This window comes from Streptomyces nogalater, assembly GCF_039532885.1.
GTDB classification, from domain to species: domain Bacteria; phylum Actinomycetota; class Actinomycetes; order Streptomycetales; family Streptomycetaceae; genus Streptomyces; species Streptomyces nogalater.
This window is the reverse complement of record NZ_BAAASM010000014.1, coordinates 230687-287609: the sequence shown is the minus strand read 5'-3', so window position 1 is coordinate 287609 and position 56923 is coordinate 230687. Positions and strand designations below refer to the sequence as shown.

At 72.8% G+C, this 56923-nt stretch carries 50 protein-coding genes, 3 pseudogenes and 1 riboswitch (1 of these 54 only partly in view); of the genes and pseudogenes, 28 read left to right on the top strand and 25 right to left on the bottom strand.

Going from position 1 to position 56923, the window contains the following annotated elements; translation table 11 throughout:
* Positions 1–215: 215 nt before the first annotated feature.
* The 6 genes from ABD350_RS13190 to ABD350_RS13165 all read left to right on the top strand — a co-directional run bounded on the left by ABD350_RS13190 (position 216) and on the right by ABD350_RS13165 (position 5753).
* Positions 216–1061, top strand: a complete 846-nt coding sequence (locus ABD350_RS13190; protein WP_212911671.1) for an SDR family NAD(P)-dependent oxidoreductase — start codon at positions 216–218, stop codon at positions 1059–1061.
* Positions 1062–1132: 71 nt separating this feature from the next.
* Positions 1133–1837, top strand: a complete 705-nt coding sequence (locus ABD350_RS13185; protein WP_344348272.1) for a ScbR family autoregulator-binding transcription factor — start codon at positions 1133–1135, stop codon at positions 1835–1837.
* A 32-nt stretch (positions 1838–1869) separates the two neighbouring features.
* Entirely contained in the window at positions 1870–3480 is a 1611-nt protein-coding gene (locus ABD350_RS13180; RefSeq protein ID WP_344348158.1) for an FAD-binding oxidoreductase, read from the top strand.
* 46 nt (positions 3481–3526) lie between these two features.
* Positions 3527–3829, top strand: a complete 303-nt coding sequence (locus tag ABD350_RS13175) for a hypothetical protein (protein ID WP_344348157.1) — start codon at positions 3527–3529, stop codon at positions 3827–3829.
* Between the two features lie 509 nt (positions 3830–4338).
* Positions 4339–5529 carry a cytochrome P450 gene (locus tag ABD350_RS13170; RefSeq protein ID WP_344348156.1) on the top strand — a complete coding sequence of 397 codons (1191 nt, stop codon included), beginning with the start codon at positions 4339–4341 and terminating at the stop codon, positions 5527–5529.
* Complete coding sequence (locus ABD350_RS13165) at positions 5526–5753, top strand: ferredoxin (protein ID WP_344348155.1); 228 nt, start codon at positions 5526–5528, stop codon at positions 5751–5753. Before ABD350_RS13170 ends, ABD350_RS13165 begins: the two co-directional genes overlap by 4 nt.
* A 120-nt stretch (positions 5754–5873) precedes the next feature.
* Here the strand turns inward: ABD350_RS13165 and ABD350_RS13160 are convergent, their stop codons facing one another.
* The 5 genes from ABD350_RS13160 to ABD350_RS13140 form a co-directional block, all read right to left on the bottom strand.
* A complete protein-coding gene (locus ABD350_RS13160) occupies positions 5874–6338 on the bottom strand; it encodes an ATP-dependent DNA ligase (protein WP_344348154.1) in 465 nt (154 codons plus the stop codon).
* On the bottom strand, positions 6335–6988 hold the full coding sequence (locus ABD350_RS13155) for a hypothetical protein (RefSeq protein WP_344348153.1): 654 nt from the start codon (positions 6986–6988) through the stop codon (positions 6335–6337). Before ABD350_RS13155 ends, ABD350_RS13160 begins: the two co-directional genes overlap by 4 nt.
* A gap of 4 nt (positions 6989–6992) precedes the next feature.
* Complete coding sequence (locus ABD350_RS13150; protein ID WP_344348152.1) at positions 6993–7382, bottom strand: hypothetical protein; 390 nt, start codon at positions 7380–7382, stop codon at positions 6993–6995.
* Between the two features lie 632 nt (positions 7383–8014).
* The gene (locus ABD350_RS13145; protein WP_344348151.1) at positions 8015–8455 is read right to left on the bottom strand and encodes a nucleoside deaminase; all 441 of its coding nucleotides are present in this window, start codon (positions 8453–8455) and stop codon (positions 8015–8017) included.
* Entirely contained in the window at positions 8452–9264 is an 813-nt protein-coding gene (locus ABD350_RS13140; protein WP_344348150.1) for an LLM class flavin-dependent oxidoreductase, read from the bottom strand. Before ABD350_RS13140 ends, ABD350_RS13145 begins: the two co-directional genes overlap by 4 nt.
* A gap of 93 nt (positions 9265–9357) precedes the next feature.
* Between ABD350_RS13140 and ABD350_RS13135 the strand changes: the two genes are divergently transcribed.
* Positions 9358–9807, top strand: a complete 450-nt coding sequence (locus tag ABD350_RS13135; RefSeq protein WP_344348149.1) for an Lrp/AsnC family transcriptional regulator — start codon at positions 9358–9360, stop codon at positions 9805–9807.
* A gap of 18 nt (positions 9808–9825) precedes the next feature.
* Here ABD350_RS13135 and ABD350_RS13130 read toward each other — a convergent pair whose 3' ends face one another.
* Together ABD350_RS13130 and ABD350_RS13125 are read right to left on the bottom strand one after the other, a co-directional pair.
* Positions 9826–10341, bottom strand: coding sequence for a dihydrofolate reductase family protein (locus ABD350_RS13130; protein ID WP_344348148.1), 516 nt, complete (start codon positions 10339–10341; stop codon positions 9826–9828).
* Positions 10342–10438: 97 nt separating this feature from the next.
* Complete coding sequence (locus tag ABD350_RS13125; protein ID WP_344348147.1) at positions 10439–10993, bottom strand: helix-turn-helix domain-containing protein; 555 nt, start codon at positions 10991–10993, stop codon at positions 10439–10441.
* Positions 10994–11183: 190 nt separating this feature from the next.
* Here ABD350_RS13125 and ABD350_RS13120 point away from each other — a divergent pair, with 190 nt between their 5' ends.
* The 5 genes from ABD350_RS13120 to ABD350_RS13100 all read left to right on the top strand — a co-directional run bounded on the left by ABD350_RS13120 (position 11184) and on the right by ABD350_RS13100 (position 16349).
* Positions 11184–12308: an aryl-sulfate sulfotransferase gene (locus ABD350_RS13120; protein ID WP_344348146.1), complete on the top strand. Its 1125-nt coding sequence runs from the start codon at positions 11184–11186 to the stop codon at positions 12306–12308.
* The gene (locus ABD350_RS13115) at positions 12305–13657 is read left to right on the top strand and encodes a uracil-xanthine permease family protein (RefSeq protein ID WP_344348145.1); all 1353 of its coding nucleotides are present in this window, start codon (positions 12305–12307) and stop codon (positions 13655–13657) included. Before ABD350_RS13120 ends, ABD350_RS13115 begins: the two co-directional genes overlap by 4 nt.
* Before the next feature lie 41 nt (positions 13658–13698).
* Positions 13699–14787, top strand: a complete 1089-nt coding sequence (locus ABD350_RS13110) for a protein kinase family protein (protein WP_344348144.1) — start codon at positions 13699–13701, stop codon at positions 14785–14787.
* Between the two features lie 86 nt (positions 14788–14873).
* Positions 14874–15452 (top strand): TetR/AcrR family transcriptional regulator, encoded by a 579-nt coding sequence (locus ABD350_RS13105; protein ID WP_344348143.1) that lies wholly within the window; start codon positions 14874–14876, stop codon positions 15450–15452.
* A gap of 27 nt (positions 15453–15479) precedes the next feature.
* Positions 15480–16349: an NAD(P)H-binding protein gene (locus ABD350_RS13100; protein ID WP_344348142.1), complete on the top strand. Its 870-nt coding sequence runs from the start codon at positions 15480–15482 to the stop codon at positions 16347–16349.
* 124 nt (positions 16350–16473) lie between these two features.
* Here the strand turns inward: ABD350_RS13100 and ABD350_RS13095 are convergent.
* The 3 genes and pseudogenes from ABD350_RS13095 to tsaD form a co-directional block, all read right to left on the bottom strand.
* Positions 16474–17380 (bottom strand): annotated as a pseudogene (locus ABD350_RS13095) (alanine--tRNA ligase); the annotation flags it as partial.
* Positions 17372–17881: pseudogene (locus tag ABD350_RS13090) on the bottom strand (GNAT family N-acetyltransferase); the annotation flags it as partial. The pseudogenes ABD350_RS13090 and ABD350_RS13095, both read right to left, overlap by 9 nt.
* Entirely contained in the window at positions 17881–18927 is a 1047-nt protein-coding gene (tsaD, locus tag ABD350_RS13085; RefSeq protein ID WP_344348141.1) for a tRNA (adenosine(37)-N6)-threonylcarbamoyltransferase complex transferase subunit TsaD, read from the bottom strand. The gene tsaD and the pseudogene ABD350_RS13090, both read right to left, overlap by 1 nt.
* Before the next feature lie 141 nt (positions 18928–19068).
* Between tsaD and cbiE the strand changes: the two genes are divergently transcribed.
* On the top strand, positions 19069–20322 hold the full coding sequence (cbiE, locus tag ABD350_RS13080) for a precorrin-6y C5,15-methyltransferase (decarboxylating) subunit CbiE (protein ID WP_344348140.1): 1254 nt from the start codon (positions 19069–19071) through the stop codon (positions 20320–20322).
* A gap of 3 nt (positions 20323–20325) precedes the next feature.
* On the top strand, positions 20326–21075 hold the full coding sequence (gene cobM / locus ABD350_RS13075; protein WP_344348139.1) for a precorrin-4 C(11)-methyltransferase: 750 nt from the start codon (positions 20326–20328) through the stop codon (positions 21073–21075).
* Between the two features lie 239 nt (positions 21076–21314).
* Here the strand turns inward: cobM and ABD350_RS13070 are convergent, their stop codons facing one another.
* Positions 21315–22511, bottom strand: coding sequence for a cobalt-precorrin-5B (C(1))-methyltransferase (locus ABD350_RS13070; RefSeq protein WP_382466630.1), 1197 nt, complete (start codon positions 22509–22511; stop codon positions 21315–21317).
* On the opposite strand from ABD350_RS13070, the gene ABD350_RS13065 reads away from it, so the two are divergent.
* Positions 22510–23271 (top strand): cobalt-precorrin-6A reductase, encoded by a 762-nt coding sequence (locus ABD350_RS13065; RefSeq protein ID WP_344348135.1) that lies wholly within the window; start codon positions 22510–22512, stop codon positions 23269–23271. The genes ABD350_RS13070 and ABD350_RS13065 overlap by 2 nt on opposite strands.
* A 102-nt stretch (positions 23272–23373) precedes the next feature.
* Here ABD350_RS13065 and ABD350_RS13060 read toward each other — a convergent pair whose 3' ends face one another.
* The 3 genes from ABD350_RS13060 to ABD350_RS13050 are packed head-to-tail and all read right to left on the bottom strand — an operon-like array spanning position 23374 to position 26821.
* Complete coding sequence (locus tag ABD350_RS13060) at positions 23374–24861, bottom strand: precorrin-2 C(20)-methyltransferase (protein WP_344348134.1); 1488 nt, start codon at positions 24859–24861, stop codon at positions 23374–23376.
* On the bottom strand, positions 24858–25529 hold the full coding sequence (locus tag ABD350_RS13055; protein WP_344348133.1) for a precorrin-8X methylmutase: 672 nt from the start codon (positions 25527–25529) through the stop codon (positions 24858–24860). The genes ABD350_RS13060 and ABD350_RS13055 overlap by 4 nt, the downstream gene beginning before the upstream one ends.
* A complete protein-coding gene (locus tag ABD350_RS13050; protein WP_382466629.1) occupies positions 25526–26821 on the bottom strand; it encodes a cobalamin biosynthesis protein CobG in 1296 nt (431 codons plus the stop codon). The genes ABD350_RS13055 and ABD350_RS13050 overlap by 4 nt, the downstream gene beginning before the upstream one ends.
* Positions 26822–26911: 90 nt before the next feature.
* Positions 26912–26988: riboswitch (cobalamin riboswitch) on the top strand.
* Positions 26989–27073: 85 nt separating this feature from the next.
* On the opposite strand from ABD350_RS13050, the gene cobN reads away from it, so the two are divergent.
* Positions 27074–30703, top strand: coding sequence for a cobaltochelatase subunit CobN (cobN, locus tag ABD350_RS13045; RefSeq protein WP_344348131.1), 3630 nt, complete (start codon positions 27074–27076; stop codon positions 30701–30703).
* A 12-nt stretch (positions 30704–30715) separates the two neighbouring features.
* Positions 30716–30814: pseudogene (locus tag ABD350_RS13040) on the top strand (superoxide dismutase); the annotation flags it as partial.
* Between the two features lie 52 nt (positions 30815–30866).
* Here the strand turns inward: ABD350_RS13040 and ABD350_RS13035 are convergent.
* Positions 30867–31829: a zinc-binding dehydrogenase gene (locus tag ABD350_RS13035; protein ID WP_344348130.1), complete on the bottom strand. Its 963-nt coding sequence runs from the start codon at positions 31827–31829 to the stop codon at positions 30867–30869.
* Positions 31830–31994: 165 nt separating this feature from the next.
* Here ABD350_RS13035 and ABD350_RS13030 point away from each other — a divergent pair, with 165 nt between their 5' ends.
* Positions 31995–32639: a TetR/AcrR family transcriptional regulator gene (locus ABD350_RS13030; RefSeq protein ID WP_344348129.1), complete on the top strand. Its 645-nt coding sequence runs from the start codon at positions 31995–31997 to the stop codon at positions 32637–32639.
* Positions 32640–32700: 61 nt separating this feature from the next.
* Here ABD350_RS13030 and ABD350_RS13025 read toward each other — a convergent pair whose 3' ends face one another.
* The gene (locus ABD350_RS13025) at positions 32701–33213 is read right to left on the bottom strand and encodes a DUF1203 domain-containing protein (RefSeq protein WP_344348128.1); all 513 of its coding nucleotides are present in this window, start codon (positions 33211–33213) and stop codon (positions 32701–32703) included.
* 295 nt (positions 33214–33508) lie between these two features.
* Here ABD350_RS13025 and ABD350_RS13020 point away from each other — a divergent pair, with 295 nt between their 5' ends.
* Positions 33509–34231 (top strand): S1 family peptidase, encoded by a 723-nt coding sequence (locus tag ABD350_RS13020; protein ID WP_344348127.1) that lies wholly within the window; start codon positions 33509–33511, stop codon positions 34229–34231.
* Between the two features lie 89 nt (positions 34232–34320).
* Here ABD350_RS13020 and ABD350_RS13015 read toward each other — a convergent pair whose 3' ends face one another.
* A complete protein-coding gene (locus ABD350_RS13015; RefSeq protein ID WP_344348126.1) occupies positions 34321–35673 on the bottom strand; it encodes an APC family permease in 1353 nt (450 codons plus the stop codon).
* A gap of 261 nt (positions 35674–35934) precedes the next feature.
* On the opposite strand from ABD350_RS13015, the gene ABD350_RS13010 reads away from it, so the two are divergent.
* Complete coding sequence (locus ABD350_RS13010) at positions 35935–37002, top strand: L-histidine N(alpha)-methyltransferase (protein ID WP_344348125.1); 1068 nt, start codon at positions 35935–35937, stop codon at positions 37000–37002.
* 59 nt (positions 37003–37061) lie between these two features.
* Here the strand turns inward: ABD350_RS13010 and ABD350_RS13005 are convergent, their stop codons facing one another.
* Positions 37062–37442, bottom strand: a complete 381-nt coding sequence (locus tag ABD350_RS13005; RefSeq protein ID WP_189991256.1) for an ArsR/SmtB family transcription factor — start codon at positions 37440–37442, stop codon at positions 37062–37064.
* Between the two features lie 135 nt (positions 37443–37577).
* Between ABD350_RS13005 and ABD350_RS13000 the strand changes: the two genes are divergently transcribed.
* Positions 37578–39569, top strand: coding sequence for a heavy metal translocating P-type ATPase (locus ABD350_RS13000; RefSeq protein WP_344348123.1), 1992 nt, complete (start codon positions 37578–37580; stop codon positions 39567–39569).
* A gap of 3 nt (positions 39570–39572) precedes the next feature.
* On the opposite strand, the gene ABD350_RS12995 is transcribed toward ABD350_RS13000, so the two are convergent.
* The 3 genes from ABD350_RS12995 to ABD350_RS12985 form a co-directional block, all read right to left on the bottom strand.
* Positions 39573–40748, bottom strand: coding sequence for a hypothetical protein (locus tag ABD350_RS12995; protein WP_344348122.1), 1176 nt, complete (start codon positions 40746–40748; stop codon positions 39573–39575).
* Between the two features lie 176 nt (positions 40749–40924).
* The gene (locus ABD350_RS12990) at positions 40925–42613 is read right to left on the bottom strand and encodes a tetratricopeptide repeat protein (RefSeq protein WP_344348121.1); all 1689 of its coding nucleotides are present in this window, start codon (positions 42611–42613) and stop codon (positions 40925–40927) included.
* 156 nt (positions 42614–42769) lie between these two features.
* Positions 42770–43681 carry a LysR family transcriptional regulator gene (locus ABD350_RS12985; protein ID WP_344348120.1) on the bottom strand — a complete coding sequence of 304 codons (912 nt, stop codon included), beginning with the start codon at positions 43679–43681 and terminating at the stop codon, positions 42770–42772.
* Between the two features lie 127 nt (positions 43682–43808).
* Between ABD350_RS12985 and ABD350_RS12980 the strand changes: the two genes are divergently transcribed.
* Positions 43809–45035: an MFS transporter gene (locus tag ABD350_RS12980; protein WP_344348119.1), complete on the top strand. Its 1227-nt coding sequence runs from the start codon at positions 43809–43811 to the stop codon at positions 45033–45035.
* Positions 45036–45195: 160 nt separating this feature from the next.
* Here the strand turns inward: ABD350_RS12980 and ABD350_RS12975 are convergent, their stop codons facing one another.
* Together ABD350_RS12975 and ABD350_RS12970 are read right to left on the bottom strand one after the other, a co-directional pair.
* Positions 45196–45420 carry a hypothetical protein gene (locus ABD350_RS12975; protein ID WP_344348118.1) on the bottom strand — a complete coding sequence of 75 codons (225 nt, stop codon included), beginning with the start codon at positions 45418–45420 and terminating at the stop codon, positions 45196–45198.
* A gap of 126 nt (positions 45421–45546) precedes the next feature.
* Positions 45547–46533 (bottom strand): helix-turn-helix domain-containing protein, encoded by a 987-nt coding sequence (locus tag ABD350_RS12970; protein WP_344348117.1) that lies wholly within the window; start codon positions 46531–46533, stop codon positions 45547–45549.
* 187 nt (positions 46534–46720) lie between these two features.
* On the opposite strand from ABD350_RS12970, the gene ABD350_RS12965 reads away from it, so the two are divergent.
* Together ABD350_RS12965 and ABD350_RS12960 are read left to right on the top strand one after the other, a co-directional pair.
* Positions 46721–48280, top strand: coding sequence for a sodium:solute symporter (locus tag ABD350_RS12965; RefSeq protein WP_344348271.1), 1560 nt, complete (start codon positions 46721–46723; stop codon positions 48278–48280).
* Positions 48281–48448: 168 nt separating this feature from the next.
* The gene (locus ABD350_RS12960; protein ID WP_344348116.1) at positions 48449–49618 is read left to right on the top strand and encodes an anhydro-N-acetylmuramic acid kinase; all 1170 of its coding nucleotides are present in this window, start codon (positions 48449–48451) and stop codon (positions 49616–49618) included.
* A gap of 130 nt (positions 49619–49748) precedes the next feature.
* Here the strand turns inward: ABD350_RS12960 and ABD350_RS12955 are convergent, their stop codons facing one another.
* Together ABD350_RS12955 and ABD350_RS12950 are read right to left on the bottom strand one after the other, a co-directional pair.
* On the bottom strand, positions 49749–52013 hold the full coding sequence (locus ABD350_RS12955) for a glycoside hydrolase family 3 N-terminal domain-containing protein (protein WP_344348115.1): 2265 nt from the start codon (positions 52011–52013) through the stop codon (positions 49749–49751).
* A 212-nt stretch (positions 52014–52225) separates the two neighbouring features.
* On the bottom strand, positions 52226–52387 hold the full coding sequence (locus ABD350_RS12950) for a hypothetical protein (RefSeq protein WP_344348113.1): 162 nt from the start codon (positions 52385–52387) through the stop codon (positions 52226–52228).
* 99 nt (positions 52388–52486) lie between these two features.
* Here ABD350_RS12950 and ABD350_RS12945 point away from each other — a divergent pair, with 99 nt between their 5' ends.
* From ABD350_RS12945 to ABD350_RS12930, 4 genes are all read left to right on the top strand, one after another.
* Positions 52487–53050, top strand: coding sequence for an AMIN-like domain-containing (lipo)protein (locus ABD350_RS12945; RefSeq protein WP_344348112.1), 564 nt, complete (start codon positions 52487–52489; stop codon positions 53048–53050).
* Between the two features lie 266 nt (positions 53051–53316).
* Positions 53317–54546 (top strand): cytochrome P450 family protein, encoded by a 1230-nt coding sequence (locus ABD350_RS12940; RefSeq protein WP_344348111.1) that lies wholly within the window; start codon positions 53317–53319, stop codon positions 54544–54546.
* Between the two features lie 336 nt (positions 54547–54882).
* Positions 54883–55812: a bis(hydroxyethyl) terephthalate hydrolase gene (bdeA, locus tag ABD350_RS12935; protein ID WP_344348110.1), complete on the top strand. Its 930-nt coding sequence runs from the start codon at positions 54883–54885 to the stop codon at positions 55810–55812.
* A gap of 165 nt (positions 55813–55977) precedes the next feature.
* Positions 55978–56923, top strand: partial view of a LuxR C-terminal-related transcriptional regulator gene (locus ABD350_RS12930; RefSeq protein ID WP_344348109.1) — the beginning only. 2903 nt of this gene lie beyond the right edge of the window; 946 of the gene's 3849 nt are visible here — the first part of the coding sequence; the start codon lies at positions 55978–55980; the stop codon falls past the right edge of the window.

Below are 56923 nucleotides of genomic sequence, written 5' to 3'. Positions count from 1 at the left end.
GATCGCGTTCCGGGCGCCCACCACCTCGCACCCGCACGGCCGGGCACCACACGTACGACTTGCACCGCGAGCCCGACTCGCATCACGCGCCCGAGGCGCACACCACACGTACCACTCGCAGCACGTGAACCACGCGACCTCCTGGCGGCCGTACGGGCCGTCGTGGGGGCGCGTCATCCACCGGGCAGGGTCCTGCCCGTTACCGGAGGTACGACATGACGTCCATCGCGGACCAGACCATCGTCATCACCGGCGCGACCGACGGGCTCGGCCGTGCGCTCGCCCATGAACTGGCCCCGCTGGGACCCGAACTCGTCCTGCACGGGCGCAGCGAGGAAAAGGGCCAGGAGCTTCTCGCGGAGCTGCGGGCCGCCACGGGCAACGAGCGGCTGAGCTACGAGCGGGCCGACTTCTCCTCGCTCGCCGAGATCCAGTCGCTCGCCGACCGGCTGCTGTCCCGGCCCCGGATCGACGTCCTGGTCAACAACGCGGGCATGGGGGTCGAACTCGACCGCCGGGAGAGCCGGGACGGGCTGGAGCTGACCTTCCAGGTCGACTACCTCTCCACGTACATCCTGAGCTGCCGGCTGGCCCCGCTGCTGGTCGACTCCGCGCCTGCCAGGATCGTCAACGTGACCTCGGCGGGCCAGGCCCCCATCGACTTCGACGACGTCATGCTGCGCAGCGGCTGGAGCGGGGGCCAGGCCTACTGCCAGGCCAAGCTCGCCCAGATCATGCTCACCATGGACCTGGCGGACGTGCTCGACGGTACCGGGGTGACGGTCAACTCCCTGCACCCCGCCTCGTACATGCCGACCAAGATCGTCACGCATCTCTTCACCCCGCAGAGCACGGTCGCGGAGGGTGTGCGGAACACCGCGCGCCTGGTCACGGACCCCGAGTACGCCAGGAACAGCGGCCTCTACGTGAACCGTTCGCAGGTGGCGCGCGCCCACGCGCAGGCGCACGACGAGGGCGCGCGCGCCCGCCTGCGCCGGCTCAGCGAGGAGCTGACGGGCACCCCGATGCCGGCCGTGGGCGCGGACGCCTCTCCGCGCTGACCGTCCGCCGGCCGGACGGCGTTCCGCGCCGACCGCGGGCCGGCCGGACGGCGTAACGGAAGGAGTGCGTTCTGCTGTCGAGAGGCGAGAGCACACGGAGCCGAATCCTCCTCGCGGCCGCGGAAGGCTTCGGCACACACGGATACCACAGGACGAGCGTCGCCGACATCAGCCGGGAAGCCGGCGTGACCGGCGGGGCGCTCTACTTCCACTTCGACTCCAAGGAGCAGCTGGCCGCCGCCGTCCTGGAACTGGAGGACGACATCTGGCCGGCCCTGGCGATGGCCGTCCGGGTGCGGGAGCGCAGCGGGCTGCGGGGCCTCGTCGAGTTCTCCTACGAGGCCGCGTGCCGCATGGCGCACGACCCCGTCGCCCGGGCCGGGTTCCGCCTCCGGGTGGAGGGCGAGCCCGACGGCGAGGGCACGCACGGCGCGGAACTGCGGTGGCTCTCCCTGGTCACGGAGTTCCTCGCGCTGGCCCAGCGGCAGCGGGAGATACGGGCGGACCTGCTGCCCGTGGACATCGCCCACGTCTTCGTGGAGGCGCTCACCGGGATGCGGCTGCTCTCCCTCGCGGTGGAGGGGGCCGACCTGGACCGGCGGCTGCGCAGGTTGTGGGACGCCCTGCTGCGGATGGTGCTGGCGGAGGGCAGCACCTTCTCGTTCCGGCCGCCCCGCGAGGTGCCGGCGGCGTGCCCGCCCGGCCGGCCGGAAGACGACCGGGCACACCCGGCACGACCCCTGGGAAGGACGACCGCCCGGAAGCACGAGCCCTGAGAAACAAGATCGCTGAGAACGGGGAGATGCAGATGTCAGCACTGACGCGCCGCGGGTTCCTCGGCGCCGGAGCCGGCGGCACGGTCGCCGCGCTCACCACCGTGGGACCCGCGTACGCGGGCGCGCCGGACACCGCCGGGGAGACGGGCCGGGCGGCGGGCGCCCCGCCCGCGGTCACCGTCACCCCGGACGACTTCCGGTACGGCGACCTGACGGCCCGCGGGTACAACGGCCGCTTCGTCGGGAAGCCGGACTCCGTGCGGATCGTCCACACGACCGAGCAGGTCACGGCCGCCGTCGCGGAGGCGGTGCGGGACGGCGCGCGGATCGCCGTCCGCAGCGGCGGCCACTGCCTGGACGGGCTGGTCGACGACGGGCAGGTACGGATGCTGCTCGACGTGTCCGAGATGGACGCCGTGTACTTCGACGAGGAGCGGCAGGCGTTCGCCGTCGAGGCGGGCGCCCAGCTCGGCCATGTGTACCGGACGCTGTACCTGGACTGGGGCGTGACGATACCCGGCGGTACCTGCCCGACCGTGGGCGTCGGCGGCCATGTGCAGGGCGGTGGCTACGGGGCGCTGTGCCGCCAGTACGGAGCGGTCGTCGACCACTTGTACGGGGTGGAGGTGGTGGTCGTCGACGGCGCGGGGGAGGCGCGGGCGGTGATCGCCACCAGCGACGCGGACGACCCGCACCGCGACCTGTGGTGGGCCCACACCGGCGGGGGCGGCGGCAACTTCGGCGTGGTCACCAAGTACTGGTTCAGGACCCCCGGCGCCACCGGGAACCCGGGCGACCTGCTGCCCAGGCCGCCCGGCGCGCTGCTGAAGGCGTCCGTCAGCTGGAAGTGGAGCGACCTCACCGAGGAGGCGTTCACCCGCATCGTGCGCAACCACGGCCAGTGGCACACGGACAACGACGGCGACGGCGGGCCGTACGCCAGCCTGAACAGCGTCCTACTGCTGCACAACGCGGCCCTCGGGACGGTGGGCCTCAACGTCCAGGTCGACGGCACCCTGGCGAACGCGGCCGACTTGGTGGACGACTACATCGGCGCGGTGACCGTCGGCGTGGACGTGGCGCACACCAGGACCCGGGCGACGGGGCCGTGGCTGAAGGAGACTCTCAAGAACCCGTACGAGACCGGGGCCTACGACCGCTCCAAGTCCAAGGGCGCCTACCTGCGCCGGGGCTACTCCGAGGACCAGATCGCCGCCCTGTACCGGCGGCTGTCCGACCCCGGTTACGACGGCCACGCCTCCGTGCTCCTCTACACCTACGGCGGCCGCGCCAACGTGCCCGCCCCCGCCGACACCGCCATGCCGCAGCGGGACTCGGTCCTCAAGGCCAACTTCATCACCTACTGGGCCGACCCCGCCGACGACGCCCGGCACGTCGACTGGATGCGGGGGCTCTACAAGGAGACGTACGCGGCGACCGGTGGCGTCCCGGTCATCGACGGCGACAGCGACGGCTCGTACATCAACTACCCGGACACGGATCTGAAGGACCCGGAGTGGAACGCCTCCGGCATCCCCTGGCAGACCCTCTACTACAAGGACAACTATCCGCGGCTCCAACGGATCAAGGGCGAGTGGGACCCGGGGAACGTCTTCCGCCACGCGCTGTCCATCACCTGCTGACACACCCGATGACACCCACGGGCAGCAGCCGCTGACATGCGTGTCCGTGCCCTGGCCGGTATCCGCCGGGCGGGCACGGACAGCCGGGCTGGAGGGACTGTGCTTCAAGCGGCTCGATGAGCCGTACCGGCCGACGCGCTCCCGGCGGAAGTACAAGGAGCGGGTCACGACCGAGGCCGTCATCGGAGCCGTCACCGGCTCACTCACCGCGCCACGGACCGTGCTGCTGGACCACTACGACACAGCGGGCCAGAACGCCCACCTGGCCTTCGAGGGAGTTCCGGCGCGGCTCTGTCGGCCGATGTTGTGCTCGCCCCATCCGGTGATGGGGCAAGCATTGTCCGGGTGAACGAAGAGGCCGGGTACGGGGCGAGTCCTTCCCGCTCTTCGCCCGGTGCGCGGTGAGAATCCAAAGAATCGCAGACGAGTCCACCGTTCGGTCCCTTTCCGTACAGGGCCGAACTGAATGCGGGCTCAAGCAGGGACTGCGGCGGTCTCCGGCTCGGCCTGTGCAGTGTTGTGGGATGCGAGGCAGCGCTCGGCGTCCAGGGCCGCTGCGGCGCCGGTGCCGGCCGGGCGGACGCGCACGGCGGCGAAGCGGGACCGTAACTGGCCGCACGAGCCCTGCCGCCTGGAAAGCCGATTCTCGGCCAGGGCGACGCGGTCGGCGCGGGCTGGACGGTGGTGGTCCGCAAGGCCGCGTAACGCTGAGGTGCAGGCGTCCGGCGGCAGCGACCCCCATCGTCCGGTGGCGCTGCCACGGGGGGCCGTCCGGTGGCTGACAAGGCGCTGTTGCCGACGCCGGCGCGCGGCCGTGACCATCGAGTGGCAGCCACCGAGCGACCGGGAGGTCACGCCATGACGGTCACGGCCGAACAGCCCGTTCCCTATCCGTTCAACGAGCCCGACGGGCTGAGCCTGGCGGACGCGTACCAGGCGGCGCTGGAGGAACCGGGCCTGATTCGCGTGCGTCTGGCGTACGGGGAGCCCGCCTGGCTGGCCACCCGGTATGCCGACGCGCGCCTGGTTCTGGGTGACCGCCGCTTCAGCAGGGCGGAGGCGCTACGGCACGACGCACCACGTCATTCGGAGGGCAGTCAGGACAGCGGCATCCTCAGCATGGACCCGCCCGGGCACACGCGGCTGCGCACGCTGGTGGCGAAGGCGTTCACCGTGCACCAAGTGGAGAAACTGCGTCCGGCGGTCCGGGATCTGGCGCACCGGCTGCTCGACGGGATGGAGGCCATGGGGCAGCCCGCCGACCTCGTGGAACACTACGCGCTGCCGATCCCGGTCGCCGTCATCTGCCGCATGCTGGGAGTGCCGGAGGAGGACCGCCCCAGGTTTCGGGCCTGGAGCGACGCGGCGCTCTCCACCAGTTCCCTGACGGCTGAGGAGGCAGAACGCAACAGGCAGGAACTGCGGGCCTACATGACCGGACTGGTGGCGGACCACCGGCGCAACCCGCGGCCCGACCTGATAACGGGCCTGATCGAGGCGCGTGACACCGGTGACCGGCTGAGCGAACTGGAACTGGTCGATCTGTGCGACGGCATCCTCATCGCCGGCCACGAGACGACGGCCACGCAGATCCCCAACTTCGTGCACACGCTGCTCGACCACCCCGAGCAGATGGAGATACTCCGCAAGAGCCCCGAGCTGCTGCACGGCGCGGTCGAGGAACTCATGCGCTTCGTGCCCCTGGGCAGCGGCGCGAGCTTCCCCAGGTACGCCACCGAGGACGTGGAGGTCGGCGGTACCCTCGTCCGTGCCGGTGAGCCCGTCCTGGTCGCGATCGGCGCCGCCAACCGCGACGCGCTGAAGTTCTCGGACCCCGGCCGGCTCGACATCACCCGGAGCGGCGTCCAGCATCTCGGGTTCGGGCACGGGGTGCACCACTGTCTCGGCGCACCGCTCGCCAGGCTGGAGCTTCAGGAGGCTCTGGGGGCCCTGCTCGAACGCTTCCCCGGTCTGCGTCTCGCGGGCGACGTGCGGTGGAAGGACCAGATGCTGGTCCGTGGTCCGCGCGAGATGCCGGTGGGGTGGTGAGGGCGGTGTCCTGGACGACCGGGGTGGACCGCGCCCTGTGCATGGGATCGGGCATGTGCGCCGGTATCGCACCCGAGCTGTACCGGATGGACGACGAGGGCCGGGCGGAGCCGCTCGCCGCGGACATCCCCGAGGACGAACGTGCGCTGGACGCCGCGGACTCCTGCCCGGCGACGGCGATCTCAGTACGTGCCGGGCAACGGCTGATCGGGCCACGCCCGTGAGCGAGCACGAGGTGCGACGCACCTGGCAGGTCGACTCGCCCTTCCATGGGACGCGTTCAATGCATCATCGATGCGTCACATCGGCTGATCAGGCCGAAGACCACCTCAACGCCGTAACCGCTATGTGTTCGGACGCCCTCTTGCGTGGCAGGTATGGCTGGTCCAGGCCCTTGAACACCACACTTCGATGCCTGCGCTTCCCCAGGCCGGGGCGAGCCAGTCCTGTGCCGTCGCCCGGTCAGCCGTGACTGGACAAAGCGTGAAAGGCGTGTCGAGGACTCCAGTGGCGAAGAGGAATCCGAGTTGGGCGCGCCTGTCCCGGCAGGGCAGCGGCATCAGGTTGGTGCCGTCTGATTCCAGTACGTCGAAGGTGATCAGGTAGGCGGGGTCTGCCACGGCGGCCTGCTCGGCGTTGCGACCCCGGTGACGGGCTCGGCGTTGGAGTGCGGCGAAGTCCAACCTCCCTTGGCGGGGGACGACTGCTTCGCCCTGGCAGCGGATCGCAGTTGTCCGTTGTTGCTCAACCCAGGCTCTGACAGGGAACCGAGCCGTGAGCGCCGAGCGGGCCAAGTGCGGTGCACTCACCAGTCGGTGATGTCCACCACGTACCGACAGTGGGGATCGATCGCGTCCTTCGAGATCCGGTATTCCTCATCGAGCAGTGACGGCAGAGCCGCCAGCACAGCGGTCAGCGCACCGCCTGGGCGTACGTCGGCGCCGATCACTCCGGGGACCTCGTCGCTGTCCATGTACAGGCGCAGCACGCCCCCGTCGCGGAACAGGAAGCCGCGCAGTCGCGCTCCGTGCCGGTCCTCGGCCGGATCCGTCGGACGGGCCAGGCAGCGCAGGAGTGTGGCGGACCAGTCGTCCGTGGTGAACGGGGCCTCCGTCACATCGGCCGGGTCGACCAGGTAGAGGTCCATGCCCATGACCGAGGTGACCCGGCTGCGCGGGTAGATGTGGGTGCCGGTGTGCGCGGCTCTCAGCAGTGCGACGATGTCGTGCGGCGTGCGCAGGTCCGTGCCGTCCCGGAGGGGGATCTCGTAGGCAGTCAGCCGTTCCGGCCTGGTCTCGCCCCGGTCACCCAGCACTGCCCGGACGGTCGGCGCCTGCGACGGGGCGGGCAGGACTCCGCGTACGTGCTGGTCCTCCAGGAGCGGGGCGTAAACGTGGTCCGACAGGAGGGCGGCCACCTCGACCTGGAGGTCCGCGATCTCACGCTCGTCTTCGTTCACCGGGTTACCCATCCACCCGGTTCGGACACTTCCGCATGCCCTTGCAGTATGCGGTGATCACACCGATCACCTGCCTTTCTCCGGCATCGTAGCGGCGGTCGTCCGTCCTGCGAGCGTAGCGGGCCTTGACAATGATTTTGACGCGACCGTGAGCCCGATCCGAGGCCCACCCCCAATACTGGAGGTTGGCCCCCTCCACCTTGTCAACCTTGTCCCGGAGAGGAATGTTGACGAGCGTGCATTTCTTGATGTTGTGCTTACCGGAGAAATGGTTCCAGCCCAGCACGTCGTTGCCCAGGCGGGTGGGGATCCGGCGGCCGTCCGGGTCGGTCGCCTCACACTTGATGTGCTTGTTCCAGTTGTGAATGCCGTGAGTTTCGTCCCAGTAGGGCAAGTTCTCTTGGTGGCGGTCTGCTCCAGGTGGAGCACGGCTGCGGTATTGGATGGGGCGGCGGTAGGCGGTAGCAATGGTTCCGGTTCGCGCACCGGCGCGGCGGCTCTGCCGGGTGGCTGTTGGTGCGTCTGCGGCACACGATCTTCGGGTTGCTCTCTGAAGTCGGGACGACCTTCCCGGTGGCGTCTCGCTGCCGGGATTTCGTGTTCTCCGGGCGGAGTTGGATCTTGCGTAAGGCGCCGCTGTACGACCGGAGTTCAGCGGGCCCTGTCCCACGCATCAGCTGGGCGGCCCGAGTCCGGGAGGCAGGCGCCCCCCTGGCCATCAGACCGTATCGGCTGCATTTCACGGCTCGCCTGCTCTCCTGGACGGGCTCGGCCGTGGCATCCATCGGCCTGGCCTTCGCGCCTTCGCTTGGCCGACTCCTTCTTGACGTTGTAGATCCCCAACAGACGCTCGACTGCTGTGTCTTGGGTTGCGTAGCCCGACTCTTCCGTCTGCCTGCCTGTCGCTGACCGGTACCGGACCTTGTAGGGGTGCGGACACTTCGGCCACCGAGACTCCGGATGCTCGCACTCCTTGAAGAACGACCCCATGCAAACTGTGGGTGCCGGACGGACTGCCGGTCGTGGTCATCGGGTGGGCCGGTAATAGGCCGCTACGGGGGCGCGCGCCTCGTCGTGGAGGGCCGGACCGTCGTGCGGCACCGTCGGCCAGGCGCCCGACGGTGGGTTGAGCGCGACGAGTTGCTCGGTCGACAGCGCGTAGACGACCCGGCCGATGCCGGAGCGGACGATGCCGCCGTGGCACATGCCGCACGGCTGGCAGCTCGTGTACAGGGTGGTACGGGCAGCGGTGTCCGGGTCGAGTTCGCGGGCAGCCCAGCGGGCGAGCTTCAGTTCCGGGTGGGCGGTGATGTCGTTGTCCCGCCGGACCGTGTTATGGGCTTCGGTGAGCACGGTGCCGTCCGGTCCGGCCAGAAGGGAACCGTACGGGGCGTCGCCCAGGGTGACCGCGTGGGCGGCGATGCCGATGGCACGCCGCAGAAGGGCCTCGTCGGCCGGGGTGATCATGATCGAGTGCTCCAGTGGGTGGCCACGGTGGTCAGTGCCCGCCATGCCGCGTCGGGCCGACGGGTCTCTTCCGGGTCTCCGTGGTAGGGGTCGAGTACGACGGTGTCCGCGCCCAGCAGGCGCAACTCGTCGAGATCGTCGAGGATCTGTTCGACGGTGCCGACGCCGGCGGGCCGGTCGGAGGCGTCGACCGGTGCGCCGGTGACGCGCAGGGTGATACGGGGCGCGAACCCGGGCAGCGCGTGCCGTCGCAGGACCGCGCGCATGTGGGGGAGGGAGAGCCGCAGCGGGTGCCAGGCGTCACCGAACCTCACGGCGCGCCGCAGGGCCGCCTCGCTGTGGCCGCCGACCCAGACGGGAACATCGCCCTCCTGGCGCCCCGCGTCCCTGGCCTTCCTGAGGGTGCCAAGGCAGTCGTCCGTCAGCGGGCCACGCGCGGTGAACGGCACGCCCAGCGCCTCGAATTCCTGCCGGGCCCAGCCGACGCCCACCCCGAGGACGAAGCGGCCGCCGCTCAGTTGGTGGAGGGTGGCAGCCATGCGGGCCACCAACAGGGGGTGCCGGTACGGCAGGATGAGCACGGTCGTGCCCAGCCGCACCGTGGTGGTGAGACCGGCCAGCCACGACAGCGTGGTGAACGGCTCGTAGAACGGCTCAGGGTACCGCTCCGCCACGTCCGGGGTGACCGCCACGTGGTCCGACACCATGAGGGTGCCGAAGCCGAGGCCCTCCGCGAGCCGCGCCCATTCACGCAGGATGCCGGGATCGGTTCCCGGGCCGAAATTCGGTACATTGACGCCGAGTTGCATGGCCCGAGGCTATCCCGGTGATCATGGCGTACGGAACCGAAACCTCCCTGTGTAGCTGATGCTTCTCCGTGATTTTGTTGGTACTTTCGCCACATGGCCGGGAATCTTGATCACGTCGACTGGGCGATCATCGAACAGCTGCAGCGGGAGGCCCGCATCTCCCTCAGCGAACTGGGCCGCCGCGTGAACCTCAGCCCATCGGCCACCACCGAACGCGTCCGCAATCTGGAGGCCTTGGGCATCATCACGGGCTACCGTGCCGAGATCGACCTGGCCAAGGTCGGCTATCCCGTCCTCGCCGTCGTCCGCCTCAAATATCCGGGCAACCGCCACGGACCACTGCGCCGCCTCCTCGCCGAACGCCGCGAGATCCTGGAGTGCCTGCGCACCACCGGCAACGACTGCTACACCATGAAGGTGGCCGCGACCTCCATGGAACACCTGGAGACCCTCATGGACGAACTCGCCGGCTTCGGCAGCACCACCACGAGCGTCGTCTACAGCCAGACCCTCCCCTACCGCGGCCCCATCGCCCCGAACTGACAACCACGCACGCCGGTGTCAGCCGCTGGAGGGCCGCGCCTGCTTGCGTACGCGGAAGCGGAGCAGCGTGACGGCGCCCGACCGGGTGTTGCCGAAAGGTTCCAGGTCGATCCTGCCGAGGTTTGGGGGCGAGAAGCGGACGCCGTCACCGAGCAGCACCGGTAGGACATACACCAGGATCTCGTCGACGAGCCCGCGCTGCAGGCACTGGGCGGCCACGTCGGCACCGAGGATCTCCAGGTTCTTGCCGCCCGCGGCGCTGCGTGCCGTGGCGACGGCTTCCTCGATGCCACAAGTGAGGAACGTGACGGTGGGGTCCGGCTCGTCGGGAGGCTCGTGGGTGAGGACGAACTGTGCTCCCCCGTCGTAGCCGGTGTCCTGGCCGGCCATACGCTTGGCGACCTCGTAGGTGCCCCGGCCGATCGGCAGCGCTTGGCCGCCGCGTTGCCGGCCCGGGCAGGCGCCGAGCCTTCGTAACCGGGCAGCCAGTCCAGGCGGCGAGTCGGGGGCCCGGCCGCCGTCATGGTGCCGCATGCTCCGCCAGCGACGAACTCGCCGACGCGGAATACGGTGAACCGCCGCGCCGGACCGGTACCGGCATACCAGCGCGTCGTGTTCGCCGTGTTCGCCGTCAGGACTCGACCACCTCCACGTGGTCGCCGACGGCTACCACCAGGACCCGGGAGCCCGGTTCGGTGGAGCGCCAGCGGTGCCGGACGCCGCCGGACAGCAGCAGTGTGTCCCCGCGCCCCAGCCGGTGGATCCGTCCCTCGGCCTCCACCTCCACCGAGCCGTCCGCCACGTACATCAGCTCGTCGTTGCGATGCCGGAACTCGCGGTCCGCCTCGTGCTCGCCGATGAACTCCAGCGCGTGCAGCTGATGGCGGCCGCGCACCACCGGCCGGACACGCGCCTCCCGGTCGAGGCCGCTGTCGTCGCCGGCACGCACCACATCGACCGTGCGGGTCTCGTCCGAGGCCGCGAGGAGCTGTACCGCCGTGGTGCCGAGGGCGTCCGCGATCCGCTGCAACGAGCGCATGCTGGGGCGCGCCCGGTCGTTCTCGATCTGGCTCAGGAACGGGGAGGAGAGCCCGCTGCGCCGCGCCACCTCGGCGAGCGTCAGGTCGAGTGCCCGGCGACGGCGGCGTACGGCGGCACCCACCCGCGGTGTGTTCCCGGCCTCCATGGCTGTCCCGTCCCTTCCCGCCCCGCGGCGCCGTTCGCCCTGCTCGACGGTGCCTGACGGCACCTTACGCGGCGTGCGGCGAGAACCCGGAGGCGGTTTCGTACTGCCGACACACGCCCGTCACACAACCTCTCTACCGTCAAGTCGATTGCCCCCATCAAAGAAAATTTGAAACAGGAGGAGTTCCGACGTGCCCCGGATCGACCAGAACTCACGCCGCCGGCGCCCCACCGGCCTCATCGCCCTCGACGAGACGGCCGTGTCCGACGGTTACACCCTCTACGCACCGCTCACCGGCACCGGCGAGGTCTACCTCATCGACATCCACGGCCGCACCGTCCACCGCTGGGACCTGCCCTACCGACCCGGCCGCCACGCCCGCCTCCTGGCCGACGGAACCCTCGCCTACAACGGGGTGCTCCCGGGGGAGAAGGCCCTCTTCCCGATGTGGCACAAGTACCGGGGCGGCGTCATGCTCCGCGCGGCACCCGACGGAACGGTACTGCGCGAACACCGCGATCCCCTCCAGCACCACGACGCCCACCACCTCGACGACGGCCGGATACTCTATACGGCCCTGGAGGCCCTGACGGGGGCTGAGGCGGCGGCCGTACGGGGCGGAGTGCCCGGCTCCGAAGCGGCGGGCGGCACCGTCTGGGCGGACACCATCAGGGAGGTCGGCCCGGACGGCGAACTCCTGTGGTCCTGGCGCGCCGCCGAGCACCTGGACCGCGCGTCCTTCCCGCTGCACGAGGCGTACGCCCGTGAACACTGGCCCCTCATCAACAGTGTCACGCCTCTGCGGGACGGCAACATCCTCGCCAGTCTGCGCAGCGTTTCGGCCGTCGTCGTCATCAGCCGCGAGACCGGCGAGATCCTCTGGCGCAGCCGCCCCGGCACGGTCAGCCAGCAGCACGCACCCACCGAACTGGACGACGGCCGGCTGCTGGTCTTCGACAACGGCGTCTTCCGGCCCGGCCACGACGTGCCGTACTCCCGCGTCATCGAGATCGACCGGGCGGGCGGAGACATCGTGTGGGAGTACCACGATCCGGCCCGCGAGTTCTTCTTCGCGCCCTTCATGGGCTCCGCGCAGCGCCTGCCGAACGGCAACACCCTCGTGACCGACTCTCCGTCCGGGCGGTTGTTCGAGGTGACGAAGGACGGTTACCTGTGCTGGGAGTACGTGGTCCCGTACTTCGCCGGTTACCGCGAGAGCGAGGTCCGGGGCCTCTTCCCGTCCGAGCCCAACGCCGTCTTCCGCGCCTACCGTTACACCGCGGCCGACATCCCCTGGCTGGAGACGACCGCATGACGGGTATCCCGGCCCCGGCTGTCCCCCGCTCCGCCGAAGCCGTCGAGGCGCGGGTGCCGTTGCGGCGGCTCGTGCCGCTCGCTGCCCAGCACGTCCTGGCGATGATCGCCGCCCCCGTCTCCACCGTTTTCCTCGTCGCGGGCACCCTGAGGATGCCGCCCGGCGCGGCGGCCTCGCTGCTGAGCGCCGTCCTGCTGCTGTGCGGCGCGGGCGCCCTGCTCCAGTCCCTCGGCGTGTGGCGGATCGGCGGCCGCCTGCCGTTCGTCATGCTGCCCGGCGGTGCCGCGACGGGGCTGTTCCTCCAGATCGCCCAGGAACACGGCGCGCCGACCGCCGCCGGTGCCGTCCTCCTGGCGGCAGCGCTGCTGCTCGCCGTGCTGCCCCTGTACACCCGCGTCGTACGGCTCTTCCCGCCCCTGGTCATGGGCGTGACCGTCCTGCTCATCGGGATCGCGATGATCCGCGTCGCCGCCCGGCTCGTCACCGGCCCGGACGGTACGGGCGAGCCGCGCGCGGTGCTCCTGGCCGCGCTCACGGTCGCGGCGACCCTCGCCGCGTACGTGCTCCTGCGCGGTGTGTGGCGTCAGACCTCCGTCCTCATCGGGATGGCGGCCGGAACCGTCGTGGCGGTGACGACCGGTCTGGGCGCCTTCACCCCCGCGGCCGGCGAGGGCTTCGCGCTGCCCGTCTTCCTGCCCTTCGGCCCACCGCGCTTCGACCTCGTGGCCGCGCTTCCGCTGCTGGTGTTCAGCCTCACCACGCTGGCCGAGATCACCGGGCAGACCGTGCTCAACAGCGAGACCGTGGGCCGAACCCCCGCGCCCGAACGGGACGTTCCGCGCGTCGCCCGCGCCGATGCCCTCGTCTCTGTGGCCGGCGGACTGTTCGGCACGTCCCTCATGGTCACCAGCGCCGAGAACATCGGCATCGGCCGGCTCACCGGAGTCCGCAGTCGCTTCGTGACCGCGGGGGCGGGCGTGCTCCTGGTCGTCGTCGGTCTGGTCACGCCCGTGTCCCGGGCGCTGGCCGGCATACCCGAGGCCGTCGTGGGCGGCTCCGCACTCGTCGTCTACGCCGTCATCGCCGTCATGGGTGTCGAGATGCTCCGCCGAGCCGACCTGTCCGGTGCGGGTACGGGCAACCTGACGGCCGCGCTCGCGCTCACGATGGGGCTGCTGCCGTTGCTCTGCCCGGAGTTGTACGCGGGGTTCCCCGGCTGGGCCCGTACGATCCTCGGCAGCGGCGTCGTCGCCGGAACCGTGACGGCGGTCCTCCTGACCGCGCTGCTCGGCCGGTCCGGCACCGGGAGGCGGGTGTCCGCCCCGCCGGAGCCGCGCGTACGGGAGTGACCGCGCCGGAACCGGCGCCACGGACATGGCAGGAGTCGCCGATGGACGAGTCCGAGTCGCTACGCGCCGCGCGGGTGTCGGCCTATGCGACCGTAGGAGCACAGCTGTCGTTGCTCAGCGACCGCAGGCTCGGCGATGCGGTGGCCGCCGCGCCGGCACTGGGCTCGGGTATCGGCGGCAGACGGGGCGAGATGGAGGTCGCGGGGATACCCGTCTTCGTCAAGCGCATCCCGCTGACGGACATCGAGACGCGGCCGAAGCATGTGCGCTCGACCGCCAACCTGTTCGGGCTTCCTCTCCACTACCAGTACGGGGTGGGTTCGGCAGGGTTCGGGGCGTGGCGTGAACTGGCCGCGCACGTCATGACCACCGCGTGGGTTCTGAAGGGCGAGTTCGCCGGTTTCCCGCTCATGTACCACTGGCGGGTCCTGCCGGACCGGCCTCCTGCCGGCTTCGCCGACGAGTTCGGGGGCGTCGAGGGGGCCGTCGCGCACTGGGAGGGTTCGTCCGCCGTACGTCATCGGCTGGAAGCCATCGGGAGATCCTCCCTCAGCCTGGTGGTCTTCCTGGAGCACGTCCCTCGGACGCTCGCGGCATGGCTCGGTGCCACACGTGAGGCGGCTGGTACGGGGCCGGGAGGTGGCTCTTCCTACCTGTGGGTGGAAGACGCGCTGCTGCGGGGAAGCGAGTTCATGAGTTCACGCGGGCTGGTGCACTTCGACGCGCACTTCGCCAACCTGCTGACCGACGGCCGACAGGTGTACTTCGCGGACTTCGGGCTCGCTCTCAGCCGCCACTTCGAGCTCTCGGCTCGGGAAGCAGCCTTCCTCGCCGATCACCTCGTGTATGACCGCAGCTACGGCCCATGGCATCTGCTGCGCCACCACCTGCCCGAGACGGTGCGCGGTGACATGGAACTCGGGACTTTCCTGCGCGAATGGATCGCGGGCCGCCGCCCCGACGGCGTACCTCCCGGCATCTCGGCGATCATCGATCGCCATGCCCCGCACGCCGTCGTCATGGACGACTTCGCCCGTCGGCTCGTTACGGAGAGCAGGCGCACTCCGTACCCCGCGGCCCGGATCCGGAGAGCCCTGGCCGGCGTGTCAGCGCCGGGGCGGCCTCTGTGAGCACTTGTGCTCCGGAATGGGTCACCGATGACCCATATTGAATAACTGCTTGCTTGTTATGGGGCGTCGCTTGGTAGGCTGAGGTCATGACTTTCCCCGAGGAGACCGGAGTCCGCGGCCGTACGCGGCGGGCCATCCTCAATGCCGCCGCCTCCGTGCTGTCCCGTCGGCGTGATGCCACGCTGGCGGACATCGCGGCGGGCGCGGACGTCGGACGCAGCACCCTCCAGCGGTACTTCCCGGACCGTGAGGAACTGGTGTCCGCGGTCATCGAGGACTGCCTGCGGCTGCTCGACGAGTCGCTGAAGGCGGCGCACATCGACGAGGGCCCACCGCTGGACGCGCTGCGCCGGCTGGTGGCCGCCATGCTCGACGTCGGCGACCAGGTGCTGTTCCTGTACGGCGACCCGCGGATCAGTGAGGCGATCACTGCCCGGGGCGGCCCCGACCCGGCGGCCGAGGAGATCGGCCGGCTCATCAGGCGCGGCCAAGCCCAGGGCGCTCTGGACCCGGACGTGAGCAGCGACTGGATCGAGCACGTGCTCTGGGCGCACGTCTCCGCGGGCTGCATGGCGGTCAGCAGGGGGAAGTTGCCGCGCCACGGCGCCGCCGCATGGGTCCTCCGCACGCTGGAGAACGGCATCGGGACCCGCACGGCACCCTGACGGACTTCGAACAGCGAAAGGCGACTGATGACGATTCTGGTGACGGGGGCGACCGGCAACGTGGGGCGGAACATCGTCCGGCGACTCGTCGAGAAGGGGCACGACGTGCGGGCCCTGACCCGGCAGGCGCGGGACGGGGCGTTCCCCGCAGGAGTACGGGTTCACGAGGGCGACCTCACCCGGCCGGAGACGCTCACGGACGCCCTGGAAGGCGTCGACGCGCTCTTCCTCTTCCCGGTGGCGGCGACCGCCGAGGAGGTGGTCGCCATGGCGAAGACGGCGGGCGTACGCCGTATCGTGGTGCTCTCCTCCGGCGCGGTCACCACTGGCTTCGACACCGACTTCCACCTGCCGGTGGAGCGGGCGGTCGAGGCTTCCGGGCTGGAGTGGACGCATGTGCGCCCCGGTGAGTTCGCGATGAACAAGCTGGAGCTGTGGGGGCCGCCCATCCGCGCGGAGCGCGTGGTGCGGGACCCGGCCCCGGACGCCGCGTGGTTCCCGGTGCACGAGCAGGACATCGCCGACGTGGCCGTCCTCGCCCTGACCGAGGAGGGCCACGCGGGGCAGGCATACACCCTGAACGGGCCCGAACTCCTCACCCGCCGACGCCAGGTGGAGCTCATCGCCGAGGCGATCGGGGAGGACATCCGCTTCGAGGTGGTGACCCCGCAGGAGGCCCGCGAGATCTATCTCGCGCAGGGTGGCTTCGCCGCGGAGAACGCCGACTTCCTCCTCGGATTCGAGGACTACGGCGGCGATGAGTCGGACCCCTCGGAGGTCGAGGCCTTCGATCCCACCGCCCTCGGCCCCATGCCGACGGCGGAGGCCGTCACCGGGCGTCCCGCCCGCACCTTCGCCCAGTGGGCGAAGGATCACGCCGACGCGTTCCGCTCCTGACGGTCCCCCTGTCCGCTGCCGGCGACCACCGGCAGCGGACAGGGCACCGGCCGCGCACCCGCCCCTGCAGCAGCACCACCGGACGAACCCAGGCCGGAACGAACGATGCCGCGGGCCCTCAGTGCAGCCCCGACGCGTCGGCGGCCGCGTTCAGGGTGGCCACCAGCACGGCTTTGCCGTCGGAGACGGTACCGCTCACCACGACTCCGGGGCGCTTGGCGGGCAGCAGATCGCGGACGGCAGCAGCCAGGGCCCTGGCGTCGTCCGCGTCACCGTCCGCGACCGTGGTGACGACCATGAATCCGCCTGTGTCCCGCGCCTTGTCCGCCAGTTCGGCGGCGTGCGCGCGCATGGCGATGTGCCGCAGTCGTTGGTTCTCCCGGTCGGCCGTCCACAGCCGCTCCAGCAACCCGGCGATGCGGTCGGGGAGTTCGGCGCGTGGCGCCCGCACCTGCTCGGCGAGACGGGCGACCAGGTCGCGCTCGCGGGCCAGATAGCCGAAGCCCTCGACGCCGACGGCGGCCTCCAGGCGGCGCATGCCCGCACCGACCGAGGACTCCGAGGTCGGCGCGACGACGCCGATCTGCGAGGCGTGCTCGACATGTGTGCCGCCGTGCAGCTCCCGTGACCATGCCCTGCCGATCTCGACGACGCGGACCTTCTCCCCGTAGGTCTCGCCGAACAGAGCGAGAGCGCCCAGTTCCTTCGCCTCCGGCAGGGTCGTCCAGTGGACGCCGACCGGCAGATCGCGGCGCAGGGCCTGGTGGGCGGCCTCCTCGGTCTCGCTTCGGACGGTCGGGGACAGGGCGCCCCGCCAGGGGAAGCCGAGGCGGAGATAGCCGGGGCGGTTGTAGGAGCCGGACTGCGGGGCCGTGGGGCCGAGCACCTGACGCAGGGCCGCGTGCAGCACATGGGTGCCGGAGTGGGCCTGGCGGGCGCCGAGCCGCCACTCGGCATCCACGGCCGTCGTGACCCTCGTCACCGACCGCGAGTTCACCGGCGGTGACCCGCACCTGGTGCGCGATGCCAGGACCGTCGGGGGTGGGGTGGGTGGTCTGCGTCCAGCCCTGGCGGCGGTAGAAGGCCAGGGCCCGGGCCGACCGGAGGGAGGTGAGCAGCCACGCGCGGCCGTCCGGGGCGTCCTCGGTCACCGCCCGCAGGAGGCCGGCCGCGGTTCCGGTGCCCCGGGCGACGCAACGGACGGCGAGCTCGTCGACCTCGCGGGCCCCGCACAACCACTCCTCGGTACGGCGCGGGCCGAGACCGGCGGCCGCCTGCGGATGGCAGCGGTCGCCCGGGAAAGGGGCGGGCGTGATCCAGGCGGTGGCGAAACCCACGACGTCCCCTCCGGCGAAGGCGAGTGCGGCCGTGAACCCCGGACGCCGTACGTCCGCGCCGAGCCGCGCGACGAACGCGTCCGCCCTCTCCTCGTCCTCGTTCCAGGGCGGCGCGCAGAACGCCTCCGCGTAGACGGAGCGCAGGGCCGCGCCGTGCGGAAGGAGTGCGCCGGGTGGGACGACACGGATGTCCATCACGCCGCCACTCCGGCCGCGACCGGATGCAGGGCCGCGTATTCCAGCGGTGCCGACGGGTCGATCGACACGTCCAGCGGGGCCGGCTCGGCTCCGGACCGCACGAGGAGGTCGCCGACGGCGGCGATCATCGCGCCGTTGTCCGTGCACAGCCGCAGCGGCGGTACCCGCAGCGTGATGCCGGCCGCCCGGCAGCGCTCCTCGGCCAGCGACCGCACCCGGGAGTTCGCGGCGACCCCGCCGACGACGACCAGCGTGCCCACCCCGTGCTCGGTGCAGGCGGTGACCGCCTTGCGGGTCAGGACGTCGGCGACCGCCTCCTGCAACGACGCGGCCCCGTCGTGGACGGGCAGTTCGCGCCCGGCGTGGGACTCGGCCCAGCGGGCCGCCGCCGTCTTCACTCCGGAGAAGGAGAAGTCGTAGGACCCCGGGAGCGGGCGCGGGAAGGGGACGGCGCGCGGATCGCCCTCGCGTGCGGCACGGTCGATGGCCGGACCGCCGGGATACGGCAGGCCGAAAACCCGGGCGACCTTGTCGAAGCACTCCCCGGCGGCGTCGTCGAGGGTGTCGCCGAGGTGAGTGATCGGGCCACGGGCCAGATCGCGCACGAGAAGCAGCGACGTGTGGCCGCCGGAGACGATCAGCACCACGCACGGGTCGGGCAGCGGGCCGTGCTCCAAAGTGTCGGCGGCGACATGTCCGGCCAGGTGGTGCACGCCGTACAGCGGGACGCCCAGTGCGTAGGCGATGCCCTTCGCCCCCGCGAGGCCCACCTGGAGCGCGCCGGACAGACCCGGGCCCGTGGTCACGGCGACCGCCCCGATGTCGGCAAGCCGCAGCCCGGCCCGGTCCAGTGCCCGACGCACCACCGGGCGCAGGGCGTGGAGGTGGGCGCGGGACGCGATCTCGGGCACCACTCCGCCGAAGCGGGCGTGCTCGTCCATGCTCGACGCCACGGCGTGCCCGAGCAGGCGCCCGTCCCGGACGAGTCCCGCACCGGTCTCGTCACACGACGACTCGATCCCGAGCACGATCGGAGAGCCCATGCTCCCCCTTCCTGCGATGAATAAGTTATTGCAATCAGTGTGCAATAAGATCCCCTCGGACGTGAACCTGGACTCGGTCGCACGGTTGATCGCTTAGTAGAGTGCGCCTGCGTCACCCCCCGAACTCCGAGGTAGCCAGCAGTGACCCCCGCCCCGCAAGGCCCGCCCTCCGCCGTCAGCGTCATCGGGATCGGAGCCGACGGCTGGAGGGGTCTTGCCGAACCCTCCCGCACGGCGTTGCGCCGGGCCGAGGTCCTCATCGGAGGACCCCGCCAGCTCGGCCTGCTGCCCTCCGAGTGCGCCGGTGAGCGCGTCGCCTGGCCCTCCCCCCTGCGCCCCGCCGTCCCCCGCCTGCTCGCCGCCCACGCCGGCCGCCGCATCGCCGTGCTGGCCGGCGGTGACCCGATGTTCTACGGCGTCGGGCGGGTCCTCGCCGAGCAGGTCGACGCCCTGAACGTCCTGCCTCACCCGTCGTCCGTGTCCTATGCCGCCGCCCGGCTGGGCTGGCCGCTGGAGGACGTCGAAGTCGTCACGCTGATGGGCCGCCCCACCGCCCGCCTCGCCGCCGCGCTGCACGACGGCCGGCGCCTCCTCGTCCTCAGCGCCGACGCCACCACTCCCCACGAGGTCGCCGCGCTGCTCAGGGACCGCGGCTTCGGCCCCAGCCGGATGCGGGTCCTGGAACAGCTCGGCGGCGACCGGGAACGTACGACCGACGAGACCACCGCCGACGACTGGGCGCGCACACAGCGGTCCGGCGATCCGCTCAACATCGTGGCCGTCGCATGCCGCCGGGCACCCGGCGCCCTGCGACTGGGTGCCGTGCCGGGGCTCCCGGACGAGGCGTACGAGCACGACGGGCAGCTCACCAAGAAGCACATCCGCGCCGCCACGCTCGGCGCGCTCGCCCCCGCCCCGGGCGAACTGCTGTGGGACATCGGCGGCGGGTCGGGCTCGATCGCCGTCGAGTGGATGCGCACCCACCCCTCGTGCCGGGCCGTCACCGTCGAACGCGACCCGGTACGCGCCGAACGCATCCGCCGCAACGCGGAGCGCCTCGGCGTGCCCGGACTCCGGATCGTCACCGGCGCCGCCCCCGCCGCGCTGACCGGACTCCCCACGCCCGACGCCGTGTTCGTCGGCGGCGGACTCACCGCCCCCGGCCTCCTCGACACCTGCTGGGCGGCTCTCCCCCTCGGGGGACGGCTGGTCGCCAACACCGTCACGCTGGAGTCGGAGGCCCTGCTCGCCGACGCCCACCGCCGTCACGGGGGCGACCTGGTGCGGCTCGCCGTGGCGCACGCCGTGCCGGTCGGCAGATTCACCGGCTGGCGCCAGGCCATGCCCGTCACCCAATGGGCCGTCCACAAGACCGACAACCCCACCAGGAGCTGACAGATGACCGTGTACTTCATCGGCGCCGGCCCCGGCGCCGCCGACCTGATCACGGTCCGCGGCGCCCGGACGCTCGCCGCCTGCCAGGTCTGCCTGTACGCGGGCAGCCTCGTCCCGCGCGAACTGCTCGCCGAATGCCCGCCGCAGGCACGCCTGGTGGACACCGCCCGGCTCGACCTGGACGAGATCACCGCCGAGTTGCTCCGAGCCCACCGGGAAGGCCACGACGTGGCCCGGCTCCACTCGGGCGACCCTTCCGTCTTCAGCGCGGTCGCCGAGCAGATGCGACGGCTCGACGCGGCCGGAGTGCCCTACGAGGTCGTCCCCGGCGTTCCCGCCTTCGCCGCCGCGGCCGCCTCCCTCAAGCGGGAACTGACCGTGCCCACCGTCGGCCAGACCGTCATCCTCACCCGTGTCGCCCACCGCGCCACCGCCATGCCGGACGGCGAGGACCTGGCCACCCTCGGCCGCAGCGGCGCGCTGATCGTGCTGCACCTGGCCGCCAAGTACGTGGACCGCGTGGTCGGGGAACTCCTCCCGCACTACGGCGCCGACTGCCCCGCGGCGGTCGTGGCCTACGCCTCCCGACCGGACGAACTGATCATCCGGGGCACCCTGGACGAGATCGCCCACAAGGTCAAGGAGGCGGGCGTCCTGCGCACCGCGGTGATCATGGTGGGCCGGACGCTGGGGGCGGAGCAGTTCCGCGACAGCCACCTGTACTCGCCCGAGCGGGAGCGCCATGTCCGCTGAGGAGGTGATCCCCGGCCTGCGGGCGGGAAACGCAGCCGAAAGCGGTCGGGCGGTACGCGCGGCCGGGCACCCCGGAGTCCCCGAGGGCCGCCGGCCCGGACGCCGCGGCCGCGCAGTCCGCGGTCCGCATCGAGGCGGCGCCGCGGGGGCGCGAGTTGGAACTCCGCGGCCCCGACGGCAACCGCCGGAGCACCGGGCCGGCCGGCCGGTGACCGGCCCGGTGCTCCGGCGCGGGCGGGTCAGGCCACCGAGCTGCGGCCCACGATCGTCCCGGCCCGGTCGATGCAGATGACGTCCACGGCGACCGGCGCTCCGCGCAGCACGGCAAGGGCCTCGTCCCGCGCCGTCCGCGCCACCAGGTCCCCGAGCGGCACTCCGGCGGCCTGGCACAGCCTCAGCGCGGCAAGACCGGTGTTCGCGGTGGCCACTTCGGCGGCCAGCGCCTCGTCCGCGCCGCCGATTCCGGCCAGTTCGGCCAGGAAGCCCTTGTCGACCTGGGACCGGCCGGAGTGCAGGTCCAGGTGGCCCGCGGCGAGTTTCGAGAGCTTGGCGAAGCCACCGCAGATCGTGAGACGGTCCACCGGATGGCGGCGAATGTACTTCAGCACGGCGCCCGCGAAGTCGCCCATGTCGAGCAGGGCGTCCTCGGGCAGGCCGTACTCGGCGACGACCGTCTTCTCGGACGTCGACCCGGTGCACCCGGCCACATGGGCCCGCCCGGCCGCGCGGGCCACGTCCACGCCGCGCCGGATGGAGTCGATCCAGGCCGAGCAGGAGTACGGCACGACGATGCCCGTGGTCCCGAGGATGGACAGGCCGCCGAGGATGCCGAGCCGCGGGTTCCAGGTGGAGCGGGCGATCTCCTCACCGTGGTCGACGGAGACGGTGATCTCCACGTCGCCGCTGCCGCCGTGCCGAGCGGCCACCTCGGCGACGTGCTCGCTCATCATCCGGCGGGGTACGGGATTGACAGCCGCCTCACCGACGGGCAGCGGGAGGCCGGGCCGGGTGATCGTCCCCACGCCGGGACCCGCCTTGAAGAGCACACCACTGCCCGGGGGCAACCGCCGGACCGTCGCCCGGACCAACGCGCCGTGCGTGACGTCCGGGTCGTCTCCCGCGTCCTTCACGATCCCCGCCATGGCGGAACTCCCGGTCAGCTCCTCGGCGGCCAACGCGAAGGACGGCGTCTGCCCCTTGGGCAGCGTGATCGTCACCGGGTCGGGGAACTCACCGGTCAGCAGCGCGGTGTACGCGGCCGTCGTGGCCGCCGTCGCACAGGCGCCCGTGGTCCACCCGTGCCGAAGACCCGTGTGTTCGAGCTGGGCACGGCGACCCCCCTTCACCTGGTCCGGCCCCTGTGGCCCGCCCGTACCGCTCGCCCGGTCCACGCCTCGACCCCCACTGCTCCCCATGAACGGATCCGCAACTCCCATGCACGTACTGATTCTCGGCGGCACCACGGAGGCCCGCCGCCTCGCCGAACTCCTCCACGGCACTCCCGGGCTGAAACTGACCAACTCCCTCGCCGGACGGGTCGCCAGCCCCCGGCTGCCCCCGGGCGAGACCCGCGTCGGCGGCTTCGGCGGGGTCGGAGGACTGACCGCGTGGCTGCGCGAGCACGGCGTCGACGCGGTCGTCGACGCCACCCACCCCTTCGCCACCACGATCGGTTTCCACGCCGCGCGGGCCACTGCCGCCACCCATCTTCCCCTGCTCGCCCTGCGCCGGCCCGGCTGGGTCCCCGTCAAGGGCGACCGGTGGCACGAAGTGGGCTCACTGGACGAAGCGGCGCGGGAACTGCCCGCACTCGGCCGGCGCGTCTTCCTCACCACGGGACGCATGGGCCTGGCCGCCTTCGCGGACCTGGACGACCTCTGGTTCCTCGTACGATCCGTCGACGCACCCGAGCCGCCGCATCCGCTCCGCATGGAGGTACTGCTCGACCGCGGCCCCTTCACCCTCGACGGTGAGCGGGAGCTGCTGCGCCGCCACCGCATCGACGTCGTCGTCACGAAGGACAGCGGCGGGGCGGCCACGGCGCCGAAACTGACCGCGGCACGCGAGGCCGGGCTGCCGGTCGTCGTCGTCCGCAGACCACCGGTGCCCGAGGGCGTGCCCGTCGTGACCGATCCCGAACAGGCGGCGCGGTGGGTCCGCGACCGCCGCGGACAGGCACCCCTGCCGGGCCGTTGACCACAGCCCGGCGCGGACCGCGCCGGACGGGCCGTCGCCGTCCCGCTCGGGAGCGAGTGGAGCAGGAGGCGGCTGCGGCCCGGCGGAGCCGCACCGCTCACCTCATGCCCCGGGATACCGGCGCGGTGTCCAGACGATCTCCTCGCCGTCTCCCCGCCGTACCACCCGGGTCTGCGAGGAACCGACCAGCAGGATCGTGCGCATGTCGACCTCGGCCGGATCCAGCTCGCCCAGCCGCACGATCCGCACCCGCTCACCGGGACCGCCGACGTCCCGGGCGACCACCACGGGCGTCTCGGGCTCCCGGTACGCCAGCAGCAGCTCCCGCGCCTCGCCCACCTGCCAGGTACGGCTGCGCGAGCCCGGGTTGTACAGGGCCAGCACCAGGTCCGCGGAGGCCGCCGCCCGCAGCCGTTCCGCGATGACTTCCCAGGGCTTGAGCCGGTCGGACAGGGAGAGGGCGGCGTAGTCGTGTCCGAGCGGGGCGCCGGCCCGTGCCGCGGCCGCGTTGGCGGCGGTCACGCCCGGCAGTACACGCACCGGCACGTCCAGGTACTCGGGCCGGCAAGCGACTTCCAGCACCGCGGTGGCCATCGCGAACACCCCCGGGTCGCCGCCGGAGACCACGGCCACCCGCCGCCCCTTGCGGGCCAGTCGCAGCGCGAACTCGGCGCGTTCGGCCTCCACCCGGTTGTCCGAGCCGTGCCGGGCCTGGCCCGCTCGTTCGGGGACCCGGTCGAGATAGGTGGTGTAGCCCACCAGATCGTCGGCGGCGGCCAGCGCCCCCCGCGTCTCGGGCGTCAGCCACAGCGGACCGGCCGGCCCCGTTCCGACCACGACCACTTCGCCCCCCTCCCGCACGGGCCGCTCGGCATCCACCTGGCTGGGCAGCACGGCGACCGAGAAGTACGGCACCGACTCCTCTTCCACGTCCGCCAGTTCGGCGACGCGCTCCTCGCTCATGGTGGCCCGCTCCACATAGCGGGCCCGGGCCAGCCGTCCGGAACGCTCCAGGGCGCGGCGCACCTTGGGGAAGGTGCGGCCGAGCTTCATCACCACCGCGGCGTCCGTCGCGGCGAGGCGGGCGGTCAGCTCCTCCTCGGGCAGGGTGCCCGGCAGGATCGTCAGCACCTCCTCGCCCTCGGCGAGCGGTGTGCCCAGGCGGGCCGCGGCGGCCGACACGGAGGTGACACCGGGGACGACCTCGGTGTCGTAGCGGTCGGCGAGCCGCTTGTGCATGTGCATGTACGAGCCGTAGAACAGCGGATCGCCCTCGGCGAGCACGGCCACGGTGCGGCCGGCGTCGAGATGGGACGCGAGCCTGGCCGACGCCTCGGCGTAGAACTCCTCCATCGCGCCCTGATAGCCGCCGGGGTGGTCGGTGGTCTCCGTCGTGACCGGGTAGACCAACGCTTCCTCGATGTGGTCGGCGCGGAGGTGCTTCGCCGCGATCGAGCGGGCGATGGAACGGCCGTGCCGGGCGCTGTGATAGGCGATCACGTCCGCCTCGGCGATGACCTCCACGGCCCGCACGGTCATCAAGGAGGGATCACCGGGGCCGAGACCGACCCCGTACAGCTTGCCGCTCACTCCTCCTCGCTCGCGATCGCGTTGAGCGCGGCGGCGGCGATGGCGCTGCCACCGCGGCGACCGCGCACCACCAGGTATTCCAGGCCGGAGGGATGCGAGGCCAGAGCGTCCTTGGACTCGGCCGCGCCGACGAAGCCGACCGGGACACCGATGACGGCGGCGGGCCGGGGAGCGCCCTCCTCGATCATCTCCAGGAGGCGGAACAGAGCGGTGGGCGCGTTGCCGACGGCGACGACCGCTCCCTCCAGCCGGTCCCGCCACAACTCCAGCGCCGCGGCGCTGCGCGTGGTGCCCAGCTTCGCGGCCAGCTCCGGGACGGCCGGGTCGGACAGGGTGCACAGCACGTCGTTCCCGGCGGGCAGCCGCTTGCGGGTCACGCCGCTGGCCACCATCTGCACGTCGCAGAGGATCGGGGCACCGGACCGCAGGGCCGCGCGGGCCCGGGCCACCACCGCCGGCGTGTAGGCCAGATCCCGCACGAGGTCGACCATCCCGCAGGCGTGGATCATGCGCACCGCTACCTGGCTGACATCGGCGGGCAGACCCGCGAGGTCGGCCTCGGCGCGGATGGTGGCGAAGGACTGGCGGTAGATCTCCGCCCCGTCCTTCTCGTAGACGTGGGTGGTCACGGTGCTCTTCTCGCTGCTCTCGGTCGTAGGGGGGATCATGAGGTGATCGCCGCCAGGGCGGCGGGTATCCGGGAAAGGTCTGCCACGGACACGGTTCTCGGGCTCCGGCCCGGCGTGGCGGACGACAGGCGATAGCCGCCATCCGGTGCCGCGACCACATCGACGTGGTCGCCACCGGGGCGCCCGCAACGCCGTTCACACCCGGACCAGTACAGGGGGAGGGCCGGGCGGCCGGCCGCTCGGAGCGTCCACGCCGCGTCCGCCCGTACGTCCGCGTGCGCCTTGGCGCATCCCGGGCGGCCGATGCAGGCACCCACGCGGAGCCATGGGGACGCGGGGTCGGTCACCAGTCCGGCCGCACCGAGACGTTCGAGGAACCCGGCGGCCCGGGCGGCGGTGGCGCCCACGGTGGGGACGACCACGCCACGCCAGGGGGTCAGCCGCAGTTCGGGACCCGCCACACCCGTCAAGGTCTCCCACTGGGGGGCCGAGAGCCGTCCCAGGGGAACGTGCACGGACAGAGCGCCGCGCACGACACCCGGAGGGGGACCTTCCGTCGCACCGGCCGGCTCGGCGTGTTCGTCGTGCCCGATGCCCTCGGCCGTCAGCCGGTCACGCACCAGCCGGCCCACCTCACCGTCCGTCAGCGGAAGGTCGGCCATCCTCCAGACGCGTGTGCCGTGCGACCGCGCGGCTGCCAGGAACGTCTCGGCGGCCAGCAGCGCCGCTCGCGGCGCGTCGGCGGCGGCCACCCGGACCGACCCGGGGCCGAGCCACGCTCCGCCGTCCCCGGTCGCGCGCACCGTGACATCCGCGCCGAGGCCGGCCACATCACCGCGCCCGTCGTCCAGGGCGAACAGGAACCGGCCCGACAGGTCCCTGGCGGCATCGCTCGCGCACAAGGCGGCGTCCAGGGCCGTCAGCCAGGGCCGTACGTCCCGCGAACCACCACCGTCGAGGCCGGACAGGGGCGAGGCGACGATGTTGCGCACCCGCTCGTGTTCCCGCGAGGGAAGCAGGCCGGCCGCCTCCAGCACCTTCGCCAGCTCGCCACCGCACCCGTCCCTCAGGCCGCGCAGCTGCACGTTCCCGCGCGACGTCAGGTGCAGGTCGCCGTCGCCCAGCCGCCGAGCGGCATGGCCGAGTGCCTGGGCCCGACGGGCGGTCAGGACTCCGCCGGGCACCCGGATACGGGCCAGTGCCCCGTCGTCCGCCGCGTGCAGCCGCAGCGCTCCGGGGCAGGCGTCACCGCGGTCCCGCGCGGCCGGCACGGCCTGGGGCGACGAAGGAGAGGCTGCCGTGGGCATGGCGCCGAGCATACCCACGATCATGAACGGTGTATGCCCCGCGCTGCTGGCGTGACCCTTACTATGCTCCACAGTGGATCACCCGGTCCACGAACCGCCACCACGGCGACAGGGGAGGAAGCCCGGTGCGAGTCCGGCGCGGTCCCGCCACTGTGAATTCGGCCTCACCAGGCCGGATGAGCCAGGAACTCCCTTGCCTCCCCTTCGGCCCGGCCCGCGGGGAGGCCCGTTCCGACACCGCCCGGGGCGCGGACCCCGAGGAAGGCCAGGCGACGCATGCCCACTTCGTCCGGGGACCGAGTCCCGCCCGCCCAGCGGATCCTGCTCCTGTCGACGTCCGACACCGACCTGCTCAGCGCCCGCGCGGCCGACGGCCCGGTCGGCTACCGCTTCGCCAACCCGGCCCGTCTCGCCCTGGACGACCTCCCGGCCCTCCTCGACGGCGCCGACCTGGTGGTCGTACGGCTGCTGGGCGGCATCCGTGCCTGGCAGGACGGCATCGACCTGCTGCTGGCGGACGGGCGCCCGGTGGTCGTCCTGACCGGCGAACAGGCGCCCGACGCCCAGCTGATGGCCGCTTCCACCGTCCCCGTCGGCATCGCGGCGGAAGCCCACGCCTACCTCGCCCACGGCGGCCCCGCCAACCTCGAACAGCTCGCCCGGTTCCTGTCGGACACCGTCCTGCTCACCGGCCACGGCTTCGACGCGCCGGCCCCCGCCCCGACCTGGGGCCCGCTGGAGCGCCCGGACCGGCCGGCCGACGGCCCGACCGTCGCCGTGCTCTACTACCGCGCCCACCACATGAGCGGCAACACGGCCTTCGTCCACGCCCTGTGCGATGCCATCGAGGACGCGGGCGGCCGGCCACTGCCCCTGTACGTCGCCTCTCTTCGCGCGCCCGAGCCGGAGCTGATCACCGAACTCCGGGCCGCCGACGCCATCGTCACCACCGTCCTGGCGGCCGGGGGCACCAAGCCCGCCGAGGCCTCGGCCGGCGGCGACGACGAGTCCTGGGACGCGGGCGCGCTCACCACCCTCGACGTCCCCATCCTCCAGGCCCTGTGCCTGACCGGCTCCCGCACCGCCTGGGCGGAGAACGACGAGGGCGTCTCCCCGCTGGACGCGGCCAGCCAGATCGCGGTCCCCGAATTCGACGGCCGTCTGATCACGGTGCCCTTCTCCTTCAAGGAGATCGACGCCGACGGCCTGCCGGCCTACGTGGCCGACCCCGAGCGGGCCGGCCGGGTCGCCGGAATCGCCGTACGGCACGCCCGCCTCCGCCACATCCCACCGGCCCGCAAGCGACTGGCCCTCGTCCTGTCGGCGTACCCGACCAAGCACTCCCGCATCGGCAACGCGGTCGGCCTGGACACCCCCGCCAGCGCCGTCGCCCTGCTCAGGCGCCTGCGCCGCGAGGGCTACGACTTCGGCGACACCCCTGTTCCCGGACTGGAGTCCGGCGACGGCGACGACCTGATCCGCGCCCTCATCGCGGCCGGCGGACACGACCAGGACTGGCTGACCGAGGCGCAACTGGCCCGCAACCCGGTACGCGTCCCGGCGGCCGACTACCGGCGCTGGTTCGCCACGCTGCCCGGGGAACTGCGCACGGCGGTGGAGCGGCACTGGGGCCCGGCACCCGGCGGGATGTTCGTCGACCACAGCCGCGACAAGGAGGGCGACATCGTCCTCGCCGCCCTCCGCTTCGGAAACCTGCTGATCCTCATCCAGCCCCCGCGCGGCTTCGGCGAGAACCCCATCGCCATCTACCACGACCCGGACCTCCCGCCCTCCCACCACTACCTGGCCGCCTACCGCTGGATCGCCACCCCGCGGTCGGAGGGCGGCTTCGGCGCGGACGCGATGATCCACCTCGGAAAGCACGGCAACCTGGAGTGGCTTCCGGGCAAGAACGCCGGCCTGTCCGCCGCCTGCGGCCCCGACGCGGCTCTCGGCGACCTTCCGCTGGTCTACCCCTTCCTGGTCAACGACCCCGGCGAGGGCACCCAGGCGAAGCGCCGCGTCCACGCCACCCTCGTCGGCCACCTCGTCCCGCCCATGGCCCGCGCCGACTCCTACGGCGACATCGCCCGCCTGGAGCAACTCCTCGACGAGTACGCGCAGATCTCCGCCATGGACCCGGCCAAACTGCCCGCCATCCGCGCCCGGATCTGGACCCTCATCCAGGCGGCGCGGCTGGACCACGACCTCGGCCTTGAGGACCGGCCCGACGACGACGGCTTCGACGACTTCCTCCTCCACGTCGACGGCTGGCTGTGCGAGGTCAAGGACGCCCAGATCCGCGACGGCCTCCACGTCCTCGGCACCCCGCCCGCCGGCGCCGACCGCGTCAACCTCGTGCTCGCCATCCTCCGCGCCCGCCAGATCTGGGGCGGCACCACCGCCCTCCCCGGCCTGCGCGAGGCCCTCGGCCTGGACGAGTCCGCCGCCACCCGCACGACAGCCGACGCGGCGGAGGACAAGGCCCGCGCCCTGGTCCAGGCGATGGAGGAAGCGGGATGGGGCCCGGCGGCCGTGCCCACCGAGCACGGCGAACAGGTGCGGGCCGTCCTGGAGTTCGCCGCCCGGGAGGTGGTCCCGCGCCTGGCGGCGACCACGGCCGAACTCGACCACACGGTCCACGCCCTGGCCGGCGGCTTCGTCCCCGCGGGCCCCTCCGGCTCGCCCCTGCGCGGTCTGGTCAACGTCCTGCCCACCGGCCGCAACTTCTACTCCGTCGACCCCAAGGCCGTCCCCTCCCGCCTCGCCTGGGAAACCGGCCAGGCCCTCGCCGACTCCCTCCTGGAGCGCTACCGCACCGACAACGGCGACTGGCCCACCTCCGTCGGCCTGTCCCTGTGGGGCACGAGCGCCATGCGCACCGCCGGCGACGACGTGGCCGAAGCCCTCGCCCTGCTCGGCATCCGCCCGGTCTGGGACGAGGCCTCCCGCCGCGTCACCGGCCTGGAACCCATCCCGTACGAGGAACTGGGCCGCCCCCGTGTCGACGTCACCCTCCGCGTCTCCGGTTTCTTCCGCGATGCCTTCCCGCACACCATCGGCCTCCTGGACGACGCCGTACGCCTGGCCGCGTCGCTGGACGAACCGGCCGGGACCAACCACGTGCGCACGCATGTCCGGGCGGACCTGGCGGCCCACGGCGACGAACGCCGCGCCACCACCCGCATCTTCGGCTCCCGCCCCGGAACGTACGGCGCCGGCCTGCTGCAACTCATCGACTCCCGCGACTGGCGCACCGACGCCGACCTCGCGGAGGTCTACACCGTCTGGGGCGGCTACGCCTACGGCCGCGGACTCGACGGCCGCCCGGCCCGCGAGGACATGGAGACGGCGTACAAGCGGATCGCGGTCGCGGCCAAGAACACCGACACCCGCGAGCACGACATCGCCGACTCCGACGACTACTTCCAGTACCACGGCGGCATGGTCGCCACCGTCCGCGCCCTGCGCGGCACCGCACCCGAGGCGTACATCGGCGACTCCACCCGCCCGGAAACGGTCCGCACGCGCACCCTCGTAGAGGAGACCTCACGCGTCTTCCGCGCCCGGGTCGTCAACCCGAAGTGGATCGAGGCGATGCGCCGCCACGGCTACAAAGGCGCTTTCGAACTCGCCGCCACCGTGGACTACCTGTTCGGCTACGACGCCACGACCGGCGTGCTCGCCGACTGGATGTACGACAAGCTCACCGAGACCTACGTCCTGGACCCCACCAACCGTTCCTTCCTCCGGCAGGCCAACCCCTGGGCCCTGCACGGCATCGCCGAGAGGCTGCTGGAGGCGCAGTCGCGGGGGATGTGGGCGAAGCCCGATCCGGCGGTACTGGACGAACTGCGCCAGGTGTACCTGGAGACCGAGGGAAACCTTGAGGGGGACGGGTCCTAGGTCCAACGCCTGATGCGTCACGACAAGCACCACGCGGCCTATGTGAAGGGCGCCAACGACACCCTGGAGCAGCTGGCCGAGGCGCGGGACAAGGAGTCGTGGGGGTCGGTCAGGTGTCGACCATGCCGCGCAGGCCGCGCGCCTGCGTACCGAGGCGCCCGGTTCAGGGGGTCAGCACGATCCTGCCGAACACCTTTCCCTCGTCCATGGCGCGGTGGGCCCGCTCCGCCTGGTCCAGAGGCAGCACCTCATGCACGACCGTACGCAGGTCACCGCGCGCGGCATCGGCGAACTGGGACGACCGCACGGCCTGCCGGCCGGGGCCGGGCACGGTGTCGGAGCTGAACGTGGAGAACGACAACGACCTGCGGAAGGCGTCCATCAGCCGCATGCCGAAGTCTGCCGGCGGCTGCCCGCCGACCACACCGACAGCCACATACCGCCCGTTGGCGTTCAACCTGTCCAGGAAGAGAGGAAGCAGGGGACCCCCTACGACGTCGATCACCACGTCGAAGCCCGCCGGTGCGTCCGGGCCGCCCTCGCCGGAGCGGTCGAGGACATCGGTGGCGCCCAGGCTCCGCAGCCGGGCGCCACGCTCCGCCGACGAGGTGGTGACCGCCACCGCGCCGGCCCCGCCCCCGGCCGCGAGCTGGACCGCCGTGATCCCGATGCTGCCCGCCGCCCCGCGCACGAGCACCGTCTCACCGGGCGCGAAACGGCCCCGCTCCAGGGCGAAGTGGGCGACCACGCCGGAGCCGCCGAGGGTCACCGCGTCGGTACCGGTCAGGCCGTCCGGCAGCACGAGGACGTCCTCGACCGCGGCGACGGTCTGCTCGGCGTACCCACCGGACAGACCGGTGTACGCCCACACCCGCCGCCCGGTCCACGAGGCGTCCACGCCGTCTCCCACCGCGGTGACACGTCCCGCGACCTCGCTGCCGAGGAGATGACCTTCCCGGAAGCCGTGGGCGGCGAGCACGCCCCGGCGGATCACGACGTCCACCCCGCCCACCCCGATCGCCTCCGTGGCGATCCGCACCTGCCCCGGTGCGGGGACGGGCGCGGGCACCTCCACCACCTCCAGGCCGGCGGGGTCTCCGAACGCCCTGATCACGACGGCTTTCATCTCTGCTCCTCGGGTCGGTGGAGGGACGGATCGCAGGTGTCGCGGCCGTGCGCGCCGACCGGTTCCCATGGCCGGGGCATCACCGGCGAAGTGCCGGGACGGGGTGGTGGCACCGCCATCGGACCGTAACGGACGCCCCCGTCCGTTCGGCTAATGTGAGAGCCGATGACCCGCCATTTGCCTCGGACCGCGCGCTCCGACGCCCGCGACAACCGGGTCCGCATCCTGGACGCCGCCCGCGTGGTGTTCGGCGAGAAGGGCCTGAGCGCGCCCCTGCGCGAGGTCGCCCGGCACGCGGGCGTCGGCCCGGCCACGCTGTACCGGCACTTCCCGACCAAGCAGGCACTGATCGTGGAGACCTTCGCCGAGCAGCGGCGGGCCTGCCACGCCGCCGTCCGTGACGCCCTCGCGGACGCGGATCCGTGGCACGGATTCCGGAGCCTGGTCGAGCGGATCTGCGAACTCCACGCGCGCGGCCGGGGATTCGCCGACCGCTATATGACGTCCTTCCCCGAGGCCATGGACTTCGCAGCCGACCGGGAGCAGACTCTGCGCGCGGTCGGCGCACTGATCCGCCGCGCCCAGGAGACCGGCCGGCTGCGCCCCGGCTTCGTCGTCGACGACCTGATCCTCGTGCTCATGGCCCACCGGGGCCTCCAGGACACGCCGCCCGCCGACCGCGTGACGGCCTCCCGCCGCTTCGCCGCCTACCTGATCGAGGCGTTCCGCGCCGTACCGGAGACGGGAGCGGCCACCCCGCTGCCGCCGGCACCGCGCCTGCGGCTCACGCCTCCGTCCGGCACGCTGTGACCGCTGCGGGCGGCGTCCTCCCGGGTGTGCCGGCGCTCCCCAGCCCCCTCGGCACTCGCCGTCAGGGCCTGCGGACCTCGTACTGGAAGCAGCCGTAGTCCACCGCGCGCACGTGCACGAGGGCGACCTCGGAGTCGGTGAAGGCCGTGTGCAGGGCCCGCTCCACGACGGTCTGCGCCTGGACGGGGTCGACCGGCAGCTGCACGACCGCGCCTCCCGTGATGTGGCCGGCGTCGTTGTAGCGGCGGAAGACGCGCAGGGCCCCGGTCTCGGCGAACGGATACCCGAGCGCCGGATCCGGGCCCTGGCACGTGCCGGTGTGGATGAACACCGGGCCCACCTCGTCGTAGGCCCCCGGGTCGGCGTCCACCTCCGCCGCCCATCGGCGCAACGGAGCGTACGACACCAGCGAGATCCGCTCACCGGTACGGCCGCGGCGCAGACAGCAGCGCAACGGCGCTCCGTCCGTGTCGTACGCGTAAGGCCGGGGGACCACGCCGGCGTCGTCGCGTTCGCGCAGCTCGTCGAGGACGTGGGGAGGGATGGCAAGCGGCTGATGAGTCAAGGGTGTCATGCGTTCAGGCTGCGCCATCGGGGCCGTCGGTGCTTGCGGGAATCCGACATCGAGTTCGGCCTTGAACCTCTACGTCGAAGCGCTACGTCGGATGGCTACGTCGAACCTCTACGTCCGGCATAACGCGAGGTTATGGCGAAGTGCTAGTACCCGAGCCACGGTTGCTTGCCGAAGCTAGGTCATGTCCATGTCGCACATGCCGTCTCGTGGCGGCGTTCCCCATGGACACGGCCTGTCAGGCCGTCCACCCCACACCAGCGCACTTCTCCAGACGTGCCCTCCGGATCGAGGAACCTTGCGTATATCAAGGCTTGCCCCCGCTCTCGCCGCGGCAGCGGTCTCCGTTCTCACGCTCTTCGCCCCCACCGCCTCCGCGACCCCGACGGCGGTTCCCGTCACCGCCAAGGGTTCCCAGCCCATCATCGGCGGCGGGTACGCCGGCAGCGGCCCCTGGGCCGCGCGGTTGTACTCGAACGGTCAGGAGACCTGTTCGGCGACGATCATCGCCCCGACCTGGGTGCTCACCGCGAAGCACTGCGTTTCCGGCGGCTCGCTGTCCTTCCGCATCGGCAGCCTGGACCAGTACAGCGGCGGCACGGTCGCCAACGGCGTCCAGACCTACACCCACAGCGCGGACCTGGCGCTCGTCCGTCTCGACCGTTCCGTCTCGACGACCTACGCCTCCCTCGGCCAGCCCGGTACGGTGAGGGTCGGCCAGAGCGTGCAGGTGTACGGCTGGGGTGCCACCTCCCAGTGCGGCTCGGAGATCAACTGCCAGTCCCGCTACCTGAAGGTCGCCAACGTCACCGTGTCCAGCGGCTGCACCGACGCCTACGGCGGCTCCGCGATCTGCGCCTACCGAGGCAACGGGATCACCGCCGGCGGTGACTCCGGTGGTCCGATGATGGCGAACGGCGTCCAGGTCGGTGTCGCTTCGACCAGCGACCGCCAGACGAACACGGCGTACACCAACGTGACGGCGTACCGCTCCTGGATCCAGTCGATCGCGGGCGTCTAGACCGGACCGCCCGCCCCGCCCCGCCCCGCCTCGTTCGGGGCGGGGCGCGGGGACCGGGCAGTGGAACCAGGCGAGCGGCACCCCGCGCGTCAACCGCGGTCCGCCGACGGTGAGGACCGGCGCCGGCGCAGGGCGGCCACGGCCCCCAGGGCCACGCCGACCGCGATGACGATCAGCCCGCGTGCCCAGACCTCGGCCTCGACCTGCGTGGCGAGCCCCACGCAGGAGAGCGCCCCGAGGACCGGGATGCCGGTGTACGCCCGGAAGTGGGGGTGCGTCACGCGGTCGCGCCGCTGGACCAGCACGGCGGTGTTGACGATGAAGAACACCACGAGGAGCAGCAGCACGAGGGTGGAGGCGAGGCTCGCCACGTCTCCGGTGAGTGCCAGCAGGAAGGACAGGGCGGTCGTGGTCGCGATCGAGGCCCACGGGGTGCGCCGGCCGGGCAGCACACGGGTCAGGAAACGGGGGAGGAGGCCGTCGCGCGCCATGCCGTAGGCCAGCCGGGAACTCATGATGCCGGTGAGCAGCGCGCCGTTGGCGACGGCGACGAGGGCGATCGCGCTGAACAGCTTCGGCGGTACCGCGCCCACCTCCTTCACCACTTCGAGCAGCGGACCGCTGGAGCGGGCGAGCGTGCCGGTGGGGACGGCGGCCGAGGCGACGACTCCGACGAGGACGTAGACCGCGCCCGCCGTCGCCAGAGCGCCGAAGAGGGCGCGAGGGTAGGAGCGACGCGGGTCGCGGGTCTCCTCGGCGACGTTGACGGAGGTCTCGAAGCCGACGAAGGAGTAGTACGCGAGCACTGTCCCGCTCAGGACGCCGGCGGCGGCCCCGGTGCCGGCGCTGCCGAACCGGAGGAGCCTGCCGGAGTCCCCGTCGCCACGCAGGAACAGCCAGACCCCGAGACCGACGACGAGGAGGAGACCGCCCACCTCGACGACGGTCGCCGCCACGTTGGCACGGGTCGACTCGCTGATGCCACGGGCGTTCAGGAGGGCCAGGCAGCACAGGAAGACGGCGGCCACCAGCACGACGGGCAGGCTGACGAAGGCGGTCAGATAGTCGCCGGCGAAACCCCGCGCCAGCGCGGCGACGGACACGATGCCCGCGGCGAGCATGCAGTATCCGGCGAGGAAGCCGGTGAACGGCCCGTAGGCGAGGGTGGCGTAGTGGGAGGCGCCGCCTGCCCGGGGGTATTTCGTGGCGAGTTCCGCGTACGAGGCGGCGGTCAGGAGCGACAGCAGCAGGGCGAGGAGCAGGGGCAACCACACGGCGCCGCCGGATTCCGCGGCGATCTGGCCGACGAGGACGTAGACGCCGGCGCCCAGTACGTCGCCGAGGATGAAGAAGTAGAGCAGGGGGGTCGTCAGCGCCCGCTTGAGCGCGGGGGTACCGCCCTGCGGCGAGCCGTCGGTTGTCGGTGCGGAGGGAGTAGTCACCACTGCCGCCTACCCCCTGCGGCGCGATCGCAGACGGGACGGATGTGACGTGCGCTGAACGGCCTACCGGCGCCTCCACCTGCGCGTATGAAGCGGCCCGCTCCTCGCGGGCCGCCTGCCGTCCGGCCCGTGGACGAGGGTCGGCGTCCCCCGGATGCGGAGTGCGTATGCCGAGAAATGCTCCTTGATATAAATTTTCCTTGCATATGTCCCCTTTGTGGTGGCGTGCTTCGGTGACGGCTCGCCGGCGAGGAGAACGGGATGACCGAGTCACGCACGGCGGCGCCGGTCACGGAGGTCGCGCTGCCGTGGGCAGCCGATGGCCTGTCCGGCACGCCGGAGGAGGAACTCCGGGCCGGGCTCACCGCTCCCGCTTCGGTCCGGCACCGCAGGATTCCGTCACTCTTCGGCTACGACGAGACCGGTTCGCAGCTCTTCGAGGAGATCACCCGGCTGCCCGACTACTACCCGCCCCGGGCCGAGCGGCGGCTGCTCACCGAGCACGGTGACGACCTGGTCGGCCTGGCGCACCCGGCCGAGCTGGTGGACCTCGGGGCGGGCAGCGCGCGCAAGTCAGAGATCCTGCTCGCGGCGATGGACCGGCGCGGCCTGTTGCGGGCGTACACGGGCGTGGACGTCAGCCCCGAGCCGATGCGGGAAGCCGCCGGCCGCATCCGGCGGCACCGGCCGGGAGCCCGGGTCACCGCCGTGTACGGCGACTTCCTGGCGGCGCTGGCGTGGCTGGGCGGGGCGGAGCGGATCGTGGACGGGGCCGCGACCACAGGTGAGCGGAACGGCTCCGGCGGCCGCCTCCTGGCCCTGCTCGGCAACACCCTCGGCAACCTGTCCGAACCCGAGCAGGCACGGTTCCTGCGCGCCGTACGCGCGGGCTGCGCCCCGAACGACCACCTGCTGGTCTGCGTGGACCTGAACGAACCCGTCGAGATGGTGCGGCGCGCCTACGAGGCCGGATACACCGGGCCGCGCCCCGTCCGCCGCTTGTTCGCCCTGAACACCCTCCTCCACCTCAACCACCGCTACGGCGCGGACTTCGACGTCGACGCCTTCGAGCCGGAGCTCACCTACGACGTCGTACGGCGCGAGGTGCGCGGCGGCGTCCGCAGCCTGCGGCGGCAGCGGGTGACGCTGCCCCGGCTGGGGCTCGCGGTCGACTTCGGCGCCGGCGAACTGCTCCTTCACGACGTGGTGCGCAAGTTCACGGTGGACGGCCTCGTGTGCACGGTGGGCGAACACGGAATGCGCTGCCGACGGCACTGGGTGGACGAGGAGTTCGGCTACGGGGCCTTCCTCTTCGCGCCGGCCGGCTGACGGTCCCCGGGCCGAGCCCGCGGGCCGCGGCCGTACCGGCCCGGCGCGGTCCGTCCGTTTCAGCGAGCCGTGGCGACCGCCGTCGGCGGGGTGTCGCGCAGACCGAGGCGGAGGTGTTCGACGTGGTAGAGGGCCTGCTCCAGGAGTTCGGCCACATGGTTGTCGTAGAGCGCGTAGATGACCGAGCGGCCCCGGCGTTCCCCGGCGACCAGGCCGAGATTGCGCAGCAGGCGCAGCTGGTGGGAGCAGGCGGACTGCTCCATGCCGACGGCCTCGGCCAGCTCGGTCGCCGCGCACGGGCCTTCCTGGAGGCGGGCCAGGATGCGCAGCCGGGAGGGTGTCGCCAGGGCCTGGAGGGTGGCGGCCACATCGGCGGCGCCCACGGTCTCCAGGCGCTGGCGCGCGGTGGCGGTGGTCTTGGCGTCAACTCCGTGGCCCATGCCCCCATCCTACGGAGGCAGCCCGGGCGCGGCGCGAATACATGAATAGGTCTTCATCTGATCCTGTACGGTGGGAGAGCGGCACCGCCTCGCGCTGACCGCTGTCTCGTCATGCCGTCGTGAAGGACTGCCCCGATGACCTCCGCTCTCGCCCCGGCCCCGGCCGACCGCGCGGCACCCCCGCGCGGCGGGGACCCCGCCCGCCGCCGTACCCCCTTGCTGTCCCTGCCCGAGGCCCGCTGGGCGGCCACGGCCACCGTCTGCTTCCTGCTCGCGCTGCCCTTGCACCTGACCGGCGCCCCGGCCTGGCTCTGGGGCCCGCTGTACGCGCTCACCTACGCGGCCGGCGGCTGGGAACCCGGCTGGGCGGGCCTGTGCGCCCTGCGGGAGAAGAGCCTCGACGTCGACCTGCTGATGGTCGTGGCCGCGCTCGGGGCGGCGGCGATCGGACAGGTCATGGACGGCGCGCTGCTGATCGTCATCTTCACCACCTCCGGCGCGCTGGAGGCCCTGGCCACCGCCCGCACCGCCGACTCCGTACGCGGACTGCTCGACCTCGCGCCCGCCACGGCGACCCGCCTGGGCGCCGACGAGGCCGAGGAGACCGTCGCGGCCGCGGATCTGGCCGTCGGCGACATCATCCTGGTACGGCCCGGGGAACGTGTGGGCGCCGACGGCCGGGTGCTCCACGGGCGCAGCGACGTCGACCAGGCCACCATCACCGGTGAGCCGCTCCCGGTGACCAAGGAGCAGGGCGACGAGGTCTTCGCCGGCACCCTCAACGGCACCGGCGCCCTGCGCGTCCGGGTCGAGCGGGACGCGTCCGACACGGTCATCGCCCGCATCGTGCGCATGGTCGAGGAGGCGTCGGGGACCAAGGCGCCGACGCAGCTGTTCATCGAGAAGGTCGAACAGCGCTACTCGCTGGGCATGGTGGCGGCGACCCTCGCGGTGTTCCTCGTCCCCCTCGCCTTCGGCGACGACCTCACCGGCGCGCTGCTGCGGGCCATGACCTTCATGATCGTCGCCTCGCCGTGCGCGGTGGTGCTGGCCACCATGCCCCCGCTGCTGTCGGCCATCGCCAACGCCGGACGGCACGGCGTCCTCGTCAAGTCGGCGGTGGTGATGGAACGGCTGGGTCAGGTGGACGCGGTGGCGTTCGACAAGACCGGCACCCTCACCGAGGGCACCCCGCGCGTCACCGACGTACGGCCGTTGACCGGCTCCGGCGTCGACGCGGACGAGCTGCTGCGCCTCGCGGCAGCCGCCGAGCGCCCGAGCGAGCATCCGCTGGCGCGGGCCGTCGTGGACGCGGCGCGGGAGCGGGGGACGGCCCTGCCGGCGGCGGACGGCTTCTCCTCCACCCCCGGGGTCGGCGTGACCGCCACCGTGGACGGGCGGACGGTCGCGGTCGGCGCACCGGCCCGGTCGGCGACCGCGGCCACCGGAGCCCGGGCCGCCCAGGCGGCGGTTGTCGCCGCCGAGCTGGAGGAGGGCGGCCGGACGGCCGTGCTGGTCACCGTGGACGGCAGCCCCGCGGGCCTGCTCGGCATCGCCGACCGGCTCCGCCCGGACGCGGCGCGCACCGTCGGCGCCCTGACCTCCCTCATCGGCAACGCACCCGCGCTGCTCACCGGCGACAACCCGCGCGCCGCCGCCCGCCTCGCCGCCGAGGTCGGCATCGAGGAGGTCCGGGCCGGGCTGCTGCCCGAGGACAAGGTGCGCGCGGTCAGGGAGCTGGAGGCCACCGGCCGCAAGGTGATGGTGGTCGGCGACGGCGTCAACGACGCGCCGGCGCTGGCCGCCGCGCACACCGGCGTCGCCATGGGCCGGGCGGGCTCCGACCTGGCGCTGGAGACCGCGGACGCGGTGGTGGTCCGCGACGAACTCGCGACCGTGCCCACCGTGATCTCACTGTCACGCCGGGCCCGCACCCTGGTCGTCCAGAACCTCGTCGTCGCCGGTGTCTTCATCGCCGGCCTGGTGGTCTGGGACCTGGCCGGCGACCTGCCGTTGCCGCTCGGCGTCGCGGGTCACGAGGGATCCACCGTCCTCGTCGGCCTCAACGGACTGCGGCTGCTGCGCGAGGGGGCCTGGCGGCGAGCCCGTACGGACGCGTCGGGGTGACCTTCACCGGTCGCCGGAGTCCGCCGCGTCCGGGTACGTCACCCGGGTGCAGCCCCTGCGCTCGGCCATGTCGTCGACGTACGCCCGGAGCAGGGCCGACACCGTCCGCGAACCGAGCACGTTGTCATAGGCGTAGCTGGTGGTGAGCGTGTGCACGGCGGGCTTGCCCCCGCAGACGGACGAGGCCCACCAGACGTCGTTCGCGTGCCCGGCCGTCCCCGGCTTGATGACGACGTCCTCGCCCTCGATGGTTTCGTACCCCGCCGCGCGGGCCTCGGCGCCGGTGTAGGTGACGGTGCGCAGCCACCAGGGCGAGTGGGTGACCGCGCTGTCGGCGAAGTCGCGCTTGTCCTCGGGCAGACCGCCGGCGGTGTGGCGGACCTGGCCGGGACTGACCGCCAGCAGGCAGCCCTCCAGCGGATGCGTGTCCCGCACCGGTACCGAAAGGGCCCGGTCGGGCAGCGGACCGTGCCCCGAGCGCCGGAGATACCCGGCGAACCACGCGCAGGAACCGCCGGCCGACCGCGCGGGACGCAGGGCGGTCGGCACGGGCGCCGGCTGCCCGGCGGGCAGGGCGGGCAGCCGGGTGCGGCAGCCGATCCGCCGGGTGAGGGTCTCGGCGGCCGAGCGGGCGATGCGGGCCAGACGCGCCCGGTCCGCCCCGGAGACCTCGCCGTCGTAGTCGGCACTGGCCGTGATGTGCAGCAGCGGGGGAGCGGCCGCGCTGCTGCCGGGTCCGCACTCGGCCCGGACGGTGGTGTACCAGTTGCCGTACCAGCCCAGGGTGCCGTCGCCCAGCGGCCGGGGTTCGGGGCGCCGGTCGGCGACGGCGGTGAGGTCCGTCTTGGGGGTGCGCTCGGCGGGGTGGGGGAGGGCGAACGGCTCCGTGCGGTCGCCGATCCAGTTCAACGGCTCCGCCTCACCGCCGCTCCGCACCGCCAGCGAGAACAGACCGGTGGTCCTGCCCGACCCGGACGCCCGGTAGACGGTGCAGGAACCGCGCGGCCCGCGCGCGTCGATCCGGTCGTAGTCGCTGGTCTCCGCCCGGACGGTGCCGCCGTCGAGGTCCATCACCGCGGCGCCGGACACCAGCCGGTCGCACGCCGCGGCGATGGCGCGTTCGCTCGCGGAGCGGTCCCGTACGTCGTCGACCGTCAGCCAGCCCGCGTAGAGGCTCAACCCGATCCCGCCCCATGCCGCGCACCGCCACAGCCTGATCCACCCCGCGCGCACCGCACACCTTCCGCTCGAACCCCTCCGGCGCGATCACCGGCCCGTCGGGCACCGAGCGTAGTTGTCCGGTCCCGGCCGGCTCGACGCGGGCCGGGCTCGGCGCCGGCCGCCGGGCCCGGGGTTCAGCCGGCGCAGCAGTCCTGCGGGGGCGCGGGGTGCGCGGCGGTGTCCAGCCGGCAGTAGCAGGACGCCTGGACCGGCACGTCCGCCAGCGCGGCGGCGAGCTTCAGCTGCCGGGCCACGAGCCGGGCCTCCCCCTCCTTGCCGAGCCGTACGAGGCACTCGTGAAGGCCGTGCAGCGCCCAGACGTTGTTCGGGTGCTGGAGCGGGCGCGGCAGCGTGTCGTCCAGCCCGAGGTCGGCCCGGTAGACGGCCTCGGCCTGCGCGACCCGGCCCTGTTCGAGGAGCAGCGCGCCGTACGCGTGCCGGGCCGGCTGCATCCACCCCCACGGCTCGTCGTACGCCAGGCCGTCGCTCAGTTCGATCGACCGGCGCAGCGCCGCGAACGCCGTGTCGTACCGGCCCTTGCGGTACTTCAGTTCCCCGTCGAGCATGTGCGCGGCGATCGCCAGGATGTCCGCACAGGTGTTGTTGAACAGCGTCCGGGTCTCGGGGACCCGGGTGACCGCCTCGCGGAACAGCTCGCGTTCCGTCCCGGCCTCGCCGGTGCGGCCCAGGGCGGAGAGCGCGACCCCGCGCGCGTAGCGCAGCATGGCCGTGGTCACGCAGTACAGGCGCGTGTCGGCGGGCATGGGCAGGCGCAGGATGTCGTCCCAGCGGCCGAAGCGGACGAGGACGTGCACCCGCATCGCGAGGAAGCCTTCCAGCCAGTCCGCCATCGGCGGGCTGTCCACCCGCAACAGCTCCTCGGGAACCGCCGCTTCGAGTTGCCGCGCCGTCTCGACGGCGTCCTGGAAGCGGCCGAGGAACATCGCGCCGTAGATCTTGAAGTGGAGGTTGTGGCAGCGGTACAGAGTGTAGAAGTTCAGCGCCCCGGCCCGGGCGAGGAACTTCTCGTCGGCCGCGATCGCCGCGGTGTTGTCGGAGACGACCCGGCGGTAGTCGCCGCAGAGCACCTCCAGGTGGGACGGCATGTGCTGGAGGTGGCCCGCGTCCGGCACCAGGTCGCGCAGCCGGTCGCCGGCGGACAGCGCGGCCTCGGGGGTGGGGGACATCTCCATCAGGTGGATGTACAGGTGCAGCAGGCCCGGGTGCCGGTTCCCCGCCTCGGTGGCGAGCGCCCGCTCCAGTACCGCCCCGGCCTCGATGGTGCGCGAGCCCGGGGCCGGCTCGCCCGTGCGGATGTCCCACAGCTGCCAGGGCGTCAGGTTCATCAGCGCGTCGGCGTACAGGGCGGCCACGTCGGGGTCGTCGGGCGCCAGCCGGTGCACGGCCCGCATGCTGTCGGCGTAGGCGGCGTTCCACACCGGGCCCTCCCCGGCGTCCGGGGTCCGGGCGCGCGGGTAACGGGCCCGCAACGCGTCGACGAGGGCCCGTTCGACCGGTGTGGCGCCGGCCGCCTTCGCGTGCGCGCGCCGCACCGCGGCGTGCGCACGTTCCACCGTCCGGCCCAGATCCTGTGCGTCGAAGGCGTCCCAGGGCTTGTTGTAGTGGGGACCGAGCGCGTAGGCCAGGCCCCAGTCGGCCATGGCACAGCCGGGATCCGCCGCGCCGGCGGCCTCGAAACAGCGGACGGCCTCCTCGTGGTTGAAGGCGTACGTCCAGTTCAGACCGCGGTCGAACCAGGTCTGCGCCTCGGCGGACGACGTCGTCACGGGCCGGCCGTGACCGCCGAGGTCGTAGTAGTGCATACGGGCTCCCTGTAGCGCTGACGGTCGGCTGCTGCGGACACTGCCCCGTCCGTCCGCGGGAAAACGGACGACCTCCGGCCGGCGCCGCCCGGTTGACGGTACGTCAACTCCATTGCCCCGGCCGTCATCCGGTCGGTCGGACGCCGTCACGGCCACTCAGCCGCTGTCCGGCCGGCCGCACGCCAGCACGGCCTCGCGCAGCCAGCGGTGCGCCGGATCGTCCGCCCGCCGGGTGTGCCACGCCTGCTGGTAGGCGAAGCGGGGCAGGTCCAGCGGTGGAGTGAACCTGCGCAGCGTCCGGTGCCGGTGCAGCGGGCCGACGGCCCGGCCGGCCACGGTCAGGACCAGATCGGTGCCCGCGAGCAGGTCCACGGCCGCGCTCCAGTGGGGCAGCGTCACGGCGAGGCGCCGGCGCAGCCCGCGCGCCGCGAGTGCCGTCTCGATCTCGTCGTGCGCGTCGGGCCGCATGGCCAGCATGATGTGCGGCCGCTCCAGCCACTCCGCCAGCGACAGGCCCCCCTTCCGCGGCAGTACGGCCTTGTCCGCCAGGCTGACGAACTCCTCCTGGAACAGCTCCTGGACGTGGATGCCCTCGGGCGGATGCGGGAAGACCCCCAGCGCCAGGTCCAGTTCGCCGTCCGTGAGCTGGGCCAGCATCGCCTCCCGGCTCGCCTGGCTGATCGCGAGGTCCAGGCCCGGCGCCCGCTCGCGGAGGTGCCGCACCAGCGGAGGCAGCACGATGCGCGAGGCGTAGTCCGACAGACAGAGCCTGAAGCGCCCACGGGTGCGCGACGGGTCGAAGTCCGGTGCGCTCAGCAGCCCGTTCAGGCGGGTCAGCGCCTCCTCCAGCGGCCGCACCAGCGCCTGGGCGCGGGCCGTCAGGACCATACGGCCGCCGTGCCGCACCAGCAGCGGATCACCGAACCGCGTGCGCAGTTGGGCCAGGGCGTGGCTGACGGCCGGCTGGCTCTTGTTCAGCCGCAGGGCGGCCCGCGTGACGTGCTTCTCGACCAGCAGGGCGTGCAGCGTCAGAAGCTGGTTGAGGTCGATACGGCGCAGCTCATCCATGTGGCGAATACTACGGATGCACAGAAAGCATTTCCATTGACGAGCGTGATGACGCAGGGTCGAACCGTCGCCCCGCGAGTCCTCGCGGGGCGGCGGCCAACCGCACCCTCACCCTTTCGGAAGAGCCATGTCCACCTCGCCCGGGACGGGCGCCACACGCGCCCCCTCCGTCGTGCACCCGTCGGCCCGTCAGGTCCCCGTCCTGTGGCTGGCGTTGCTCGCCTCCCCGGTGGCCGCCGCCGGCAACGCCGCCGTACTGATCCTCGGTGACCTCGGCCGTTCCCTCGGTATCCCCACGGCCACCGCCTCCTGGCTGGTCACCGTGTTCGCGCTGGCCCTGGCGATCGCGACGCCGCTGTTCGCGACGCTGCTGCGGCGGCGCGGCACCCGGACCGCGCTGTGGCTCGCCGCCACCTGCGTCACCACGGGCACCGTGCTGGTGGCCGTGTCCCCGTGGCTGCCGCTCCTCCTGGCCGGACGCGCCGTGCAGGCGGCGGGCGGGGCGGGCCTGACGGCCATCGCCATGAACCTGGCCGGCACCGCCCGCCGCATGGGCGTGATCAGTGCCGGGACCGGGATCCTCGGCGCCGTGGGACCGCTGCTCGGCGAGCGCCTCACCGGGACGGTCTCCTGGCGCGCGGCGCTGTCCCTCCTGGCGGTCACCCTCCTGGCCGTCCCCGCGGTCAGTCGCCACACCCGGCCGGCGCCGCCGCCCACCGGGGACCGCTTCGACACCCGGGGCGCGCTGCTGCTGGCCGTGCTGTCCGGCGGGCTGGTGCTGCTGCCGTACCGCCCGCTGCCCGCCCTGGCCGTGGCCGCCGTCGCCGCCGCACTGCTGGCCCCGCACATCCGGCGCCGCCCGGACGGCTACGTTCCCGCCGCCGCGCTCGGCTCCCGCCTCTTCCGCGGCTCGGCCCTGATCGCCCTCGCCCTGTCCGGGTCCTACTTCACGCTGCTGTTCGCGGTGCCCCAGATGCTCACCGACCGGGCGGGCCGGCCGGCGACCGCGGTGGCCGTGGGCCAGATGGCCGCCATGATCACCGGGTCCCTGCTCACCCTCGGCTTCGCGGCCGTCTCCGCGCGGCTGGGCCACCGCACGGTACGGGTGATCCTGCTCGCGGCCGGGACGCTCGCCGCCGCCGCGGCCGTCCTCGCCCACGGCGCGGTCGTGCCGCTCGCGGCGGTCGGCCTGGCCGTCTTCGCCGCCACCGCCGCCAACGCCACCCAGTCCGTGGCCGCCGCCTCCGCCGTGCCCGACCGCCAACGCCCCGCCGCCATCGGCCTGTTCCAGCTCTGCTATCTCCTGGGCGGCGCCCTCGGCCCGGCCCTCGCCACCACGCTCGTGCTCCGCTGACATCCCCCACGGGTGCCGTTGACGAGCGGCGAACCAGCCGACACGCGGCGGGACGTGACGCGCGGACGGTGAGCGCGGGGGGTGTCCTCCGGGCGCATGCCACTCGGCGGATCCGGTGGCTGCCACCACGGAGAGCGGGTCACCGCCCCGCGCATCACGGTCAGTTCGCGTGGACCCCCCACCACTGCTGGAAGTCCTGCCGGTTGCAGCCGAAGGCACGCAGCCCGTACGCGAAGCTGTCGTCCATGCAGCGGCGGGTGGCGTTGTTCTGCCCGTCGAAGTGGAAGACGTCCGCACGGGCCTGCGCGGGCGTGGACACCGACAGCGCGGCGATCGCCGCGGTCGCGGCGACGACGGCCCACCGCCGTACAGCGGGTATCTGCATGATCCCTCCCGAGGGATGAGGAACGACGACCGAGGCTCCGTCCCCGGACGACAGGAGCGTGCGGGCCGGTCTCCGGCCGGGCCGCGCCTGTGTCCCGCACCCTAGGCGCGGGACCCTCGACCGCGGTTACCTCCCCGTGCGCGGATGCTTACCGGTCCGTGCCGCCCGCCGGTACTCGCCCGGCGCCATCCCGAACATCGTCCGGAACGCCCTGCTGAACCCCTGAGGATGGCCCAGGCCCCAGCGCGCGCCGATCGCGGCCACCGGCAGCGCGTCCAGACGCGGGTCGGCCAGGTCCTCCCGGCAGCGCTCCAGCCGCCTGCGCCGGATCACCGCCGCGACCGTCCCCCCGTCCTGCTGCCGGAACAGCGCGTGCAGAGCGCGCAGTGACAGATGGTGGAAACCCGCGACCGCGGCCGGCCCGAGCCGTGGGTCGGCGAGGTTGGCGTCGATGAAGCCGAGGATCCGTGCCAGCATGACGTCCTGCCGGGTCTGCACCGGCAGCTGCCCGTAGGCGTCCAGCCGGCGGGCGATGACCGCCCCCGCCAGGTCGGCCGTCATCCGCCCCATGCGTTCCAGCTCCCGGGGCGCACAGTCCGCGCCGTGTGCCCGTATCGACGTCATCAGATCCGCCAGCACCCCGCCCACCCCGGAGGCCGCCAGCGGGACGGCCAGGGCCCGGCGGGCCCGGTCCACCGGCAGCGGCAGTACGTCGTGCGGTATCTGCGCGATGACCACCTCGGTGTCGTGACCCCGGTCCGGGACATCCCCGCGAAACGGCTCCGACAGGTCGAACATGGCCAACGCGCCATGCACGAGCCCCGAGTCCTGCCTGCGCTGCTCGATCCACAGCGGAGCGCCGGTGACGAACATGAGCTGATACACGCCCGGGTCGTCGGCCCGCACGTCCGCCCAGGTCCGGGACAGGTGCGCCGGGGGACTGCGGAACCAGGCCACCCGCACCGGACCGGCCTGCGTCAACGACGCGCGGGCGACGAAGTCCCGCGACGCGACCGCACTGGTGAGCCGCATCCGTGCCGGCTGATCCGACACCAGCTCGGCCCAGAACCCGAACCGGGCCGATGCGGGTAAGTGCGCGTTGGTGATCTCCAAAGCTCCCCCTCGATGGATGTCGGCCCGAGTCTCAGCGAGGGCGGAAGGCGCCGCAAGGGTGACGCGGCGCTTCGGATGGGGGCGCCGCCGCTCCAGGTTGCCCGCGGGGGTTGTTGACGGGGCCAACGGCTGAAACTACTTTTCACGGCATGAATGCGTTTGCGAAGGAAACTTTCCTTCCGTGAGTGTGCGTCAGCTCGACCTGCTGGTGGTCGTCGTCTACCTCGTGGCGATCGCCGTGATCGGACTGCGCCTGGCCGGACGGCAGAAGACGGCGAAGGACTACTTCGTCGGTGAGGGCCACATGCCGTGGTGGACCGTCTCCTTCTCCGTGGTGGCCACCGAGACCAGCGTGCTCACCGTCATCAGCCTGCCGGGCGGCGCCTACAGCGGACAGGGCTTCGGCAACGTCGAACTGGCCCTCGGCTACGTCATCGGACGCGTCGTCGTGGCGACCGTACTCATCCCGCTGTACAAGCGGGGCGGCTTCGTGAGCGCCTACCAGTACCTGGGCAGCCGGTTCGGGCTCAAGGTGCAGGGCCTCGCCTCCGTGACCTTCGTCTTCACCCGGCTGCTCGCCGAGGGCGTCCGGCTGTTCGCCTCCGCCATCCCGATCAAGCTGCTGCTCGACGAGTTCGGCGTGCACGCCGGCTACCGCGTCATCATCATCGTGCTCACGGCGATCACCGTCGTCTACACCTACCTCGGCGGCATCCGGGCGGTCATCTGGACGGACGCCATCCAGATGGGCCTGTACCTGGGCGGCGCCCTCCTCGCCATCGGCGTGCTCACCGCCCAGGTCGGCGCCGACGGTGTCCAGCGCGCCCTGCACGCGGACCGGTTCCGGCTCTTCGACACCGACTTCCATCTGGCGCACATCCTCACCAGCCCGTTCGCCCTGCCCACCGCGATCATCGGCGGTGCCATCTTCGCGATGGCCAGCCACGGCTCCGACCAGCTGATCGTCCAACGCGTCCTGGCCACCCGCTCACTGCGCGACGGCCAGAAAGCGATGATCGCCTCCGGTGTCTTCGTCACCCTCCAGTTCGCCGCGTTCTCCCTCGTCGGCGCGCTGCTGTGGTCCTACAACCAGGGCAGGACCTTCCAGGAACTGGGCCTGACCAGCTCCGACAACCTCTACCCGGACTTCATCCTGCACGGACTGCCCGTGGTGGTCTCCGGCCTGCTCGTGGCCGGCATCCTCGGCGCGGCCATGGGCTCGCTGTCCTCCGCGCTGAACTCCATGTCGAACTCGACCGTCGCCGACATCATCCACAGCTTCTTCCGGAGCGTGCCCACCGAGGAGTTCCTGCTCCGGCTCGCCCGGTTGATGACCCTGGTGTGGGCGGTGCTGATGGCCCTGTTCGCCTGCGCCTTCAGCACCAGCACCGGCAATGTCTACCTCACCGGCCTGACCATCGCCGGATACACCTACGGCGCGCTCCTCGGCGCGTTCCTCCTCGGCCGGCTCGTCCGGCGCGCGAAGGAGACCGACGCCGTACTGGCGTTCCTGGTGACCGTCGGCGTCATGACGTACATCGTGCGCGGCGTCAAGATCGACGTCAGCGCGGGCGGCACCACCGTACCCACCGCGATCGCCGCGCAGTGGCTCGTCCCCCTCGGCGTGGCCGTCACCCTGGCCGTGGGCGGTCTGACCAGCCTGTTCCACCGCACACCCCCCACCGCCCCGGCCGCACTGGACGACGACGGCACCGACCGCCCGGCGGCCACCGTCGCCCCCGAGTGACCAGGCGGGTGGCCGTGACCAGGCGGGGCGGCCGTGACCAGGCGGGGGGCCGTGATCAGGCGGGGCGGCCGGTTCGGCGACCGGTGACCGTGACAGCCCCGGAGGAACCATGCACCAGCCGCAGCCGGCCCCGCCCGCCCGGCGCGGCCCCGGCCGGAAGGAGACTCCGTGCGCGTGATCGGCCTGATGTCGGGCACCTCGTACGACGCCATCGAGGCCGCCGCGGCGGACCTCGCGCTGGACGGGGACACCCTGCTCCTGCGACCCCTCGGACACCTCTGCGTCCCCTACCCGGACGACCTGCGGGACCACATCGCCGCCGCCCTGCCCCCCGCGCCCACCACCACGCGGGCCGTCTGCGCCCTGGACACCGGCATCGGCCAGGCCTTCGCCGACGCCGCCGGGCGCGCCCTGCGCGACCTGTGCGCGGGCACCGCCGACCTCGTGGTCTCGCACGGCCAGACCATGCACCACTGGGTCGAGGACGGCACGGTCCGCGGCACCCTCCAGCTCGGCCAGCCCGCCTGGATCGCCGAGGCGACCGGCCTGCCCGTCGTCTCCGACCTGCGCAGCCGGGACGTCGCCGCCGGCGGCCAGGGCGCGCCCCTGGTCGCCCTGACCGACGCCCTGCTGCTGTCCGGCCTGCCCGGCACGCCCGCCGCGCTCAACCTCGGCGGCATCGCCAACGTCACCGTCCTCGTACCCGGCGCCGAGCCGCTCGCCTTCGACACCGGCCCCGCCAACGCCCTGCTGGACGCGGCCGTACACCACTTCACCGACGGCGCCGCCGACTACGACGAGGACGGCCACCGGGCCGCTGCCGGACAGGTCAGCCCCGAACTGCTGCGCGTCCTGCTGGACGACCCCTACTACCGCAGACCCGCCCCCAAAAGCACCGGCAAGGAACACTTCCACCTGCCCTACCTGCGGCGCGCCCTCGACACCGTGCCGGTGCCGGTCACCGCCGACGTCCTGGCCACCCTGACCCGGCTGACCGCCGTCACCGTGGCGGACGCCTGCCGCGCCCACGGCGTCACCCGGCTCGTCGTCTCCGGCGGCGGCACCCGCAATCCGGTGCTGATGCGCATGCTCGCCGAGGAACTCCCGGACGTGCCGCTGCGGCCCAGCGACGACCTGGGCCTGCCGTCGGCCGCCAAGGAGGCCCTGGCCTTCGCCGTCCTGGGGTTCCTCACCGCCCACGGCCTGCCCGGGGTCCTGCCCTCGGGCACCGGAGCCCGCCGCGCCACGGTGCTCGGCAGCATCACCCCCGGCCGGTCACCGCTGCGCCTGCCCGAACCCGCCGCACGGCCACCACGCCTGCTGCGGATCACCCGCTGACCCGGCCGGCCGCGGCGGGCTGGGAGCCCCGCCCGCCCGGGGTCGGTGCCACCCGGGCGGGCGAGGACGAGGGGGCCGCGCGGGGCGGGGCTGTCGGCCGGGTGCCGGGGGCCTGTCGGCCGGTGGGTGGTCAGGTGCCGGCGCAGTGCGGGGAGGGTGTGCCCGCGGTGCCGTTCGCGGTGAAGCCGAACGTGGCCCTGGCGCCGGGGGAGAGGGCACCGTTGAAGGCGGCGTTGCGGACGGTCGCCCGGCCCTGGGCCGTGGTCAGGGTGCCGTTCCACAGGCTGGTGACGGTGGATCCGGCCAGGTCCCAGTCGACCGTCCAGCCCGTCAGCGGCCCGGATCCGGTGTTCTCCACGGTGACCTCGGCCTGGTAACCGCCCTGCCAGGAGGAGGCGGTGCGGAAGGTCGCCGTGCACGCGCCCGGGGCCGGAGACGGGGTCGGGATCGGAGTCGGGGTCGGGGTCGGGGTGGGCGTCGGGGTCGGTTCGGGGGCGTCGTCGTAGGTCAGCCCGTACCCGTACGGGAACAGCGGGGACTTGCCGTCGCCGTCGTTGACGGGCTCCTGCGCGGCGGAGCGCATCCAGCTCATGGGCAGCCTGCCGTTGGGCGCGTAGTCGCCGAACAGGACGTCGGAGACGCCCGCGCCCTCGGTGCCGGGCAGCCAGGCAGCCAACAGCGCCTTCCAGTCGGGCAGTTGGGTGGCGATGTCGAGCGGCCGGCCGGAGACCACCACCACGACGACCGGCACTCCGCTCGCCTTCAGCCGGGCGAGGGTCCCCAAGTCCTCCTGGTCCAGGCCCATGCCGTCCGGCCGGTCGCCCCGGCCCTCGGCGTACGGGGTCTCGCCGACGACGGCGACGGCCGCGGTGTAACCGGAGTCGATGCCGTTGCCGTAGCGGTCGTAGGTGACACGCGAGGGGTCGGTGACGGCCGTGCGGATGGCCTGGAGCACGGTGGTGCCGTCGGTGACGGGACCGCTGCGGCCCTGCCAGCCCACGGTCCAGCCGCCGCTCTGGTTGCCGATGTCGTCGGCGGACTTGCCGGCGACGAACAGCCTGGCCGACTTCGCCAGCGGCAGCACCCCGCCGTCGTTCTTCAGCAGCACCTGGGACTCGCGCACCGCCTGCCGGGCCAGCGCCCGGTGCGCGACCGAGCCGACCGTGCCGGTGAACGACCGGTCCGTCAACGGGTGTTCGAACAGGCCCAGCTGGAACTTCTTCGTCAGGACGCGGCGGTTGGCGTCGTCGATCCGGGCCTGCGGGATCCGGCCCGCGGTCACCTCGCCGCGCAGCAGGCCGAGGAACTTCTTGTAGTCGTGCGGCACCATCACCATGTCGACGCCCGCGTTGACGGCCGTGGAGATCTCGGCGCCGGTGAAACCGCTCTGCCCGTCGAGCTGGTCGACCGCGGCCCAGTCGGACACGACGAACCCGGTGAATCCCAGCTCGCCCTTGAGGACGTCCGTGACCAGGTATTTGTGGGCATGCGACCGGACGCCGTTCCACCTGCTGTACGACAGCATCACGGAGCCGACCCCGCGGCGCACCGCCTCCTTGAACGGCGGCAGATGGATCACCCGCAACTCGGCCTCGGACAGCTGGGTGTCGCCCTGGTCCACCCCGGAGGTGGTGCCGCCGTCGCCGAGGTAGTGCTTGGCGGTGGCCAGCACCGATGCCGGGCCGGACCCCAGGGCCTCGCCCTGCAGGCCGGTGATGAACGTCGTCATGGCGGAGGGGAGTCCGGGACTCTCGCCGTACGACTCGTAGGTGCGACCCCACCGGTCGTCGCGGGCCACGCACAGGCACGGGGCGAAGTCCCAGTCGATGCCGGTGCCCGAGATCTCCTCGGCGACCGCGCGTCCGACCCGCTGGACGAGGCCGGGGTCACGCGTGGCGCCGAGTCCGATGTTGTGCGGGTAGATCGTGGCCCCGCGCACCGCGTTGTGGCCGTGCACGGCGTCGATGCCGTAGATCATGGGGATGCCGAGCGGTGTGGCCAGCGCGGCGCGCTGGAGCGAGTCATAGGTGTCCGCCCAGGTCTGGGCGTTGTTGGGGCTGACCGTGGAGTCGCCCCCGGAGAGCACGGACCCGATCCGGTACGCGGCGAGGTCGGACTGCGGGACGAGGGCGTCCTTCTCGATCTGTGTCATCTGGCCGAGCTTGTCGTCCAGCGTCATCCGGGACAGCAGGTCGTTCACCCGGTCCGGGACGGGCAGCGAGGCGTCCTGGTAGGGGAGCCCGGCGGCCGACGCGGCGGCGGTCCGCTCCGGCACGGCCGTGGCGGGTCCGGAGAGGACCAGGCCCGCCACGCACAGGGCCACGGCCGCCGTCACCCGGCGACGGGCGGACGGAAAGCGCCGGACGGCGCCGTTGTGGTGCGGTGACAGTGGCATGCGGGTCCTCTCCGGGGAGGCGGGAGGGGCGGCGGGCACAGGATATGGGAGCGCTCCCATGGCTGGTTCTGGTGGGGACTGTAGAGACAGGGGCATGACCCTGACAAGGTGATCTGCCGAAGAACTTCCGAAATGACGCCTACGGTTGCCGACGCCGACGGTTGTCGACGTCGACGGTGGCTGACGCCGCCGGTTCAGGTGACCCCGCCGGTTCAGTCGCTGTCGCGTATGGCGGCCAGGCCGTTGAACACGCCGATGTAGGCGGTGCCGTCCGCCGCCGGGGTGAACTCGTACAGTGCGTGGTCGGAGACGATGAATACGCCGTCGGCGGCGACGGAGACCGAACAGCCCAGGGAGAACCGAGGGTTGTTCACGACCTCGCGACACGGGTACCCGGCAGCGGTGCGCAACCCTCCAACGGACCCATGTGTCTCACCCCGTATGGCGTGACACTCGATCAAGGGGGAAACATCATGCGACGGACAACTGCCGCCGTGGCGGCGCTCGTTCTGGCGGGAACCGGGCTGGGGATGGTGACGGCCGCCGCGGGCACCGCGACGGCGGCCACCACCGGCGCCACGGCCTGTCCGACCGGCTGGGGCAGCGGCGACAAGGGCGGTGCCGCGGCGGGCGCCGTGCCGCTGGAGAACATCAGGGCCGGCCGGCACGACTGCTTCGACCGCCTGGTCTTCGACGTGCCCGGTGGCGGCACCCTCGGCTACTCCGTCCGGTACGTCGACCGGCTCTACCAGGTGGCCAGCGGTGACCACATCCCGGTCGGCGGCGGCGCCGTGCTCGACGTCCGCGTGGGCGCGCCCGCCTACGACCCGGCGAGCGGCGCAGCGGCGTACCCCGGGCGGGCCGGCCAGCCCCTCCCGGGCGTGGACATCAGCGGGTACAGCACCTTCAGGGACACCCGGTTCGCCGCCAGCTTCGAGGGGGAGACGCAGATCGGCCTCGGCGTCCGCGCCCGCCTGCCGTTCCGGGTGATCCAGCTGCCCGACCAGCTCGTGGTCGACGTGGCGCACTCCTGGTAAAGCGGCGACGAGAGCGAGACGAGAGCGAACGGACGACTGGCCCCCGCGCGGCCCGCCGCCCGGGACGGGCGGGCCGACGCCTCGCGGCGCTGGCGCGGGGTAGCCGGAACCTATCCTTCCGGCGGTCGGAAGGGAAGCCCCCCGACCGCGTGACGGCGAGTTCCGGACGGCGGGCGGGGCGTCCGTTGCCGTGGTGCTCATACCGGGTATATGCCCCTGGTGCCGACAAGGCGGCACGCACGGTCGACCTCGGCCCGGGAGGCACGATGAGCCGGCAGCCAGCCCTTCTTCCCTACTCCGACCCGGCCTTCCTGGCGGACCCCTTCCCGCTCTACCGGCGGCTGCGCGAGGAGGGCCCCGTCCGGCGCGCGCTGATCGCCGGCGGCCTGGAGGCCTGGCTGATCACCCGCTACGAGGACGGACTCGCCGCCCTCTGCGACCCCAGGCTGAGCAGCGATGTCCGCGACGCCTCGGACCCCCGCCTCGTCGCGCAACTGCCCGAGTTCGAGCGCGAGTCGATGATGAGCACCATGCTGCGCTCCGACCCGCCGGACCACACCCGGCTGCGCCGCCTGGTGTCCAAGGCGTTCACCGCACGCCGGGTCGCCGGGCTGCGGCCCCGCGTCCAGGAGATCGCCGACCGGCTGCTCGACGCGGTGGTACCGGCCGGCCGGGCCGACCTCGTGGCGGACTTCGCGCTGCCGCTGCCGGTCACCGTCATCGGCGAACTGCTCGGCGTGCCCGCGGACGACCGGCGGGACTTCCAGCGGTGGACCGACGCCATGCTCGTACGCGGCCAGACCATGCCCGACCCGGCCGTCGTCAACGAGGCGTGGCAACGGATGCACGCCTATGTGACCGCGCACCTGGAGACCAAGCGGACCCGGCCCGGCGACGACCTCCTCAGCGCGCTGGTCAGCGCCCACGACGAGGAACAGCGGCTCAGTCAGGACGAGCTGATCGCCATGACCTTCCTGCTGCTCGTGGCCGGGTACGTCACGACGGTCAACCTGATCAGCGGCGGCATCGCCGCGCTGCTCGTCCACCCCGGACAGCTGTCGCTGCTGCGGGAACGCCCGGAGCTGCTGCCCGACGCCGTCGAGGAATTCCTCCGCTACGACGGACCGGTCAACCCGGGAATCGCCCGGTTCGCCCGTGAGGACATCGAGATCGCGGGCGTGACCATTCCCCGCGGGGCCACCGTGGTGATCGCCTCCGCGATCGCCGACCGCGACCCGGCCCGGTTCACCGACCCCGACAGGCTGGACATCACCCGCGGCGACAGCGGCCACCTGGCCTTCGGGCACGGCATCCACTACTGCCTGGGCGCGCCGCTCGCCCGGCTGGAGGGCGAGATCGCCATCGGCACGGTGTTGCGCCGTCTTCCCGACCTGGCCCTGGCGGTGCCGCCCGCCGAACTGACCTGGCGACCCGGCGGCCTGCGCGGCCCGGCGCGGCTTCCGGTGACGTTCACTCCCGGCGGCCCGATGGCCTGAACACGGGGCGCGCCGGGGTGCGCCTTCACCGACGGGGGCGGTGCCGACGGGGGGCGGCGACCTGAGGGCCGGTCCTCCTCCATCTCTCGCACAGGTTCGGTTGCGGGACGCCGAGTCGGGGCCGAAGTGACGGCGTTCGCCACCGTTCCTCCCGGTCAGGACGCGCTTCCGGCAGCGGGTGCCGGCACAAGACCGGTGACATTGCCGGTCCGGTCGTGCCGCGCGACGCCGACAGTGGCACTGCTCACCCCACTGGCGGAGCCCGCCGGCCGGCGCGCTCGTGCGTGCCATCCGGGCCGGACGGGCGGCTCGCCACGACAGAGAGGACGACTCGTCGTGCAGCACCCGCGCACCAGCACCACGGCACCGGCCCCCCGGCCGCGCCCCACCCGTCGTGCCGGACGGCTCGCGGTCTTCGCCGCGGCGATCACCGCCGTCGTCGGCCTGACCACGCTCGGCGGGCCGGCGGCCCACGGTGCGGACAACCCCTACGAACGCGGCCCGGCGCCCACCGAATCCAGCATCGAGGCGCTCCGCGGTCCGTACTCCGTCGCGGAGACCAGCGTGTCCCGGCTCGCCGTCAGCGGCTTCGGCGGCGGCACCATCTACTACCCGACCAGCACCGCCGACGGCACGTTCGGCGCGATAGCCGTCTCACCCGGCTACACCGGCACCCAGTCCTCCATCGCCTGGCTCGGCCCCCGGCTGGCCTCCCAGGGGTTCGTGGTCTTCACCATCGACACACTGACCACGCTGGACCAGCCCGACTCCCGGGGCAACCAGCTGCTCGCCGCCCTGGACTACCTCACCCAGCGCAGCTCCGTCAGAGACCGTGTCGACTCCAGCCGTCTCGGCGTGATGGGCCACTCGATGGGCGGCGGCGGCAGCCTGGAGGCGGCCAAGTCCCGTCCCTCGCTCCAGGCGGCCATCCCGCTGACCCCGTGGAACCTCGACAAGACCTGGTCCGAGATCAAGACCCCCACCCTGATCTTCGGCGCCGACGGTGACACGATCGCCCCCATCGCGACCCACGCCGAGCCCTTCTACACCACGCTCCCCAGCTCCCTCGACCGGGCGTACCTGGAGCTGAACGGCGCCACCCACTTCACGCCCAACACCTCGAACACGACGATCGCGAAGTACAGCGTTTCCTGGCTGAAGCGGTTCATCGACAACGACACCCGCTACGAGCAGTTCCTCTGCCCGCTGCCACGGCCGAGCCTGACCATCGAGGAGTACCGGGGCAACTGCCCGCACACCTCCTGACCGCCCCTCCGCGCCCCGGCGGCGACCGCTTGATCCGGCGGTCGCCGCCGGCGTCGTACGGCCGCCTCGGGCTTCCCGGAACCCGGACACGGCGCCGCCCCCACCGACCGCAGGGGCCGGACGTATGCCTTCCGCACGTCCTTACGCGTCAGTAAGGTTTCCGGAATGAGCGGACAGACGACTCTGGGACCTGGTGCGGCGCGGCACCGGCCGGATCCGGTCGCGGTGCTGGGGGAGCGGCTGCGCGAGGGCGGCGCGTACGTCCTGACCGGTGAGCCCGGCAGCGGTCGCTCGACCGTCCTCGCCCGGGTCGCCCGCGCGTTCGACGCAGGGCCCGTCGTGGTTCTGCCCGTCCGTCCCGAACGGTACCGGCAGCCTCTGGCCGGGCTGCGGGAGCTGTGCCGGGCGGCCGGAGTGCCCGCCGTCCACGCCGCCGACCCGGTGCGAGACCTCGTCGGCGCGCTGCGGGCGACCGCGGCGTCCGGCACGGTCCTGCTCTGTGTCGACGACGCCGACCGGTGGGACAGCGCGTCCCGGGCCGCCCTCGGCCGGCTGGCCGCCCGGCTCTTCCCCGGCGGTGGGGTTGCCCTGCTGCTCACCGTGGCCGGACACCGGCCCGTGGACCCGGAGTTCGCGGAGCTGCCGCTGCTCCGCCTCGCCCCGCTGTCCGCTCCGGACGCCGCCGCCCTGCTGGACGAGACCGCACCGGCCGCGCTCGACCCCCGGGTACGCGAGGAGATCGTGGCCGCCGCCGAAGGCAACCCGGGCCTGCTGCTCAGCGTGGTACACCGCCTGACTCCGGCCCAGCTCGGCGGGATCGCTCCACTGCCGTCTCCGTTGGTGGAGGCCGAGACCCTCGCCGCGCTTGCGGGCCGCCACCTGACCGGACTGCCGCCGCACCAGCGGGACCTGCTGCTCGTGACCGCAGCGGCCGTCCAGGTCTCGGGGGAACCGACCGCCGAGGCCGACGTCGTACGACGCGCGGCGGCCCGGCTCGCCGCCGGACCGTGCCCCGATCCCTCCGCGCATCCCCTCGCGCGTCCACGCCCCGAGCGCTGGCCCCTGCCAGACGATCTCCCTCTCCCGCCGAAGCCCCGCCCTGCCGACGGGC

Excerpts from the sequence above, each read along its gene's own strand:
- ABD350_RS13190 (WP_212911671.1), top strand. The coding sequence starts at position 216 with ATGACGTCCATCGCGGACCAGACCATCGTCATCACCGGCGCGACCGAC.
- ABD350_RS13180 (WP_344348158.1), top strand. The coding sequence starts at position 1,870 with ATGTCAGCACTGACGCGCCGCGGGTTCCTCGGCGCCGGAGCCGGCGGC.
- ABD350_RS13170 (WP_344348156.1), top strand. The coding sequence starts at position 4,339 with ATGACGGTCACGGCCGAACAGCCCGTTCCCTATCCGTTCAACGAGCCC.
- ABD350_RS13145 (WP_344348151.1), bottom strand. The coding sequence starts at position 8,455 with ATGATCACCCCGGCCGACGAGGCCCTTCTGCGGCGTGCCATCGGCATC.
- ABD350_RS13140 (WP_344348150.1), bottom strand. The coding sequence starts at position 9,264 with ATGCAACTCGGCGTCAATGTACCGAATTTCGGCCCGGGAACCGATCCC.
- ABD350_RS13135 (WP_344348149.1), top strand. The coding sequence starts at position 9,358 with ATGGCCGGGAATCTTGATCACGTCGACTGGGCGATCATCGAACAGCTG.
- ABD350_RS13130 (WP_344348148.1), bottom strand. The coding sequence starts at position 10,341 with ATGCGGCACCATGACGGCGGCCGGGCCCCCGACTCGCCGCCTGGACTG.
- ABD350_RS13125 (WP_344348147.1), bottom strand. The coding sequence starts at position 10,993 with ATGGAGGCCGGGAACACACCGCGGGTGGGTGCCGCCGTACGCCGCCGT.
- ABD350_RS13115 (WP_344348145.1), top strand. The coding sequence starts at position 12,305 with ATGACGGGTATCCCGGCCCCGGCTGTCCCCCGCTCCGCCGAAGCCGTC.
- ABD350_RS13110 (WP_344348144.1), top strand. The coding sequence starts at position 13,699 with ATGGACGAGTCCGAGTCGCTACGCGCCGCGCGGGTGTCGGCCTATGCG.
- ABD350_RS13105 (WP_344348143.1), top strand. The coding sequence starts at position 14,874 with ATGACTTTCCCCGAGGAGACCGGAGTCCGCGGCCGTACGCGGCGGGCC.
- ABD350_RS13100 (WP_344348142.1), top strand. The coding sequence starts at position 15,480 with ATGACGATTCTGGTGACGGGGGCGACCGGCAACGTGGGGCGGAACATC.
- tsaD (WP_344348141.1), bottom strand. The coding sequence starts at position 18,927 with ATGGGCTCTCCGATCGTGCTCGGGATCGAGTCGTCGTGTGACGAGACC.
- cobM (WP_344348139.1), top strand. The coding sequence starts at position 20,326 with ATGACCGTGTACTTCATCGGCGCCGGCCCCGGCGCCGCCGACCTGATC.
- ABD350_RS13065 (WP_344348135.1), top strand. The coding sequence starts at position 22,510 with ATGCACGTACTGATTCTCGGCGGCACCACGGAGGCCCGCCGCCTCGCC.
- ABD350_RS13070 (WP_382466630.1), bottom strand. The coding sequence starts at position 22,511 with ATGGGAGTTGCGGATCCGTTCATGGGGAGCAGTGGGGGTCGAGGCGTG.
- ABD350_RS13055 (WP_344348133.1), bottom strand. The coding sequence starts at position 25,529 with ATGATCCCCCCTACGACCGAGAGCAGCGAGAAGAGCACCGTGACCACC.
- ABD350_RS13050 (WP_382466629.1), bottom strand. The coding sequence starts at position 26,821 with ATGATCGTGGGTATGCTCGGCGCCATGCCCACGGCAGCCTCTCCTTCG.
- cobN (WP_344348131.1), top strand. The coding sequence starts at position 27,074 with ATGCCCACTTCGTCCGGGGACCGAGTCCCGCCCGCCCAGCGGATCCTG.
- ABD350_RS13035 (WP_344348130.1), bottom strand. The coding sequence starts at position 31,829 with ATGAAAGCCGTCGTGATCAGGGCGTTCGGAGACCCCGCCGGCCTGGAG.
- ABD350_RS13030 (WP_344348129.1), top strand. The coding sequence starts at position 31,995 with ATGACCCGCCATTTGCCTCGGACCGCGCGCTCCGACGCCCGCGACAAC.
- ABD350_RS13025 (WP_344348128.1), bottom strand. The coding sequence starts at position 33,213 with ATGACACCCTTGACTCATCAGCCGCTTGCCATCCCTCCCCACGTCCTC.
- ABD350_RS13010 (WP_344348125.1), top strand. The coding sequence starts at position 35,935 with ATGACCGAGTCACGCACGGCGGCGCCGGTCACGGAGGTCGCGCTGCCG.
- ABD350_RS13005 (WP_189991256.1), bottom strand. The coding sequence starts at position 37,442 with ATGGGCCACGGAGTTGACGCCAAGACCACCGCCACCGCGCGCCAGCGC.
- ABD350_RS13000 (WP_344348123.1), top strand. The coding sequence starts at position 37,578 with ATGACCTCCGCTCTCGCCCCGGCCCCGGCCGACCGCGCGGCACCCCCG.
- ABD350_RS12990 (WP_344348121.1), bottom strand. The coding sequence starts at position 42,613 with ATGCACTACTACGACCTCGGCGGTCACGGCCGGCCCGTGACGACGTCG.
- ABD350_RS12985 (WP_344348120.1), bottom strand. The coding sequence starts at position 43,681 with ATGGATGAGCTGCGCCGTATCGACCTCAACCAGCTTCTGACGCTGCAC.
- ABD350_RS12980 (WP_344348119.1), top strand. The coding sequence starts at position 43,809 with ATGTCCACCTCGCCCGGGACGGGCGCCACACGCGCCCCCTCCGTCGTG.
- ABD350_RS12975 (WP_344348118.1), bottom strand. The coding sequence starts at position 45,420 with ATGCAGATACCCGCTGTACGGCGGTGGGCCGTCGTCGCCGCGACCGCG.
- ABD350_RS12955 (WP_344348115.1), bottom strand. The coding sequence starts at position 52,013 with ATGCCACTGTCACCGCACCACAACGGCGCCGTCCGGCGCTTTCCGTCC.
- ABD350_RS12945 (WP_344348112.1), top strand. The coding sequence starts at position 52,487 with ATGCGACGGACAACTGCCGCCGTGGCGGCGCTCGTTCTGGCGGGAACC.
- ABD350_RS12940 (WP_344348111.1), top strand. The coding sequence starts at position 53,317 with ATGAGCCGGCAGCCAGCCCTTCTTCCCTACTCCGACCCGGCCTTCCTG.